Origin of the sequence: Kitasatospora sp. NPDC059577 (assembly GCF_042735475.1) — a bacterium.
Lineage (GTDB): Bacteria > Actinomycetota > Actinomycetes > Streptomycetales > Streptomycetaceae > Kitasatospora.
This window is the reverse complement of the sequence record NZ_JBHWBZ010000001.1, coordinates 176,007-227,238: the sequence shown is the minus strand read 5'-3', so window position 1 is coordinate 227,238 and position 51,232 is coordinate 176,007. Positions and strand designations below refer to the sequence as shown.

Below are 51,232 nucleotides of genomic sequence, written 5' to 3'. Positions count from 1 at the left end.
ACCCCGCCCCAGCGCCCCCCCCCCGCCGCGCGGGCGCGCCGCCCCCCCCCGGCGCGCCGGCGGGGGGGGGGGCGCGCCCCCCCGCCCGGGCCGGCTTCCTGGACGGCCTCAACCTGGTGCTGCTGCTCGGCGGGCTGGTCAGCCTGGTGGGCGCCGTCCTCGCGCTCTGGCTGGTCCGGGAGCACCAGATCGACCGTCAGGAGCCCTGAGGCCGACGCGCCTCAGCCCCGGTACTGGACGACGATCCTGGTGAACTCGTACGGGGACTGCGCGACTCCGCTGCAGGCGTCGGCGTCCGTACCGGAGCCGCAGGCGCGGTCCCGGTTGACGGCCCAGAAGGCGAAGCGGGCGAGGTGGTGCTGCTTCGCGTACCCGAGGATGGTGCGGAAGTCGCCGGTGGTGACGGTCTCCCCCGCCTCGTCGGTCTTCCCGTTCATCGAGGAGACGCCGATGTGCCGGTACGCCGCGTCGTCGGTGTAGCCGTACGCGCTCTTGACCGCCGCCTTCAGCCCGTCCAGCGCGCTGACCGTCGCCTGGCCCATGCTGCCGCTGTGGCCGCCGAAGTCGAAGGGCATGATCACCCAGCCGTCGTTCGCCAGGCCCGCGGCCGCGCCCCGCTTGATGAGGTCCTTGCCGTTGGCGTCCGGGCCGGTGGGCGTGGTGCCCAGGGTGACGTAGGTGACGATGCCGGGGTTCTTCGTCTTGACGATCTTCAGCGCGTCGACCACCCGCTGACGGACCGTCGCGTTGCCGAACTCGGTGTTCTCGATGTCGATGTCGAGCGCCTTCAGCTTGTAGGCGTCGATCACCTTCTGGTACGCACCGGCCAGCGCGCCCGCGCTGGAACACTTCTCGCCGAGCTTGTTCCCGCTCCACCCCCCGACCGAGACCACGACGTCCCCGCCGGCCGCCCGGATCGACTTGATCGCGGCCTCGTCGGAACCGCCGGACAGCGCCCGGCTGCCGTCCCACGCCGGATTGCAGCCACCGTCGGACAGGACGAACGCCAGGGTGAACCACGTGACCCCGGCCGCCTTCATCACGTCGGTCGGCTTCTGCGGGTTGCCCCAGCCCAGGTACTCGTACGGCGCGGCGGCCATCCCGGGCACGGCCGCCGCGGCGGGCGCCGCCGTCGCGGAGGCCACGGGGGCCAGCAGGAGCGCGGCGGGCCCGAGGGCGGCGGCCAGCAGCGGGGCGGTGAGACGGACTCCGACGGTCGGGCGGACTCCGGTGGTCTTGCGCATGCCAACTCACTTTCGTCGATCCAGCGGGACGGTGACGGCAGGTCAGGGAGGCGCGAACGCCCGCGCGGACGGCGGCGGCCGGCCCGCGACGGGTGTCTCACAGGATCGGGGGCGGCGGGCTCCCCGGTCAACGATTTTCGTTAGGAAAGTTTCCCAATAGCGCCCGCCTCCGCCGCAGCGGCCCGCCCGGCCCGCTGCGGCACGCGCGTCCCGTCGCCCGGAGGCGCCGACCCTGAGGTGTCGCCTGACGCCCGGACCTTCAGAGCTGCGGCGTGCGGTGGAGCGAGATCAGCAGCCGCCAGACCTGGTGCGCGATCCGCTCCGGAGCCGCCTCGATCCGGCCGTGCAGCCAGTCCGCGAGCACCCCGGTGAAGGTGCCCGCCACGGCGGCAGCCACCAGATCGGGCTCCGGCGCGCCGGCCAGGGCCCGCTCGGTACGGCTGCGCTCGCGCAGGTCACGGGTGAGCACCAGGCCCAGCGGGCCGCCACCGCCCGGCGCCAGCAGGGCACGGTAGAGGGCTGCATGCGGGGCCAGTTCGGCGAAGAACCCGGTCAGCGCGGGCGGCGGGACCGCCGGATCGGGCACCCCGCGCCAGGCGTGCAGCGCGTCCACGGCCGCGCGGACCACGTCCGCGCAGGCGTCCACCGCCAGCGCCTCCAGGTCGGCGTAGTGCACGTAGAAGGTGGCCCGGCCGACCCCTGCCCGGCGCACCAGCGCGGCGACGTTGACCTCGGCCAGCGGGCGTTCCGCGCACTCCTCCAGCAGCGCTTGGCGCAGCGCGGCCCGGGTGCGCTCGGTCCGGGGATCCCGGGCGGCCCGGGAGTCCTGGGCGGGCCGGGGGTCGCGGGGGGACTCGGGGTCCCGGGCGGCGCTCATCCGGCGAGCAGGACGGCGCCGAGCGCGAGCGCGCCGGGCAGCGCCTGGGCCGCCAGGATGCGGCGGTTCGCGGTGGCGCCGCCGTACAGGCCGGCCACGACCACGCAGACCAGGAAGAAGAGCTGTGCCTGGTGGCCGGTCGAGCCCCCGGCGGCCAGGCCCCAGACGAGCCCGGCGGCGAGGAAGCCGTTGTAGAGGCCCTGGTTGGCGGCGAGCGGTGCGGTGGTGCGGGCGAGGGCGGCGTCGAAGCCGGACAGCTCCCGCCCCGGCCTGCGCTCCCACAGGAACATCTCCAGCACCAGGAAGTACCCGTGCAGGACGGCCACCAGGGCGACCAGGACATCGGCGGTCACGCGCATCATCGGCTCCAGACTTCATGGACAGGTGTCCAGAATAGCTGGACGCCTGTCCATGAAGTCCAGCCCGGCGTGCAAGGTGGCCGAAACCCGCCCGGGACGCCTGCCACCCTCCCGATCAGGTGCGACCGGGAGGCGGGCGACGGAACAGGACACGGGAGCCGCGCACGCAGACCGCGACGCAGGTCCACCGGGCGCCGGAACCCGGCCGCACCCGGGACGACGGGCCGGCGCGCGAGCACCGGGAGCGAGCCCCGGAACTCGCCGGCGAACAGGGCCGGATGGAACCGGTGCAGGCCCGGCCCGCACCCTGCCCCCGCCGACCCCGCCTACCCCGCCTACCCCGCCTACCCCGCTGACCGCGCTGACCGCGCTGACCGCGCTGACCGCGCCGACCCCGCCGGCCGGTCCGGTCAGCCGCTCCAGGACGTGGTCGAGGTGGTGGTCCCGGCCGGACCGCCCGAGCCGGTGACCCGGACGTCCGAGCCGCTCGTCCGCACACCCGGCGCCGGCGTACCACCCGGCCCACCGGCCGAGGTACGCGGCGCGGCCGAGCCCGCGGAGACCGCCGGGACATGGTGCGCAGCGGTGGTCCGACGCGCGGCGGGGGCACGGGTCACGGCCGGGGACTCGTCGCCGCCCGGCACGACCCGCTCGATCCGCAGCACCAGGTTGCGGTCCTGACGATCGCCCGCCGTATCACGGTTGCGACTGTGCACGACCTGCGTGAGCACACCCCGGATCTCCTGCCAACGACCCTGCACCGCACGGATGTTGGGGCACCAGTCGCCCAAGTGGCGGTGCTCCAGGTCGAGCTGCCAGCTCTCCGCGTCGACGAGGTGGACGGCGCCGACCTCCCCGGCAAGCTCCACCGGCGCCGCGCCCCGGACCGTCACCACCGCCCGCTGCGGGAACCGCCCCTCCACCGCCGTCACCGTGATCCGGCTCGGCCCCTGGTACCAGGCCATCGCTGTCCTCCCGCATCCGTCCTCGGGCCGGCTGCCGCCCGGCCCCACCCCGTAGCACGGACGGCACCCCCTCCCGGGTTCGACCGGCCCCGCCCCGGACTGAACCCGGCACGCACCACGTCCGTTCAACGGGGCGACTCCCGGCCCGCACACCGCTGCGGCCGCCCGGGAGCCGGCCCTACGGGACACGCCGTCACCCTGTCCGGTACGGCTACCCGTCCTCCCCGGCCACGGCGGCCAGTTCGTGGAGCAGTGCGGCGACCGCGGCGTCCGTGAAGCGGTAGCCGTCGTCGCCGGTCCCGACGAGGCGGCCCGAGGCGGTACGGGAGTTCCACCACTCTTCGAGGAAGGCAGAGGCGTACCCGCCGGTGCGGAAGCCGTACGGCTCGGCCGCGGGGCCGAAGCCGGCGACCATGAGCGGGAACCGCGGCCGCGCGTAGGACCGCTCGTCCTGCGGGGGCAACCCGAGGTACCAGGCAAGGGCGTCGACCCGGTTGAAGCTGGTGAACAGCCAGAACAGGTAGTCGTACATGAGCATCGAGCGCGGGTCGGCGTGCAGGGAGAAGTGCCCCTTGTCGTGCACGACCGCCTCGGCGAGTGCCCGCAGCCGCCGGTCCGCGTCGGGCAGCACGTCCGCGACCTCGCGGAACGCCCGCAGCAGGACCGGGGAGAAGCTGCCGTCGCGCACCGTGGCCAGGGCGGCAAGCCGGTCCTGCTCCGAGGTGTCGTAGACGGACTCGTCGACCAGGCCCGTGACGAACGCCTCGAAGTTCTCGGCGAGCAGGGTGATCGCGAAGTCGTTCTCCTGGTCGACGTGCACCACCGTCGGCTCACCGTGCCGGCCGCACGCGCGGTAGTCGAGGGCGAGCATGTCGTGGCCCGCCGACGGGGTGTCGGCGAAGTAGACACCGATGTCGGGGTACCCCCAGATGTCGATCCAGAACAGGCTGCCGAACTCGCCGCCGAGCGACTGCGGCCGCACCCGCCCGATGCCCCGGATGCCGGTGATCTCGACGTAATCCTCGGCCAAGGAGTTCGGCTCGGCCAGGGGGAAGCAGGTGCGGGTCGGAATGCCGCCGTTGTGCGCGGTCATCAGCGCGACGTAGGAGTCCGGCAGGCGGTACCCGCCGAGCTCGACCTCCAACGCCTCGACCGACTCCCGCGAGGGCGGCGCCTCCTCCACGTACGCCCTGAGCGCGTAGGCGGAATCGTCCCAGAACCCGGTCACGTCGAAGCCCTCGAAGTGTCCCACCGCACCCTCCCGTGCCCAGTCGTCCGGCGATTGTACGTTCGACTCCCGGACGTCCCGGACGTCCCGGACGTCCCGGACATCCCCGGCGACCTCGGCGACCTCGGCAACCTCGCAGGCTCAGCAGCCACCCCCGCCGGTCGAACCGCCGTGCCCGATCGCGCCCCACCAGCCGTCGCCCGCCGACCGCTTCGAGACCGGGGGCGGGGGCGGCGGCTCGGGGCGCTGCCGGTGGCGGACGTGCAGGTCCACCGTCACGGTCGGGGAGAGGGCCTCGTACAGCTCGCGGTGGAGTGCGGTGGCGTCGGTGTCCTGCGGCAGGGACTGCTGGGGGAGTTCGCCGCGCCCCAGCACCACGGTCACCGTGACGGTGACGGACCTCGGACGCGGGTCGCCGTCGTACGGCTCCTCGATGGAGTGGTCGATCAGGATCCGACGCACCTCGGTGATCGGCATCGGCCGGTCTGCCCGGGCACCCCGGACGAGGACGACCGTGGCCGGCCCGGTGCAGGGCGAGAAGCGAAGCCGGTGCACGTGACGGAAGATCGCACGGACCAGCAGCACCCACCCGACGACCGCGCCCGCCCCACCGATGATCCCGGCCGCCGCCCACACCGGGCCCCACCCGGTGCCGGCGAACAGCATGACGATGTAGAGGGGGAGGGAGACGAACACGCTGAGCAGGAACAGCACCGGCACCGCGATCCCGGCCTGGAGCGAAGCCGTGAGAGCGTACCGGAGCGAGCCGCCCCGCTCCGCGAGAACCAGGTCGAGCACGTCCGGGTTCGAACGGTCCATCAGAACTCGCTGCATGAAGCAACGGTAGAAGCGTGCGGAGCGCCGCGGAAGTACGTGCAGGACGATCGCTTCGAACGGACAGGAAGGCGGGGCCCTGACCACCGTACGTGTTCACAACGGTCGCCGCCCGCAACGACGCACACCGCCCCGGCCACCCGGCCGGGGCGGTGCATTCCTCTGTTCAGACGGCGCCGAACTCCCCATCGAGGACGGCCGAAACGAAGGCCGACCAGGCACCGACCGGGAAGACCAGCACCGGCCCCTCGTGATCCTTCGAGTCCCGAACGGGCACCCGCCCGGGGATGTCGGACGAGACCTCAACGCAATCGCCGCCGTTGCTGCTGTACGAGGATTTGAACCATCGAGGTTCGGCGGTCACGGCAGTTCCTCCCTTAGCTGGCTGATCAGTGCCACAGACTCCGACTGTGAGAGTGCAAGGGCCTGCAGCTGATAGTAGGCCGTGAGCGTAGGCCGGACCGCGTCGCTGTCCCGCTCCAAGTGCCCCTGCTGCGCAGACTCTGCGTAGGACATCAGGGAGCGGTTGGCGAGAGTAAGGATGTTCACCGGAAGGTCGAACGGCCTCGCTTCGCCCACCGCGTATGGCGTCACCTGAAGCATCGTGTGTGGCAGCTTCGCGAACTCCGCCAGATGGTCAAGCTGCGCGGCCATCACCTCGGAGCCACCGACCGGGCGGCGGATGCTGCTCTCATCCAGTACGACGTGGATCACCGGCGACGGCTCCCGGCGGAGGTTCTCCTGTCGGCGGGCCAAGTACGCCACCCGCTCGTCAGCCTGCTGCTGAGTGATGCTGTCCCGTTCGACGGCCGCCGCCGCAATGGCACGCGCATAGGCCGTGGTTTGGAGCAGGCCCGGAATGATACCGAGCGTGAACAGTCGCACCTCGGCAGCCTTCGACTCCTGCGCGACGTAATCGGGGAACCCTTCGAGCAGCGCCGAGTCCTTCAGATCGAGCGCCTTCCGTACGAAGACCCGTTCCAGCCCAAAAGCCTTGTCAAGTTCGCGAGCCAGACGCGAAGTTGGGGGGCGACGGCCAGTTTCCACAGCTGACACATGCGTCGGCGAATAGCCGATGCCAAGCGCCAAGTCCTCCTGGGTCCACCCTCGTTCCTCTCGCAAACTGCGGAGAAACATGCCGAACTTCGCCGAAGGGCCAGAGTCCGGGGCCAGCTCGACCTTGTTCACAGACACCTCTCCAGGCACGTCTGACAGGTTGAAGGGATCCCAAGCCTAGAGGACAGTTGGCGCTCCCGGTAGTCGTTTCACTACGGAGAGGAGTGGGCGTTGATGCTGCGCCAGCCCCGAGTTGTGGGCTCCCCCAGGGCCATCGAGCGTTTCCCGGTGGTGATCTACCTCGCCAAGAGGAGTGTCGCCTTCCCCGAGGTGGAGATGCGGAGTTGTGAGGACTACGCGCTCGCCTTCGGGTGGGAGGTCTCCCTGACCGTCGTGGACGACGAGACGGACAAGTGTCCCGAGCAGCGCCCCCTGCTCCTGGCCGCCCTGCAGACGATCACGGACAGGACCGCCGGTGCGATCCTGATCGCGTCCAAGGCGACCGTCTCGCCCCTCGACGGCGAGTTCGACGCCTTCGCCCGGCAGGTCGGGAAGGCCGGCGGGTTCGTCCAGGTGACCCGCCGGTGAGCGCCGAACCGACCCACCCGCCCAAGCGGTACGAGATCCGCCTGATCGACGCCAGGAGCCCGCACTTCTACATGCTGGAATGCTGGGCCCTCTGGGACCTCGACCACCACCGGTACGTCCGCATCCCGGGCTCCTCGGACCGGATCAGACGCTTCTACACCCTCGACTCCGCCGAGTCCCGCCTCCGCTCCCTCTGATCCACCCGGGGGAACACGTCGCCCTCCCTCGGCACGGGGCTGGTGCGGCCAGGACGTCCCGGCCGCACCGGCCCCGTGCCGTGTGCGGATCGGCTCAGCCGAAGATGTGGATGTTCTCGTCGACCCAGGTGCGCAGGGGCAACGGCGCCGTGCCGGTGATCCGCTCGACGGAGTCGGAGACGTGCCAGTCCCAGGCAGCGGACTGCCGCTTGAGTTCGAGCAGGGCCGCGAGGCGCGGGCCGCCCCAGCCGAGGCGGTCGAACTCCGCCTGGGTCTCGGCGGCGGTGCGCTCGACGACGGCGACCTCCTGGCCGAGTACCTGGCCGATGATCTCGCCCTGCCGCTGCGGGCTGAGCGCCTCACCGCCGGTCAGGGTGTAGGCCCGGCCCTGGTGGCCGGAGGTGGTGAGCACCTCGGCCGCGACCGCGGCGATGTCGCGCGGGTGGATCATGGCGGAGACCGGGTCGCCCTCGGTCACGTACATGGTCCGCTCCTTGGCGATGGTGTCGGCGTAGCCGTGGAGGTAGACCATGAAGGTGCCGGGGCGCAGGACCGTCCAGCCGAGGCCGGACTCCCGGATGACCTGCTCGCCGGCACGGTGGCCGGAGGTGAGCGGGTCGGTGGCGCCGAAGCCGACGCCGCTGGTGGAGAGCTTGACCAGGTGCCGCACTCCGGCCTCGCGGGAGGCGGCGACGAGGGCGGCCTCCTGGACCGGGCCTTCGGGGCCGTAACCCGGCGGGACGACGAAGACCCGGTCGACGCCCGCGAGCGCCGCAGGCAGGGTCTCCGGCTTGTCGAAGTCACCGGCGACGACCTCGACGCCGGTGGGGAAGGTCGCCTTCCCGGGCGACCGGGTCATGGCCCGCACCGGCACGCCGTCGGCGGCGAGCCGGGCGGTGAGTGCGCTGCCGACGTTGCCGGTGGCGCCAGTGATGAGGATCATGCGTGTGCTCCTTGTCAGGGGTGTGCCGCACGGTGGGCACCGGGCGGGGAGGCCACTCGTCGAGTGGCGTGTCAGGAAGTGCGCCGGGCGGTGCGTCAGGAGGTGCTGCGGGCGGGCGAGCCGGAGTCGGCGGCCGGGGACCCTTCCGGCGCCGTCGGCTCGGTCGGCGCCGTCGGCTCGGTCGGCGCGGGTCGGCCGGCGAGCCTGATGTCCTTGAGGAACAGCGAGGCCACGAGTCCGATCAGGGCGATCGGGACGACCGCGTGGAAGACGACGCGCAGCGAGTCCGCGTAGACGCCCGCGAGTTCGAGCCGCAGCGGGGCGGGCAGCGTGCCGACGAACCGGGGCGACAGGGAGTCGTCCCGGTCGATGTGCACACCGGACCTGTCGAGGCGGTCGAGTCCGCTGCCGAGCCGGCCGGTCGTGACGGCCGCGAAGAACGAGACACCGAGCGCGGTGCCGAGCTGGCGCACGAGGGTCGCGGTGCCCTGGACGGCACCGATGTCCCGCACGCCGGCGGTGTTGCGGGCGGCGAGGGTGAGGGCCTGCGAGTTGAGGCCGCCGGCGGCACCGAACAGCAGCAGGTAGACGACGGCGAGCAGCGGAGGGGTCGAGGGCCCGGCCGTCGAGAACAGCACCGCGGTGACGGCGAAGACGGCCATGCTGAGCACCGGGAACCAGCGGTACGAGCCGGTGCGGCCGATGACCCTGGTGCTGACGTAGGAGGCCAGGACCACGGCGAGCATCATCGCGGTGAGGGCGAAGCCGGATTCCCGGACGTCGAGGGTGAGGACCGTCTGCAGCCACAGCACCAGGTAGTTGATCAGTCCGAGGCCGACGAAGCCGGAGACGAAGCCGATGACGACGACGGTGGCGAAGGTCCGGTCGGCGAACAGCCGCAGTGGGATCACCGGGTCGGTGGCGCGGCGCTGCGACAGGATGAAGAGCGCCGTGGCGATGACCGTTCCGGCGCCGAGGCCGACGGTGACCGGGGAGGTCCAGGCACGGTCGACGCCGGCCCGGCCGGTGAAGAGGTTGAGGCCGACGATCGCCAGGACGAGGAGGATCACTCCGCCGTAGTCGAGGTGTGCCTGCCGGCGGCGGGCGGGCAGGTCCAGAGCCGAGGAGAGGACCAGCAGGACGATCGCGCCGACGGGCAGGTTGACGAAGAACACCCAACGCCAGTCGGCGAGTTCGGTGAGGATGCCGCCGAGGGCGGGGCCGGTCAGCGAAGCGGCTCCGAAGGTGACGGAGAACCAGCCGTAGTACCGGGCGCCTTCACGCGGCGGGAACATCTCGCCGATGACCGCGAGCACGCAGATGAACAGGCCGCCGCTGCCGATGCCCTGGAGGACGCGGAAGGCGACGAGCTGACCCATCGTCTGTGCCAGTCCGCACAGGGCGGATCCGAGCAGGAACACGGCCATCGATGCCATGAGGACGCGTTTGCGTCCGAAGAGATCGCCGAGCTTGCCGGACACGGGCACGGCGGCGCTGCCACCGATGAGGTAACCGGTGGTGACCCAGGCGAACCGGTCGAGTCCGCCGAGGTCGCCGACCACGCGGGGCAGCACCGTGGCGACGATCTGGGTGTCGAGCAGGGAGAGGAAGACCGCGGCCATCAGGGTCAGCACGACCACGTTGGTCCTGGCCGGGGAGGCGGGTGCGGCGGATGCGCCGACGGCAGGCTCGGAGGAGCGGGAGGACATGGGGAAGCCTTGTCATCGAGGAGCGGCGCCGCGGTGCGGCGCATCGCCCGAAGTGGGAGCACGCGTAACGAACTCGCTGAAGAACGCTGCTTGCTACGGCAGCGGAGATGGGGTGGTCGGATCCTGTGCCCGACTCCGGCCTTCATCGGCCCTCTCGACCGTCGATCAGTCCTCAACGGACGTGTCGATCGCGGTCCTTCGCAGATCGTTCGGCTTCTCGCCACTCCTTCCGTGTCGATGGCAGACGTCGCCGACGCTAGCGGAAGGCGCGCGAACGGCGCAACCCACATAAAGTCGCTGCGGCGGAACGCCGTGGCGCCCGATCCGGGTCACCACGGCGTCTTCCCGCGTCGAACGTACCGACCGTGCGTGCGTGCGGGGTTCAGCCCTTGGGGCTGTCGCCCGCGTGGTCGACGATGCCCGCGGCGAGGACGGCCGTGGCGTAGTCGTACCCCTTGCCGTTGCCGGCGCCCGGGGACGGGGTGCCGGTGGGCGGGAGGCCGTCCGGGCCGGCGGGCGGGAGGTCGGCGAGCAGCACCTCGCGCAGGCCGAGGAACGCGCCGGTGTCCTTGTCGAAGATCAGGGACACCCGCATGGTGCCGTTGGTGCCGACCACCGCGACGCCGTGTCGGCCGTTCGCGTCGGCCTCGTCCGCGACCACGGAGGTGCCGGGGATCTTCGCGGCCGCCTGCATGAGCGCGCCCGCGACGGCCGGTGGCGCCGAGACGTTCTGGAAGATCATCTGGATGTCCCCGAAGGCGATCTGGTTGCGCAGCTTCGGCGTCATCTGCATTCCCGCCACCGCGTTGGAGCGGTCGGCGGCGAGCAGCTGCTGCAGGAGCTGCTGCGGGTCCGTGGGCAGCCGGGAGACGAACTCGTAGGTCGGGACGTCGAAGCCGGCCGACCGGTGGGCCCCGGGCCGGTCCGACAGGGCGGCGTGCCAGGTGGTGCGTCCGTCGCCCATGGTCGGGTCCACGATCAGGCCCTCCGACCTGCCGTCGACCGAGAGCCACGACGAGCGCTCGTGCACGGGCTGGCGGGCGCCGTCCTGGATCTCCCGCGAGTACACGAACTGCGCGTTCCCGGCCGCGGGGGCCGGACGGCTCGCGACGGCCTTCGCGGCCCGGCTGAGCAGCCCGGCGGGATCGGTCGGCTCCGGCAGGGGTGTGCCCGTCGCCGGCGTCGGCGTCGCCGCCGAGGACGCCGGGGCCGCCGGTGCGGTGGCGCCGTGGTGCCCGCCGGGGACGACCAGGGTGACGGCCGCCAGCGCGCCGACCGCCAGCGGGGCGGCGACCAGCCAGACCAGCCTCCTCCGCGGCCTCGGTGCCTTCGCGTCCATGGCGATCTCACGCATCAGGTGCTCCCTCAGAAGACGTCGGCGGTCGGCGGAGAGCGTCTCGTGCGGGTTGTTCATCGGATGTCCTCCTGCATCGACCGGGCGGCACCGAAGCCGCCACCCCGTACCTGTCCGACGGCGGCAGCCGGTTCCCGGCCCTCCGTCAGTTCGTCCTCCGCGAGCGAGCGCAGCCGGGCCCGGGCCCGGGAGAGGCGGGAGCGGACGGTGCCGACCGGCACCCCGAGGGCCTGCGCGGCCGACGCGTAGTCGAGCCCCACCCACACGCACAGCCGGAACACCTCGCGCTCGGACCGGCGCAGGCCGGGCAGGGCGCGGCGCACCGCGGCGAGTCGGTCGCCGTCGTCGATCCGGGAGACCAGCTCGTCGGCGAAGTCCGGTACGGGCTCCCGCTCGGCGAGGCGAGAGATCGCCGCCCGGTGCCGCCGGGCCGCCCGCGCGGTGTTGCGCAGCACGTTGGTGGCGATCCCGAACACCCAGGGCCGCAGGTCGTCGTCACCTTCGTGGAGCTTCCCGCGCAGCCGCCAGGCCTCCAGGAAGGTCAGCGACACCACGTCCTCGGCGGCCGCCCAGTCTCCCAGGGTGCGCAGCGCGTAGCCGTACACGGCCGGGGCGTGCTCGTCGAAGAGTTCGCCGAGCGCGTCCTGGTCCCCGGCGCGCAATCGCGCGCGTTGTGACAGTTCCATGTCCACCCCTGTCCGCTCGCCTCCCGGAGTTCCCTGTGAACCGGGTCACGTGACGTCGTGCCACCGAGGCGCACGATGCGGGCGGTGACGCGCGCCGCCCGCTGATGTCCGAACTCCTCGAACCGATCTTCCGGGTCACCTGCTTCTCCCGACGAGTCGGTCGCCGAGCTCGAACCCGTCACCGCGACGCCGGTGACCGGCACGGTCGCGGAGTCCCGTGCCGCGGGGTCGCGGTGACGGGCGGCGGCTGGCGGGAGGCGGCTGACGGGAGGACGGACAAGGTGAACAGCCGGACACCGGTCAGCGTCGTCGTCCTCGACCGGACCCCGCCGGGCCGGTGGCGCCGGCCCGGCCGCCGTGCGCCCCGGGTCCTCGCCCTGACGGGAACAACGTCCCGGCCACCGGCGACGTCCGCCCGACGGCCGGGCCGGGCCGGGCCCGATCCGCGTCGGAGCGCGCGGGCCCCGTCGGGGCCGACGGGGGCGTCGGGAGCCCGCGCGCTCCGACGGGAGCCGGCAGGGTCCGACGGCGTCCACGCGCACTCCGCCGGACGGATCCTCAGGGGCGGCCCGTGAGAGCGGCGGTGAGCCGCTGGACGCCGTCCTCACCGAAGCGTCGCACCAGGACGGCTACCCATCCGGCCAGCTCGACGCGCTCGCGCTCGGTCCAGGTCGGGGCCGAGGGGTGCTCGTCGACCACCAGGACACGGGCCAGCACCAGTTCGTCGGTGCCCGGCACCGGCCGGGCCCGCCCCGACACCCCGTGCAGGGCCAGCCGCCGGGCCGTGGTGACGACCTCGCGGGCCCCGGCCCGGGGTACGGTCCAGCCGGGCGGGAGCGCCCGTGCGGGCTGCGCCGGGGTGCCGGACGGGCCTGTGGCAGGGTCGGCCGCCGGTTCGGCGTCCCCCGCCAGCCAGGCCGCGATCAGCCGACGTGCCGCCGCCTCGTCGTCCTGGCCGGGCCCTCCCCCACCGTCCGCCGTGGCTGCCAGTCTCTCGCCGTCGCCGTCCACCGCCGTGGTCACCATCGGAGTCCACCTCACCCATCTGCCCGGCCCCGGAGGCGGGCCGCTCGCCTGCCGTCCCTCGACACTGTCGTGTAGTTGAACGCGAAACGTGCTCGCTTCTGTTCACCGTGCCACCGCCCAACTGTCCACCCGCCCGTCCACCCGCCCGTCCGCGCGGGCAGCCCGGCGGAGGACAGCGGGCAGCACCGGACGGCCCCGGCGCCCACACCACCAGGACCACTCGGACCGACACCCGGAATTCGCGCCCGTCCGGTTCAGTGGTGGCGTGGGCGGTTTCCCCAGCTCACCGGCGGGGCGGGCCGCCCGGGGCCGCGCCCGGACACCTCGGGCGCCGTCGGCACGTCCGGAACTGCCCTCCACGTACGGCAGTTACCCCGTTATAAAGGGACACGAAGGGGACCGAGGGGGTTTCAGCATGCAGGCGAGGCAACAGCCGGAGAAGGCCGGGCGTCCGCACCGCACCACGGGCCCGGCGCGACGGCCCGCCGCCGGGCCCGGCACGCCGCAGGCGGTGGCAGCCCTGCAGCGCGCCGGCAACGCGGCGACGGCGCGGGAACTCGCCGAGCAGCGGGGCGGCGCCGAACGGGACGACGGCCGGGCGGTGCCGGCCCTGCAGCGCGTCACGGGTGAGGGGCCCGGGAAACGCAGGGTCCGGCAGCAGGTGGACGCGACCAACGTGCTGCAGGTCTGCGAGGCCGCCACCTTCGACGGGGAGACCGTCAGGCCCGGCGCCCGGGCCGCCGCCCTGCGGAGCGTCGTCTGGGAGGGCCACTGGGCGGCGATCTCGGCGGTGTGCCGGAAACACAAGTACACCATCGCCGTCCGCGAGACCGGGGAGCACTCGATCCGGCGCATCGCGGAAGGCGCCAAGGCCAAGCCGCACACCATCCTGGAAAAGTCCGTCAAGCCCTCCTCGGTCCGCAAGAAGTACGGCACCGGTCCCGGGCAGGCAGCGGGCGACCCCGAGGCCGTCCTGCGCTGGCTGCAGGCACAGGACCTCGACGGCTTCGTCGGCCACTGGGACGCGCAGGGCCTGATCGGTGTCCGGATCGACAACCCGCCGCCGGAGCTCCTGGCCGAGGGGATCGTCGAGACCGGCGACCACCGCGAACAGTACGTGCCGCTCACCGTGGGCGTCGGCGACGGCGGCCCGGCGATGGCCCGGCTGAAGGCCTACCCGAAGTGGAAGCAGTACCTCTACACCGGCGACTACGACCTGCACGAGGTGTACTCCGCGCAGGGCGGCACCAACGGCGGCCAGATCGCCGAAGCCACCCCCGAGAAGGCCAAGCTGCTCGACCGCCTCAACGCCGGGATCGCCGGGAACTCCCGGGAGGAGGTGGTGCGCAGCGGCGCGACAGTCCTGCAGAACGGCAGGCTGCACATGGCGGCCGACTCCGATCACGCCATGTTCCAGCACGGCGACCAGGCCACCTACCGGATGAACCAGTACCTGGAGGCGCAGGACGCCGCCGAGGAGCAGGCCGCGCTGGAGGGCCAGGTCGCCCGGCAGGCGGCCCTGCTGGTGCGGGCCGTCGCCACGGAGACCGACGAGCCGCTGGCGTGGTGCCGCATGGGTCAGTGGTACGTGACCCGGAACCGCCAGGAACACGCGGCGCTGCGGACCCGCTGGCGGCTGGTCGTCCCCCACACCTGGGGCGCCGAGGAGGTGGACCGCACCGCCCGCGGCGGCTACCGCACGGCCCGCTACACCGACTGACGCCGACGGGCCCCACCCTCGCGGTCCCGCCGTCAGGCGAACGTGCGGGAGTGGCGCCGCCGCCGGCGCGCGAGCAGCACCCGGCGCTCGTCCTCCGTCAGACCGCCCCACACCCCGTAGGGCTCGCGGACGTCGATCGCGTACTGCCGGCACTGCGCCAGGACCGGGCAGCGGGCGCACACCGACTTCGCCATCTGCTCACGGTGCTTCGCGGCGGCCCCGCGCTCGTTGGTCGGGTGGAAGAAGACACTGCTGTCGACGGTGCGGCAGGCCCCCTCCACCTGCCAGGACCAGTGGTGCTCGAACGCTCCGGGCAGACGGGTTGTGTCGGACACAAGAGGTTCCTTCCGAACGAGCGGACGGTTTCCGCCCGCTCGTCTATCCCGATTCGCCGCTCACATGCCGCCCGCTGCCCCTCCGTTCGCCATCCGTTCCCCTCCGCTCCCCTCCGCCCGCCTCACGCGGCACGCGCGGCGAGCCCTCTCGGCTCAACCCGCGGGTGGTTTGGTGCCATTGGGCCACACACAGGGGGAGACGAATCCGATGGTCAATGTGGTGGTCCAGTCACCACCGTCGTCGATGGAGGCGGTGAAACCGTCCTTCGGGTTCTTGAAGAAGACGGCGTCGGAGCTGCTGCTGGTGACCTCGAACCCGGCCTTGAGCATGTGCGCGCGGAAGGCGTCGAAGACCGCGCCGTGCCGGTCGGCCGGGATGCCCCGCAGGAAGTCGGAGGTGACGACCATCATCCGGCCGTCCTCCTCCGAAGGGGCGTCGCCCTTGAAGCAATGTGGGCATCGTCAGCGAGCGCGGAGCACGACGCAGCCCCGTGGTTCGGCGCCCGTCCATGACTGCGCGAGACGTTCGGGGCGGGCGGGAACGACGCCCCTCCGGCTTGTCGCAGTTCTGTACCGGAACATGACGATCCGCTCCATGACGGGTGGCGGGTGGATATCGTCTGGCCGATCATCGCGATGGCGGGGGGCGCATGGACAGCGGGGCCGGGGCGAGAACGGCCGGGACGGACGAGACGGCCAGGACGGACGAGACGGACGAGACGGCGGCGCTGGCCTCACTGCGCTTCCTCTTGACGGCGTTCGCCGCTGTCGGGGTCTCCGTGATCGTGCTGGGGGCCCTGTTGTGGGCGCTGTTGTCGTGGAACGGACCGGACCCGACCGACACCGACGGCTTCGGGCGGTACCTGCAGGTCGCGGCGGTCTGGGCGGCCGGGGCGGGGATCGTCGGCCTGTGCGGGGCGCAGGTGCGCCGCGACGTCGGCGAGCGGTCGGGGACGGCCTGGCTGGCCTGGTGCGACCTCGGGATGGTGCTGGCGCTGCTGTGGCCGCTGCAAGTAGTGGCCGTCGCCGTCCTGTTCGTCGTACGGACCGCCGGCCGGGCCCGGTGGCTGCGGGGGTGCGCCGCGTCGGCCGGGGTGTGCCTGGCCGCTGTGGGATCGGCGTGGGGTGTCACCGGCTACGCGGCCGAGCAGCCGTGGACGTCCGACGGGCCGGCCGACCGGGCCGTCGTCGGCACCTGGAACGGCCCGGCCGGGGAGACCCTCGTCCTGCGGGCCGACGGCGGGTTCCGCTCCACGGCCGGGGCCGGGGCGGGGTACGACTGGTCCACGGGCGAGGGCCGTTGGCGACTGACCGACATGCTCGACCCAGGGGCGACACTGACCCTCGACTTCGCCGCCGGCGGCAGCGACGAGCTGGTGGTGTACGGGGCGCTGTCGCCGTCCACGCTGTGCCAACCGCTCGCCGAGGAGTGGTGCCGAACCTCCCTCCATCGGTGAGGACTTGACGGTCGGCGCGGACGGACGCAGGCGTGCGGCCGGGTCGAACGCACGGTCCGGTGGGACGTGTGCGTTCCATCGTCGGGGGCAACTCTTCACCGGGGACGGGGGTTTGAGGCGCACCGCGCGGTGACGACCGCACCGGCGGCCGGATCATCGGGGGATGGACCATGCCGTGAGTCCGCACCCGCCGCACCCGCCGCACCCGCCGCACCCGCAGACACCGTTCCCGCTGGTCCCGATTCCGGTGGTCCCACTCCCCGTACCGCCCCGGCCTCCGCACGTCCATCCGCCGCACTTGCCGACCTGGCCGACCTGGCCGCCCTGGCCGCCGCTGCCGACCGACTGCCCCACCCCCGCGCCCCCGGCGACGGACCCGCCGACGCCTTCGCCGACGCCTGCGCCCACGCCGCCCGCACCGGCGCCGTCGCACCCGGCGCCGACCACGGGGGCACCCCTGCCCGCACCCGCACCTGCACCCGCACCGACGCCGGGCCACGAGGTGGCACGGCCGACGACGCCGCGTGCCTTGCCCACCACGACGCCCGGCACGACACCCACCGTCACCCGCCCCGCGCCCGGCGCCGTCACCTCCCCATCCGCCGCCCCCCGAACGCCCGCCGCGCCGCCGCCCGCGCCCCTCCCGGTCGCCGACGCGACCGCCACCACCTCCGCGGTCGCCGCGCCGCCGCCCGTCGGGCCGGCCGGGCCCGTGGTGCCGGCCGTCGCGCCGTCCGTCTGGGCCACCGTCGTCGTCCTCACCGTTCTGCTGCCGGCCGCGCTCGCCGCCGTCGTCGGCCACCACCGTGCGCCCGTCAGGAGCCGCCGTTGAACCCCGGACCGCTGATCGCCGCCGTCGCCGCCGCGACCCTCGCCGCCGCTTCCCTTGCCGTGGCGCACCGGCTCCGCCCGCGCCCGCCCGAGGGTCAGCCGCCGCCCGAACCGCACGCCACGCTCGCCAGCATCGGCTCCGGGCTGCTCTCCGGATTCACCCTGCTCACCGGCTTCCTGATCGCCACCGGCTGGGCCGCCCACAGCACCGGCATCACCCCGCCGGGCGGCCTGTACGTGGCCGACCTCGCGGCGGGCGCGGCCGTTCTGCTCTACCCGTCCCTGGCCGGACTGCCGTTCACGCCGCGGTACGTGACGGCGGTCTGCCTGTTCGGCCTGCTGGTCGGCTACACGATGGCGCTGGCGGTCCAGCTCAGGCCGTAGGCCCGGTGGTGGCGGACCGTGGTCGCCGTCACCGCCGCGACCGTCACCGCCGCCGTGCCGGTGTGGCGGGGGCGCGGCGGGGGCACGGTCCCGGCATGACGGGAAGTGCGGAGACCGTGTTGATCGTGGTGCGGGGCCCGAGCGGCGCCGGGAAGTCGAGCATCGCCGCACGACTGCGCGCCGCCTACGGGCGGGGCATCGCCGTCGTCGCCCAGGACGTGTTGCGCCGCACCGTGTTGCGCGAACGGGACGTGCCCGGCGGCGCCAACGTCGGGCTGATCGACGTGGTGGCACGGCACGCCCTGGACCACGGCTTCCACGTCGTGGTCGAGGGAATCCTCCACACCGGGCACTACGGGCCGATGCTGACCCGGCTCGTCGCCGACCACCGGGGGCGCAGTCATCTGTACTACCTCGACGTCGACTTCGACGAGACGGTGCGCCGGCACGCCACCCGCCCGTGGGCCGCCGAGGTCTCCCCGCAGGACATGGCCGGCTGGTACCGGCCGCACGACTTCCTTCCCGATGGCCTGGAACACGTCATCGGCCCGGACAGCAGCCTGGACGCGAGCGTCGAGCGGATCCTCGCCGACAGCGGCCTCGTCCCACCCGGCTGGACACCCCGCCCCTGAGCCTTCCCCGCACCCGGGTGCGGGAGGGACCCGGGCGCAGGAACGTCCGACCGCGCGAACGCCCACGTCCGCAACCCGGTGGCGTTCGACGCGAAGATCGGGAAGACTCGCGCGCATGGTCTCGGTATTGCAGAACGTGGCGATCGACTGCACAAATGCCTACGAGTTGGCCCGGTTCTGGAGCAGGGTGACCGGCCGCCCGGTGGATCCGGAGGACGGACCGGGCTCGGAGGAGACCCAGGTCCTGCTGGCGGAAGGCCCGGTGCTGTACTTCCACCAGGTGCCCGAGCCCAAGACGATCAAGAACCGGGTCCACCTGTGCCTGCGCCCCGACACCTCCCGCGACCACGAGGTGGAGCGCCTGCTGGGCCTCGGGGCCACCCTCGTCGGCGATCACCGCAACCCCGACGGTACGGGCTGGGCGGTCCTCGCCGACCCCGAGGGCAACGAGTTCTGCGTCCTGCGCAGCGAGTCCGACCGGGCCGCCGCGCACGCCTGACGCGGCAGCGGCACGCCGCGTCCGTCCGTCCGGGTACCCGCCCGTCCCCTCCTGTTCCGGCCGAACCCAGGGAGATCCGCATGCACGGCAGCCCCGCGAGCGTCGTCGAGGAGGCGTTCCGCTGCTACCGGTCGCAGGACGTCGACGCCGCCCTGCCCCTGTACGCCGACGACTTCACGTTCACCAGCCCGCAGGACGACCACATCGACAGGGCCGCGTTCTTCCGGCGCTGCTTCCCCACCGCCGACCGCTTCCGGGAGCAGCGGCTGCTGCACGTCACGCCCGCCGGCGACGGAGACGGTGCACGCGGTGAAGGCGGTGAACTCGTCTTCGTCCACTACGAGTACGAACTCACCGCCGGTGGCCGGTACCGCAACGTCGAGGCGGTCACGGTACGGGACGGCCTGATCCGCGAGGTGCAGGTCTTCTTCGGCGGCCGGGTCTGAGCGGCTCCGCCGAAGTCCGCTGCTGATCCGCATCTGCGGTACAAACCTGGCCGCCCCTGGTGAACGGGGTCTGGGGGCGAAGCCCCCAGGAACGCTCTGTTCCCGCACCTCAGCGGAGCTGCTCAGGGCCTGTCTCGAAGTCGGGTGTGAGCTTGTGGAAAGATCACGGGATGCTGCGACTCACCGATTTCATTATCGACTGCCCGGACACGATGAAGCTGGCGGCTTTCTACTCCGAGGTGACGGGCCGTCCGATCAAGGAAGGCAGCTCCGAGGACTGGGCTGGCATCCAGTTCGGCGAGATCGAGCTGGCATTCATCCGGGTGGACGACTACCGGGCTCCGCAATGGCCCGACAGCGAGCACCCCAAGCAGTTCCACCTCGACTTCGAAGTGGACGAGATCGAGTCCGAGCAGCACCGCGTCCTCGACCTCGGCGCGACGCTCAGGCAGGACTTCATCGGCCCCAACGGCTACGGCTGGCAGGTCTACACCGACCCGATCGGCCACCCCTTCTGCCTGTGCCGCAACAAGGGCGTCATCTGGACCGACCAGGGCCCGATCTGGCCCAAGCACGACTAACGCGGCTTTGGTGAAGTTGGCTGCTGATCCTTCGATGCGTGTCCGTTGACGGTTCAGGGCTCGGTCGACTGCGGTGCCGACCGCTCCAGCGGTGGTGTGGACACGCTCGGGGTAGTCCTCGTACTTCGCCGAGCGCCACACCCGCTCGATGTCGTTCAGCTCGGGGCTGCGAGGCGGGAGGTAGAAGAGTTCGACGCCGATGGCGGCCAGTTCCTCGCGGCGCCCTTTGAAGACCCGGGCCACGTGTGCGGAGGCGTTGTCCAGGACGACCGTGCACGGCCGTACCCGTGTGAAGCCCGTGGGAGGCCCGTCCAGTGCGGCTGCCCCGCCGGGCAGGCGGGCCAGGCTCGTGCACACCAACTCCAGCAGCATGACCGCGTCGATCTTGCCGCAGGCCCTCTCCCAGACCAGATCGGAGTGCGCTCCCACGCACAGCGCCCGAGGACGTTCACGCGCGGTCCTTCTTGTCCTCGCGCGGCACGACGGCCCGCTGCCCTGCCCGTGACCAGGTGTATCCGGTGGGCATGGTCGGAGCGAACCCGCTCTGGTCGAGGAAGTACAGGTCCCTTACGGTCAGGCCCCGCCCCATCAGCCGTGTGCACTCCAGACGCAGTCTGGCACCCGGCGCGAGATCACGTGCCCGCAGACGCTCACGCACCTCGCGTCCCTGATCAGAGGTCAACTCCACACGCAAGATCTTCGGCATGGGCAGCCCCTCCCTGCCCTGCCTCATACCCGAACCGCAGCCCACATCACCGAGACCGCTTGGTGCAGCGCGCGAAGATCCTTCGGGGGTTCATGCGGCTCTGAGTGGGCTGCCGTCGTAGGTCCAGCGGTAGGGCTTGGCGTCGTGTTCGTCGTAGGCCAAGACGAAGGTGGCGCTCGACGATGCCGGCGAAGGGAACCCGGCGCCGCACGACATACTCCCGGCGGATTACTCCGGTACCTCGCGGGGGGTACGAACGACACCGGAACGTTTACATCCGTGAGCCGATTCGATGCGGAGCTGCGGAACCTAGCGTCGATCCCATGAAACGCAATCGCCGTATCAGCGCTGTCGCGGTGCTGGCGCTCGCCGCCCTCGTCACCGGAACCGGCGCCGGGTTCGCCGCCACGACCACACCGTCGGCCACACCGGTGGCCACGCACGCGTTCGACACCGCACCGGCCACGGCCGCGGCCACCGCGCCCACCCGGTCCTTCCAAGGCACGCTCCCCGCGCCGACCGGCCCCTACGCCGCCGGCGAGGACGTCATCCACCTCACCGACGCGAGCCGTCCCGACCCGTGGGTGCCGTCATCCGGCCCCCGCCAACTGACCGTCACGATGGTCTACCCGGCCGTCCCCGGGACCGGGACTCCGGCCCCTTACATGACCCTCGGCGAGGCAGCCGGAATCATCGAGCACCGGAAGCTGCCGGCGAGCTCCGGCGTCACCCCACAGACCCTTTCCGGCGTCACCACCCACGCCTTCGACGGCGCGCGGCCGCAGCGCGGCAGGTATCCGCTGGTGGTCCTCTCACCCGCGTCCGAGAACCCGCGCATGATGCTCACCGCGCTCGCGACCGACCTGGCCAGTCACGGTTACGTCGTCGCGCTCGTCGGCCACACCTACGAGGACACCGGCGAAACGCTGGAGAACGGCCAGACGCCGCCGTGCGCGATCTGCGATCACCCGGAAGCGATCGACTTCGACGCCGAAGCCGCCAGCCGCGCGCTGGACGTGTCCTTCGTGATCGACCAGTTGACGCATGGCAACACCGCGTGGCGCCTGGCTCACCTCATCGACAAGCACGAGATCGGCATGGCCGGACACTCCCTCGGCGGAGCGGCGGCCGCCGCCACGATGATCGCCGACCCGCGAGTACGGGCCGGAGTGAACATGGACGGCTCCTTCCACCCGGCCCCGATGCCCGGCCAGATCAACCGGCCGCTCCTCATGCTGGGCGTGACCGACAGCCACTCGGTCGGCGGCACCGACACCACGTGGGGGCAGACCTGGGCCGCCCTCGGTGGCTTCAAGAAGTGGCTGACGGTCGCCGGCGCCGACCACTTCAGCTTCGACGACGGGGACGTGCTTCAGGAGCAGGCCGGGTTCCCGACGCCGCCCCTCTCCCCGGAACGCGGGGTGGTGATCACCCGCGAGTACGTGACAGCGTTCTTCGACCGGACGCTGAAGGGGATCCGCAGTCCGCTGCTGGACGGCCCTTCGCCGAACAATCCGGAAGTACTCTTCCAGTACTAGCGTTGATCCTTCGGGGGTTCGGCGGCTTCCCGGTCGAGTGCTCCACGGCCCGCTCCGCCTCCTCCACCACCTTCCCGGCCTCCCCCGCCCGGCCGTGGGTGAGCAGCCGGCGCGGGCTCCCGGTCCGGCCGGGCCGGACGCGGGGACGGTGCCGCCGGCCCGGCCCGGAGGGCTCAGCGGCGCTGCGGGTCGGCCCGTCGCAGCAGCCTGTCCGCCAGCCGTACCGCGACGAACGCGACCGCGAACCCGGCGCCGTACAGCACCCCGAGCCGCAGGACGACGGGCAGGGCCGTGGAGGAGCCCAGCAGCCCGGGGGTGATCAGGGGCGGCACGGCGAGGACGGCCGTGGTCAGGGCCGAGGCCCGGATCGTGCGGGCTGTGCAGGCGACGGCGGCGCCGGTGGCCACCGGGCCGACGAGGACGAAGCTGTCGAGGTGGACCACGTTCCCGAAGCCGTCGGTCAGGTCGAGGACGACGCCCGAAGCCGTGATCGCGACGGCGAGGACCCACGGTACGGCGGGGCCCGGTCGCGTCGTGCGGTCGGGCGGGGCGATCAGCAGGACGAGGGCGTTGAGCACGAGGACCGCCGAGTCGCGGGTGCCGATGCCGTAGAAGACGGTGGCGTCCGCCACCGTGCCGAGCAGGTCGGGGCGGGCGAGGAGGTGGATCAGTGGCGCCGTCACGACGGTGACCACGGCCAGGGTCCGCGCCGCCGTCCAGCGGCCGAGCAGGACCGCGAGCGTCATCAGTGCCGCCGGGGCGAGCAGCGCGGCCGCCGCGGCCAGGGGGCCGAACCGCTGCGCCCCGGGGGCCCAGAACACCTGGAAGGAAGGGTCGGTGACCATCATGACGGCCCACCAGAGGTGCACGGCCGCGTACGTGCCGGCCAGCACCGCGGCGAGCGGGGCCGCGGTGGCCAGGGCCCGGCCGGTCGGCCGGTGGGAGACCAGGCCGAAGCGGACCCGGGCGCCGTGCCCGGCCACGTCGGCGACCTCGCGTAACCCGGCGAGCGGGGTCGCGGTGCGGACGCGGTGTTCGGCGTGGTCGGCGAGTTCGGCCAGCGCGGCGGCGTCGTAGGAGGCCGGGTAGAGGGCGAGGGCCCGGCGCAGCAGGCGGGCGTTCGCCGAGGTCCGGTCCGCGGTCATGCCAGGCCTCCCGCGAGTCGGTTGCGGCTGGTCGCGAGACGCCGGTCGGCCTCGCGCAGGGTGGCGCGCAGCCGCTCGCTCTCCTCCGTGAGCGCCTGCGTGCCGGCCGGGGTGAGGGCGAAGACCCGCCGGGGGCGGCCGTCGACGGTCTCCTCCCGCTCGATCCGGATCAGCCCCTCGGCGAGCAGCCGGTCGAGGGTGCCGTACAGGCTGCCGGCGCCGAGCCGTACCCGGCCGTCCGAGATCGCGGCGACTTCGTCACCGAGGGCGTAGCCGTGCCGCGGTCGGTCGGCGAGCGCGGTCAGCAGGAGGAAGGTGGGCTCCTGCATGGAGCGTTTCTTCGTCATGCCGACACCATAGTACGGTCACCGTAGTGTCAGGCAGGGGTTCGGTTGACTTCCCGTCAACTCCTCTTCGCCGAGGGCCGCCTGCACACCTCCACCGCTCGCCCCCGGACCCGCCCGCCCGGCCTGCGAGCCGGGCGAGCGGAGCGTGGCCGGGCGGGCGGAGCCCGTGGCCGGACGGGCGGGGCGTCAGCGCATGCCGCCGGACGCGAGGATGACGTCCCCGGTGATCCAGCGCGCGTCGTCGGAAGCCAGGAAGGCCACCAGCGGGCCGTAGTCGTCCGGCGTGCCCGTTCGGCCCAGCGGGGTGCCGGCGATCGCCTCCGCCTCCTGCGCCGAGCCGCGGAACCCCAGGGCCCTGGTGCCCTCGGTGTCCGAGGGGCCGGGCATGATCGCGTTGACCCGGATGCCGCGCGGGCCCAGTTCCTTGGCGGCGACGATGGTGAACGCGTTGACCGCGCTCTTGGAGGCGACGTAGAGCGAGGCGTACGGCGGGTGGGTGAGCGTGCCCGCCGTCGAGACGTTGATGATCGACGCGGCGCCGATGTCGTCCTGCGCGGCCAGGGCCTGCGTGGTGAGGATCGTGCCCAGCAGGTTCGTGGTCATCTCCCGCTGGAACTCCTCCTCGGTGATGCCCGACAGCGGCGCGAAGGCGACGACGGCCGCGTTGTTGACGAGCACGTCGACCGGTCCGTACGCCTCGCGCGCCCGGTCGAACAGTCGGCGCACGTCGTCGCCGCGGCCCACGTCCGCCCGGACCGCGACGGCCCGGCCGCCGTCGGCGGTGATGCCCGCGACGACCCGTTCGGCGCCCTCCCGATCGTCCCGGTAGTTCACCACGACGGCCGCGCCGGTCCGGGCCAGCGCCTTGGCGATCCCCGCGCCCAGGCCCTTCGATGCGCCCGTGACGATCGCCGTACGTGCGTTGTTGCTGCTCACAGTGGCTCCTCGAACGTTGGTTCCGTGGAGATCACCGTAGGAAAGCTCATTACTGACGGGAAGTACCTACTTTTTTGTAAGCTCCTTTCATGACGGAAACAGCGCAGGTCGCGACGGCCGCCCGGCTCCTGGCCCACGACACCTTCGACAACAAGTGCGCGCTCAGGCCGATCATGGACCAGACGACGAGCCGCTGGGCGACACTGATCATCTCGGCCCTCATCGCCGGCCCGCACCGCTTCGCGCAGCTGCACCAACGCGTCGGCGGCATCAGCCAGAAGATGCTGTCGCAGAACCTCAGGGCACTGGCCCGGTCCGGGCTCGTCGCCCGCGACGTCGCACCCACCAACCCGCCCCAGGTCACCTACAGCCTCACCGAACTCGGCGTCGGCCTGGCCGGACCGCTGACCGAACTCATCCAGTGGTTCGGCCGGCACGGGGAGCAACTCCTCACCGCCCAGGAGCACTACGACCGTCAGCAGGCGTCACCGGACGCGTGACGGGCGGGGCCGTGGCGTACCCGGTGGCCCCGTCCGGGTTGGGGCTCGGGCCGGGGTTTGGCACACTCACCCCATGTGGCGCGAACTGATCCTTGAGGTGGCACCGATCGCCGAACTCGGTGCCCCGGCCGACGAAGCCTCCCTGCACGCGGTCGCGGAGGTCCTGGGCCAGCCCCTGCCGGCGGACCTCGCGGCCCTGCTGCGCGAGTGCGACGGGCTGTCCTACGAAGGTCTGGACGTGGTCTGGAGCGCCCGGCGCATCGCACGGGACAACGCCGAGTTCCGCAACGCCCCGGACTTCGCGAGCCTCTACATGCCCTTCGAGCCGTTGATGTTCTTCGGGGACAACGCCTCCGACCAGTTCGCCTTCGTCCGCACGCCCGCGCGGGACGAGGTCTTCGTCTGGGACCACGAGACGGACAGCCGGTTCATGGCCACCGGGAACCTGCGGCAGTACCTGGAGCGGGCCCTGCGCGAGCGCGGGGACTGGTACCGCTAGCCGTACTGCCCCGCAGGTCGGTCGCCGGGCCGACGGCGGTCGCCGGGCCGATGGCGGTCACCGGGCGGACGGCGGTCACCGGGCCGATGGCGGTCGCCGGGCCGATGGCGGGGAGCGGCGTGAGAATGGGCCGTGCCCGCTGTTCGCGTCGGCCCGGGAGGCAGTCGTGAAGGACCTGGAGTTCGAGCAGAAGCGCACGCTGTCGCGCGCCGAGGCCGCCGACCAGCTCGAAGCGCTGGCGGCGGCACTCAGGCGCGGGGGCCAGGCCGAGCTGGAGCTCGGGCCCGGGAAGCTGACCCTGCGGATCCCGGACGAGCTGGAGACCGAGATCGAGGTCGAGCTGGGGGACGGCAAGATGGAACTGGAGATCGAGCTGTCCTGGCACACCGGCCAACCGGACTGACCCGGCCGGCCGGACCGACCGCGCGGCCCTCACCCCAGGGCGGCCGCCTTGCGCAGCAGCACCGACCGTTCGCGGGTGTTGCGGCACAGGCGGGCGGCGAGTTCCAGTTCGGCCCGGGCCTCGGCGGTGCGGCCGAGGCGGGTCAGCAGTTCGCCGCGCACGGTCGGGAGCAGGTGCGACCCGGAGAGGCGGCCGGAGGCGGCCAGGTCGTCGACCACGGTCAGCGCCTCCCCCGGCCCGTCCGCCATGGCGACGGCCACGGCCCGGTTGAGGTCGACGACGGGTGACGGCGCCACCCGGCCGAGCGCCTCGTAGAGGAGCACGACGCGGTCCCAGTCGGTCTCCCGCACCGAGGGCGCGGTGGCGTGGCAGGCGGCGATGGCGGCCTGCAGTCCGTACGGTCCGAGGCCTCGCCCGAGAGTGGCGGCCCGGCCGAGCGCGGCCAGGCCGCGGCGGGTCGCCGAGCGGTCCCACCGGCGGCGGTCCTGGTCCTCCAGGAGTACCGGCTCGCCGTCGGGTCCGGTGCGGGCGGGGAAGCGCGCGGCGGTGAGTTCGAACAGCGCGAGCTGGCCGTGCACCTCCGGCTCGGCGGGCAGCAGGGCGGCCAGGGTCCGGGCCAGCCGGACGGCCTCGTAGGCGAGGTCGGGGCGCAGCAGGTCGTCGCCGGCCGTCGCCGTCGAGCCCTCCGTGAAGATCACGTACAGGACGCTCAGGACGGCGCCGAGCCGCGCGCGCCGGTCCTCGGGCGGCGGCAGTTCGAACGGGACGCGAGCGGCGGCGATGGTCTTCTTCGCCCGGGTGATCCGGGCCTGGACGGTCGGGGTGGGCACCAGGAAGGCGCGGGCGATCTCCTCACTGGACAGGCCGCCCACGACGCGCAGGGTGAGGGCCACCCGGGCCTCGGCCGGGACCACCGGGTGGCAGGCGGTGAACACCAGCGCGAGGACGTCGTCGTCGACCCGGTCGGGGTCGTAGGGCGGGTCGTCGGGCCGCTCGGGCGCGGCGGCCGCGCCCGAGCTGAGGTCGCCGTCGGCGAGCGGCCCGGCGAGCACGGCGTACCGCTCGTCGAGGGCCGCCTTGCGGCGGAAGGCGTCGATGGCCCGCCGCCGGGCGGTCGCCAGCAGCCAGCCCACCGGGCTGGCCGGCTCGCCGTCGCGCGACCAGGCGACGAGGGCCTCCGCCAGCGCCTCCTGGGCGACGTCCTCGGCGAGCGCGAAGTCCCCGGTGTAGCGGGCCAGCGCGCCGACGATCCGTGCGGACTCGATCCGCCAGACGGCCTCGACGGCCCGCCGCGCCGGCTCGGCGACCGGCGGGCCGTCGGCGGCCCCGGACGTCACAGCTGGCCGGTCCGCTCGCGCCACGCCCGCTCCTTGATGATCCACTCGTTGTCCTGCGGGAACTCCTCGATGCCGGGCACCCGGCGGACCTCGCACTTCGAGCCGGGGACCGCCGGGAGCCGCTTGGCCCACTCGACGGCCTCCTCCTTGGTGGCGACGTCGATCAGGTAGAAGCCGCCGAACAGTTCCTTCGTCTCACCGTACGGCCCGTCGGTGACCACCGGGGTCTCCCCGCCGAAGTCGACCACGACGCCCTGCGACGGGTCGTCCAGCCCCTCGGCGGCGACGAGCACGCCCGCCCGGATCAGCTCCTCGTTGAAGCGGCCCACCGTTTCGAGCATGTCCTCGAAGGGCGTCTCCATCATCTTCGCGACGGACTCGTCCGTGCCCCGCATGATCAGCATGTACTTCGCCATGGTCGGTCTCCTTGTCCGGGGGGTCGTTCCTCGACCCTCTCAGTCCCAGGTCGAACGGCGCAGCCGCGGATCGACACGGTCGAGCGACCCGGGTGAGATTTTTTCGGATTCCTTCCCCGACGGGCGCTCCCGGCCCCCGTGCGGGGAGGCGGCGGGGGCGGGAGCGTCCGTCGAGCGGCGGAGGGCCGGTGCAGGCCGGGTGCGGACCGGGTGCGCGTGTCAGCCGTGCGTGTCAGCCGCGGAAGGCGGCGGTGCCGGCGGGGGTGCCGAGACCGGTGGGGCCGTCGTAGCCGGGGCCGGCGGTGCAGAAGTAGGCCGGGCTGCAGGATCCGTTGGTGCCGGTGGTGACGTCGTTGAGCGCGCCGGGGTGGGCGTAGGGGAAGGAGGCGGGGTTCGAGCCGGCGCCGGGGGTGCCGGCGTCGGCGTAGACGCCGGTGATGATCGGGGTGGCGGCGCTGGTGCCGCCGAAGGTGCTCCAGCCGTTCCGCTGGTAGCTGTCGTAGACGGCCAGACCGTGGCCGGGGTCGGCGGCGGCGGAGACGTCGGTGGCCATCCGGTGGTGGCAGCCGGTGTCCTTCTGCCACGCGGGTTTGGCCTCGTAGGCGGAGCAGCCGGAGCCGGTGCCCTCGCCGGGTTTCGTGTTCCAGGCGCTCTCGCTCCACCCGCGGCTGTTGCCGGCCCGGACGAGGGAGGTGCCGCCGACGGAGGTGGCGTAGGGGGAGCTGGAGGGGTAGCCGACGCCCCAGGAGTAGTCCCAGTCTCCGCTGCCGGCGACCATGGCGACGCCGGGGTGGTCGTAGTAGTCCTTGTCGTAGGTGGGGTCGTCGGCGGATTCCTTGAAGATGTAGCTGTTGGAGACGAACTTCGCGCCGAGGGCGACGGCCCGGTTGACGGCGGCGCCGATGTCGGAGATCTTCGCGCTGTTCGCCTCGACCAGGATGATCTTCGCGTTCGGGGCGGTGGCGGAGACCAGGTCGAGGTCGAGGGAGTCCTCGGCGCCCTGGTTGACGCTCGCGGGGGAGGGCAGCGGGCTGGTCCGGCCGTCGGAGTCGACCTTGCGGAAGCAGCCGTTGTCGGTACTGCAGGCGGGCAGGCCGTACTGCTGGCGGTAGGTGGCGAGGTCGCTCTCGGCGTCGGGGTCGTCGTAGGCGTCGATGACGGCGATGGTCTGGCCGGAGCCTCCGTCGGAGGGCAGGCGGTAGGCGGACCGGAGGTCGGCGGGCCCGTAACCGGCGGGGGCGGCCGATCCCTTGGCGACGGCCGGTCCGGTGGGGGTGTCGGCTTCCAGGACGTCGCAGCCTGCGGTGGTCTCGGTGGGGGCGGCGCACAGCTGGTGCCAGGGCCGGTGGGTGGCGGCGGACGGCACGGCGTGGGCGACGGGGGAGGTGGCGAGGGCGGTCAGGGCCAGGGCGGCGGCGGACCACGGGGCCCGGCGGGGGGCGCGGTGGCGCGGGTGGCGGTCGGTGGGGGTGCGGTGGCGCGGGGTCCGGTGGTGGGCGGTCATCGTCGGTTCCTCACTGGTCGGTTGGGCGGGGCCGCGGGGATCAGGAGTGCTTCCAGGTGTCGGTGAAGGAGTCGCCGCCGCCGGACAGCGGGCCGGGCACGGCCTCGGTGACGCCGTTGCGGGCCATGGTCACGGTGGCCGCCGAGGCGGCGGCCAGGGTGCGGCCGTCGACGGCGGCGTGGGTGAAGGTGACGCTGCCGAAGTCCGCCAGCGGCTGGCGGGAGCCGTTGCGGTTGGGGGCTTCGGCGATCACTTCGGCGCTGCCGTTGGTGGCGCCGCCGTAGCGGGGGAAGGACTTGGTCTCGGTCCAGCCGAGGGTTTCGTCGGTGAGCCGGGCGGTGTAGTCGTCGTGCGTGCGGTCGTAGGTGACGGAGGCGGTCATGGTGTCGCCCGGCCGCACGGCGTCGCGGTAGGGGGACTCCGGGTCCGGGTAGTTCTCCCACCAGGCGAAGTAGCGGGGCGTGGCGTTGACGGCGGTGCACTCGGCCTGGGTGCCGGTCTGTTCGACGGTGCTGGTGCCCTGGCCGTCGAGGCCGACCCAGACGGACACCGCGCCGACGGCTGCGCAGGTGATCCGGGGCTGGGTCCAGGTCGCGGTGACGGAGTGGTGGGTCGAGCCGGTGGCCGCGTAGCCGGACCAGTTGCCGGAGGTGATGCCGGAGGTGATGCCGGCGCGGGAGGCGGCGGGCGTCCTCGCGGGGGTAGAGACTGCGGAGGCGTCCGCAGGGGTGGAGCCGGCGGCCGCCGCGGCGGCCGGCGGTGCGCAGAGCAGCAGTGCGCAGGCGGCGGCGAGGGAGCGGGCGTAGGAACGGGGGCGGGTGCGTGCCGTGGCGCGACGGGGCATGAGGGGGCTCCTCGGGAGGGGGGAGGGGCCGGCCCCGAGGGGGGCGGGCCGTGATGGGACGAGAGTGTCGTCCGGCATCGCAGAGGTGGTCAACGCCTTTGGAATTCCTGGTGGTTGACGGTTCGGACCAGCCTCCCGAGGGCCGCCCGCGGGGCCGCTGAGCTGCGGCGCGGGGTGCGCCCCGGCCCGCGGGGCGGGCAATTCTGTGGATTCGCCAGTCGAGTGGCCCGAAGGCCCCGGGACGGAGCAGCCGCACTGGGGAATCCACAGAATTGGCCGCCGCTGCGGGACCGGGATCCGGCCGTCGGCCCGTCACCGCAGGCCTGCGACATCCACACAGTTGACGGCCGCTTGACAGCAGGAACTCACCCGCCACTCAGGGGTGTTGACGCCCCATCGGTGCTGCGGGACGGTCGACCCCTGCCGACGGCCCGGCGCGCCGCACCCGGTGCGTCCGCCGTCCGCACCACACCCCCAACCCCCACCCCTCCCCGGAGACAGGCATGCCCTTCCCCACAGCCCGTTCCCGCACCACGCTCGTCCTGGCCGCGGCGGTGGCCGGCGCGACCGCGGCCGCCGCGCTCACGGCCGGTACCACCGCCTCGGCCGCCGCCACCCTCCCCGCGCCCGACCACATCGTCGTGGTGATGCTGGAGAACCACGCCTACGGGCAGATCATCGGCAGCTCCGACGCCCCCTTCCTCAACTCGCTCGCCACCGGAGGCGCCCTGCTCAAGGCCTCGTACGGGATCACCCACCCCAGCCAGCCGAACTACTTCGCGGTGTTCTCCGGCAGCACCCAGGGAATCACCGACGACTCCTGCTACTCCCCCGGCTTCAGCAAGGCGCCCAACCTGGCGACCGAGCTGAGCGCGGCCGGAAAGAGCTGGGGCAGCTACAGCGAAGCCCTGCCCAGCCAGGGGTCCACCACCTGCAGCAGCGGCAACTACGCCCGCAAGCACGCCCCCTGGGTGGGCTTCGGCAACGTCCCCGGGTCCACCGCGCACACCTTCGCGCAGTTCCCCTCGGACTACGGCAAGCTGCCCAAGGTCTCCTTCGTCATCCCCGACCTCTGCAGCGACATGCACAACTGCTCGGTGGGCACCGGGGACTCCTGGCTGAAGAACAAGCTGGGCGGCTACGCCTCCTGGGCCAGGAGCCACAACAGCCTGCTGGTCGTCACCTACGACGAGGACGACCGCAACAGCGGCAACCACATCCCCACCCTGATCTACGGGCAGCCCGCCAGGGCGGGTGCCACCAGCAGCACCTCGTACAACCACTACGACCTGCTGCACACCCTGGAGGACCTGGCCGGCACCGGCGCGCACGCCGGCAAGTCCGCCTCGGCCACCGACATCACCGGCGTCTGGAACTGACCGTGTACCTCGCGGACAGCCGTCACACCCCGGCGTCCGACGCCGCCCCGGCCCGACGGCCGGGGCGGCCCGCTCGGATCGCCACCACCGTGCTGGCGCTCGGGACCGTCAGCCTCGTCACGGACGTCTCCTCCGAGATGGTCACCGCCGTGCTCCCGATCTACCTGGTCACCACCATGGCCGTGTCCCCCCTGGGGTTCGGCGTCCTGGACGGCGTGTACAACGGCGCGACCGTCGTGGTCCGGCTGCTCGGCGGGCTGCTCGCCGACCGGCCCGGCCACCGGCCCGGCGGGTACGGCACCGACGGCCAGCGGCCCGGCACCGACGGCCACGGCACCGACGGCCACGGGCGGCACAAGGCCGTCGCGGCCGCCGGGTACGGGCTCTCGGCGCTGTGCAAACCGGCACTGCTGCTCGCCCGCACCACACCGGTGCTCGGCCTGGTCCTCGCCGTGGACCGGGCCGGCAAGGGGCTGCGCACCGCCCCGCGCGACGCGCTGATCTCCCTGTCCACCCCGCCCGAGCGCCGCGCCCGCGCGTTCGGCGTGCACCGGGCGATGGACACCGCCGGGGCGCTGGCCGGACCGCTGCTGGCCTTCCTGATCCTGCGCGCCGCCCCGGGCGGCTACCACGCGGTCTTCACGGTCAGCGCCTGCGTCGCGGCGCTCGGCGTCCTGGTCCTCGTCCTGTGCGTGCCCGCCCGCCCCGGTGGCACGGTCGGCGGCGTGCTCCCGCTGCCGGCCGGACGGCCCGTCGCCCGGCTGCTGCGCCTGCCCGGCCTGCGCCGGGTCTGCCTGTGCGCGGCCCTGCTCGGACTCGCCACCCTCAGCGACTCCTTCGTCTACCTGTTCGCCCAGCGGCGCCTGGGCCTGCCGGCGGGCTGGTTCCCGCTGCTGCCGCTCGGCACGGCCGCGGTGTACCTGCTGCTCGCGGTCCCGCTGGGCACGGCCGGTGACCGGTACGGCCGGCGGCGGGTGTTCGTCCTGGGGCACCTGGCCCTGCTGTCCGGGTACGCCGTCCTGCTGCTGCGCCCGGCCGGCGGGCTGCCGGTCGCCGCGGTCGTCCTCACCCTGCACGGCGTGTTCTACGCGGCGACCGACGGGATGCTCGCGGCCGCCACGGCCGCCGTCGTGCCCGCGGCGCGGCAGGGGGCCGGCCTGGCGCTGGTGGGCACGGGCCAGGCCGCCGGCCGCTTCGGCTGCTCGCTGGCGGTGGGGGTGCTGTGGGCGCGGTGGGGGGACGGCGCGGCACTGGCGGCGATGACGGCCGCGCTGGCCGGGGCGGTGGCCGTGGCGGCGTGCGTGCTGCGGCCGGGCCCGGCGCGCGGGGAGGAGGCCGCGTGAGCGGCGGACGCAGGTTCCTGGTCCTGCTCGCGGCGGTCGCGCTGCTCGCGGCGACCGGCACGCTGGCGGTGCTGCACGCCGCCGGGCAGGCCCGCGGCGCCCGGGCGGACGGGCCGCCGGTGCGGGCCGGGACGGTGACGCTCGGCGCCCAGCCGGACGGCCCCCGCCTGGTGTTCCGCAGCATGACCTGGGGCCCCGACCGCGACGAGCTGGCCTCCGTCCCGCTCGGGCAGCCGGACGACACCCGCACCGCGGCGTCCGCCCCCACCTGTCTGCGCTTCCACGCGGCGGCGGGCACCGGGATCTGCCTGCAGGCGGTGCACGGGCTGGTCCAGGACGGCTACCGCGCCGTGGTCCTGGACGCGGCCCTGCACGAGGTGCGGCACTACGACCTGGCCGGGATCCCGACCCGGGCCCGGGTGTCGCCCTCGGGACACCTGGTGGCGTGGACGGTCTTCCTCAGCGGGGACTCCTACGCCGGCGGCTCCTTCTCCACCCGCACCTCCGTCCTGGACACCCGCACCTGGACGCTCCAGGAGAACCTGGAGGACGACGCCGTCACCCTCGACGGCGCGCCCTACCGCTCCCCGGACGTCAACGTCTGGGGCGTGACCTTCGCCGACGACGAACGGTTCTACGCCACCGTGGCCACCGGCGGCCGCACCTACCTGGCCGCCGGCGACGTCACCCGCCGCACGCTCACCACCGTGCACGGCAACGTCGAGTGCCCCTCGCTGTCCCCCGACGGCACCCGGATCGCGTACAAGAAGCGCGTGCCCGGCCTGCCCGACGACGCGCCCTGGCGGCTGTACGTGCTGGACCTGCGGACCATGGCGGAGAGCGCGACCGCCGAGCAGCGCGACGTCGACGACCAGGCGCTGTGGCTGGACGGGCGGACCCTCGCGTACGCGCTGCCGAGCGACGACGGCACCGACGTGTGGAGCGTCCCGGCCGACGGCTCCGGGGCGCCCGCCCTGCTGGTGCGCGCCGCCCTGGCACCGGCCGTCGTCCGCTGACACCATCCGTCGACACACCTGACGGATCGTCACCAACCCTTCGGCGGGCCGTCGGCACGAGCGACGGCCCGCCGAAGGGCGCTCCCGGCCGGGGTGGTCAGCCGGCCCGCGGCGGCACCGGCGCGAGGTCCTCGTTCCACTCCCAGGACAGCCCGTAGATACCGGGGGTGACGTCCGGGAACACGGCACAGGCGTGGCCGGCCGGGGAGACCCTCAGCTGCTCGTCACTGGACGGCGGCGCGTCGTGCTGCGGGCGCCAGAGCGCGGCACACCCGGCCGGGAGGTCCGCCGGGTCGAAGCGCGCCCGCAGGACCAGGTTCTTCCCGGGGAAGCGCACCATGCGCTGGTAGCGGGTGGCGACCTGCTCCGAGGGATAGGCGTAGCTGTACTCGACGACCGTGCACTGCCCCGGCCCGAGCACCAGATCGAGGAGTAACTCCGCTGCGGCCAGGCCGCGTTCGCGGTCCACCCGGCGCCGCCCGAGTCGGCAGCCGACCAGGCCGGAGAGACCGAGGTCGGCGCCGGCGGACATCTCGGGCTTGGCCTGGGTGAGCAGGATCAGCCGGTCGGCGCCCGCGGCCAAGGCGCGGACCACCTGCACGACGTCCACCCGGCGCTCCTCCCGCCGCGCGCCGATGTGCACGTCGACCCGGGTGTGCAGGGTTTCCACCCGGGCGTTGGTGCGCGGGTCGAGGTCGGCCAGGACGCCCTCCACCGCCGGATCACCGAAGGTGCTGGCGTAGTCGAGCGAACCGGGGACGTGTTCCACCCAGCGTCCGCGCGGGCGGCGCGGGCCGAGCAGGACGACCAGTTCGTCCCGGTGCAGGCCCAGCACCTCCTCCAGCACCCGCACCGCCGCCAGCGAGTCGGGCCGTTCGGGTCTGCTGCGGCCGCGCTGCCAGTAGCTCAGGCTGGAGACGCTGACCTGGACACCGCGGCGGTCGAGACGGCGCTGGATCCCCTCCAGGCTCAGCCCGCTGTCGCGGATCGCCGTGCGCAGCGCGAGGTCGAACGGCCCGGTGCGCAGGGCCTGGAGGAGTTCGGGGCGGCGCGCGGGGCCGACGGGCCGAAAGGGTGGACCGGGCACGGTGTCCTCACTCTCCCCGGGGACCGCTGCCGGGCGGCGGTCGTACCGGCGGAGTCCCACGATGGCAGCGAAATCTACCGCCGGAGGGCGCCGCGGGAGCCCCTGATCGCAGATCCTTCACCTCCTCCGCCCGGCCGGGGGCGCCGACCGCCCCGGGGTACGTCCCCGCGGCGGTCGGTCGCCGTCAGCGGCGGCCGTCAGGGCCGGGCGGGCGCCGTCACGGCCGGGCGGGCGCCGTCACGGCCGGGCGGGCGCCGGATCCTGGACGCGCCCCTGCAGTTGCCTGGACAGCTCCGCGACGCAGGCCGCGAGCTGCCCGGTCGTCAGCTGCCCCGGATCACCACCGCACCCGCCCGTCGGGGCCGACGCGCCGGGTGCCGGGGCCGGGGTCGCGGTCGGTGCCGGTGCTGGTGCCGGTGCCGGCTGGCCGCCGCCGGGCGGGGTGATGCTGCCGTTCAGCGACACCAGGTTGGGCGTCACCGTGGCATCGCCCGACAGGTCGATGTAGTCCTGGGTCTGCCCGTTGAAGTCCACGAAGCCGCGCCACATGTCCCGGCCGAACGGGACGAGTTCCTGCAGCGCGCCGCCCTGCCCGGCGCTGATGGTGATCGAGGTCTGCTGCGCCATGTACGACACCATCCGGCCGGCCAGCACGTCCAGGTTCACCGACGGGGCGTCGTCGCCGCGCACGTACACGTGCAGTTCGTTGAGGCCGCCGCCGGCCCGGTCGGCCTGCAGCACGGCGTACCCGACCACCAGCTGCGAGGAGCTCTCCCGCGGTACCAGCGGCGTCACGTAGTACAGGTGGCCGTCGGCCTTCGAGCGGAGCAGGAACTCACCCGGGTTGCCGGCGTTGGTCGCCGCCGAGGTGTGGTCGTAGCCGAAACCGCGGTCGTCCTTGGCGCCGCGCCCGCCGAGCCACTGCACCTCGTGGATCTGGTCCCGGACGACCGAGGCCGGGTACACGGCGCCGGGCAGTTCACCCGGGGCGACCTCCGCCCGGTACGTGACGGCCGGCCGGCCGTCGGGCGAGCCGCGCAGGACCAGCACCCCGGCCGGTTCCAGCACGGTGCGCTGCCGCCAGCCGATCTGCCGCGCCACCGAGACCACCACCACCGGCCGGGCGGTACGGGGGTCGGCACCGTCGCAGTAGCCCCAGATGTCCTGGTCGCTGTAGACCAGTTCGGGGAACCGCTCGGCGAGCAGGTTGCGCAGGCTGACCGCCCCCGAACCGGCGAAGGCCCGGCCGAACGCGTGGTCGCCGCGGAACGCGCAGGTGGCCACCGAGTTCGAGCGGCCGTCCCAGACGGCGACGCCCTCCATCGGCTGCTCGCCGGAACCGTCCAGGACGGCCGTCCACACGCCGCCGCCCCGCGAGGCGTCGGGCAGGTAGTGCAGGCTGTGCCCCATCAGGTGGACACCGGAGGTCAGGCCGGCGCTGTCGGTGAGGGCCTTGGTCGCCGCCGCGTACGAGGCGGTGCGCGCCTCGAAGTCGAAGTCCGGCATCGGCGCGGTCTTCACGCAGGCCGGCACGTCCGCGGTGCCCACCAGGTCGCAGCGGACGCCGTCCCCCGGGCGGGTGTGCTCGGTCACCGGCAGCACCGAACGCGGCGTGCCCGCACCGCCCTCCGGGACGTCGAGCACGGTCGCCGCCGCGTAGAAACGGCCCGCGTCCTTGTCGTCGTCCCACAACCCGGTGCCCACCCGCACCAGCGAACCGACCACCGCCAGCACCGTCACCACCAGCGCCAGGCGCACCCACCGGCCGCCGAACCCGGCCCCGGACTCCCCCGCGACGTACACCACCGCGCCCACCGTGCCGCACAGCCCGACCGCGGCCCAGATCCAGAACAGCGGCGTCGCGTCCAGGACACCGCCGTGCGGGAACAACTCCTGCTGGAGCAGCAGCACGTAGCTCTGGTCCTGCTGCCCGAAGCCACCGAACGCGAAGTGCTTGACCAGCCACACCACGACCGCGACCAGCGGCATCCACAGCCACCAGACGGCCAGCGCCACCAGCCCGTTCCGCACCACGCTCCGACGGACGTCACGATCCGTCATCCGCGCCCCCTCTCCTCCGCCTGCCGGCCGCTCCCCGCCGCGCGCTCCCCGCGCACGGCCCCGCCCCGGAGGCGGGCTCCGATGCTACGCGCCGGGCGACCCCGCCGGCCGGGAATACGCACACCCCAACCACCAACCAAGGAAAGGTCCTTGACGTCGGCGGGGGTACGGAACGGCGAGCCCGGGGCGGAGCGGGCGCGCCGTCCGGAGGTCGCCGGACCGGATCCGCTCCTCGTCCGGCTCCACGGCGAAGACGCCCGGCCTCCGGACGAACTCCTCGCCCGGCACGCCGTCACCGCCGACGGCCGTCCAGCCGGTGAGGATCCGCTGCGGGCTCCGCGCGACTGTCGGGTTGCCACGGCCCGGCAGGAGGTCGGCCGGTGGGCCTCGCCGGTCGTCGTGGGCGAGCGCAAGGCCGCGCCGGTCGTGGTCGGCAAGCGGGAGGTGCAGGTGTGTACGACGGGCCCACGGCAGGCCCACGACGGGCGCACCCACCGGCCCGGCGACGGGGACCGGCCGGGCGACCGGGCGTGCGTAGAACCGGCACCGGACCGGTGACGGGGCGCCGTCCGTCCGACGGCGCCCGGGTGGGAGCAGGCCTCGGCCCCCGGTCAGTGCCGGCGCCGGGCCCGACGCCCGCCGGCGGGCCTGCCGGACCGGGCCGGGCCGGCGCCGTCCGACCGCTCGTCCACCGGGTCCGGCGGCGTCCCCTCCGGGCGCAACGCCAGGCCCACACCGACGGCGGCCGCGACCAGGCCCAGCACGGCGAGGGGGCGGGACCACTCGCCCGCCCCGGTGGCGGCGAAGGCCGGCAGCAGGACCAGCAGCGCGGCGGTGAGCGCGGCACCCGCGGCGGCGGGGCGGATGCTCGGGCGCCGGGGGCCGAGCGCGTCGAGCAGCAGCAGGTGCGCCGCGAGCAGGACGGTCACCGCGAGCGCCCGCCACCAGGGCGGCTCGCCGAGGGCGGCGAGCAGGACGGATCCTGCGGCGAGGAGGGTGGTGCGGGCGGCGGACAGGTGCCTCAGCCAGGTCGGCGAGACCGGGCCGTCCGGTGCGGGGACGGCGGCCCAGAGGGCGCCGACCGCGACCGGCAGCAGGCAGACGGGCCCGAACCGGTCGGTGAGCGTCCCGGCCCCGGTGCCCGCCGCGGCGAGGGCGAGGGCGGTACCGGTGCCGCGCAGGGCGGCGCGTTCGAGGCGCGGGCCCCAGCCGGTGGGGCGGGCCGTGCGGAGGCGGCGGGCCGGGGCAGCGAGCCCGCGATCGGGTTCGCCCGGTGTGCGGTCCGGGGCGGCGAGCGTGCGGTTCGGGGCGACAAGCGTGCGGTCCGGTGGTCCCGGCTCGGTGGCGGTCATCCGGCGGCTCCCGTGATCCGGCGGCGCAGCAGCGGCGCGAGCGCCAGGTCCAGGGTCTCCCCGGGCGTGTGGCGGACCACGGGGACGCCCCGGCCGCGCAGGGTGGCGCGCATGGCCTCGCGTTCCGCGCGCCACAGGCGCAGCGCGAGGACGTCGGTCCCGTCGCCGGGGCGGGCCGCCGGTTCGCCGACCGGGATCTCCACCACGACGAGCGGGTTGCCGCGTTCGCGGACCCGGCCGAGCACGTCGAGGACGCGCTGGTCGGCGAGCGGGGTGAACGCGTAGACGAGGGCGTGACCGGGCAGGGCGGCGAGCGGCAGGGGCGGGAGGGGGCCGCGCGCGGGCCGGTCCTGACGGACCTCCAGCACGCTCTCCACCATGCGGTAGAGCTGCCGTTCCCCGGTGGAGGCGGTGAGCAGGCGCAGGCGCCCGCCGACCGCGAGGAGGCCGATCCGGTCGTGCCGGCGCAGGTAGGCGCGGGTGAGGCCGGTGGCGGCGCGCAGGGTCTCGTCCAGGCTGCGCCGTCCGGTGGCGGCGTCGAGGTAGTCGGCGAGCGTGTCGAGCAGGACGACGGCGTCGGCGGCGCGTTCGGCGGCGAACTGGTTGATCTGGACGGCGTCGCGGCGGGTCGTGGACGGCCAGTGGATCCGCCGCTGCCGTTCGCCGGGCACGTGCGGGCGGACGCCGATGACCTCGATGCCGGTGCCCTCGTGCGCGGTGGTGTGCTCGCCGATCCGTTCGGGCAGGCGGACCGGGATCGGGGTGAGCCGGGCGGCGTCGGGGACGGGGAAGACGTCGACGGTGCCGAGGTCGGCGCGGACGGTGCGAAGGGCCAGGCCGCGGGCGTCCGGCACGTCGAGGTCGACGACGCCCAGGTGCCGGCGGCCCCAGCTGTCGGCGCGCAGGACGAGGTCGACGCCGGTCGGGGTGACGGTCAGCGCGTCCAGGGCGAGGCCGGGGCCGAGTGCCACGGCGGGCTCGGGCGGGCCGGTCCGGCCGTCGTGGTGCACGGTGACGTGGACGGTGACGGGCTCGCCCTCGAAGCAGCGCTGCGGCCGGGCGGTGCTCTCGGCGGACAGCCGGGTGGGGCGGCTGCCCGCGGGGGCCGCCAGGGCGAGCAGGACGGCCGCGAAGGCGGCCGGGGCGAGCAGCCAGGCGTGTCCGGTGGCCAGGGCGGCGAGGGCCGCGACGGTGGCCACGGTGAGCAGGCGCAGGGTCTGCTCGGCGGGCCGCCAGTGCGGTGACGGCGGGCTGTCGGGCAGGCCGGCGGCGGTGGCGCGGACGCTGCGGGCGACGGCCAGGGCCCGGGCGCGGCGGGCGAGCCGGTCCGTGCCCTCGCCGGACGGGGCCTGCGCGGGGGACGGGCCGGCGTCCGGGGTGCGGTTCACAGCGCCTCCGCGCGGGCCGGCGTCCGGGGTGCGGTTCACAGCGCCTCCGCGCGGGGCAGCGTCCGCGGCGCGGGGACGGAGGCGATCAGCCGCGCCAGCACGTCGTCCGCCTCGATCCGGCGCACCCACAGTTCCGGCTTGAGCGTGATGCGGTGGGCCAGGGCCGGGCCGGCGAGCGCCTTGACGTCCTCCGGGGTCAGGTAGTCGCGGCCCTCCAGCATGGCGTGGGCGCGGGCCAGTTGGATCAGCGCCAGGCCGCCGCGCGGCGAGGCGCCGACCTGGATCTGCTGGTCGTTGCGGGTGGCGTCGACGAGGGCGATGACGTACTCGACCAGGTCGTCGTCGACCTCGACCCGTTCCACCGCGGCCCGCATGGCGAGCAGTTCCGCGGGCCCGGCCACCGTCCGCAGCACCGGCTCGGGGGCCGCCCGGTCGATCCTGGCGCGCAGCATCGCCGCCTCCGTGGCGGTGGGGAGGTAGCCCATGCGCACGCGCAGCAGGAAGCGGTCGAGCTGGGCCTCGGGCAGGGCGTAGGTGCCCTCGTACTCGATCGGGTTGGCGGTGGCGATGACGAGGAAGGGGTCCGGCAGGCGGCGGGTGGCGCCGTCGACGGAGACCTGGCTCTCGGCCATCGCCTCCAGGAGGGCGGCCTGGGTCTTGGGCGGGGTCCGGTTGATCTCGTCGGCCAGCAGCAGTTGGGTGAACAGCGGGCCGGGCCGGAACACCATCTCGCCGGTGTTGCGGTCGTAGAAGGGCGCGCCGGTGACGTCCGAGGGCAGCAGGTCGGGGGTGAACTGGATCCGGCGGAAGTCCAGGCCGAGGGTGGTCGCGAACGAGCGGGCGAGCAGGGTCTTCCCGAGCCCGGGCAGGTCCTCGATCAGGACGTGTCCGCCCGCGAGGGCGCCGAGCATGACGAGGCGCAGTGCCTCGGGCTTGCCGACCACGGCCCGTTCGATCTCCGTGATCACCGCGCGGGCCCGCTCGCCGGCCTGCTGCGGCGTCAGCGGCGGCAAGGTCAGCGGCGGGGTCGCGGGGACGGCCTCCGGCGCACCCGGGACGGCAGGGTCTGCCGACGCGGCCGGGTCGGCCGGGCCGACCGCGGGCTGGGCGGAGTCGTGGACGCTGGTGGAAAGGTCGGACATGACGCTCCTGCGGAAACGATGCGGTCGGTGGTGGGAGGCGTGGCGGACCCGGGCTCCGGAGGCGCCGGCCCCCGGGTCCGGAGGGTCAGAGCGAGTCGAGCCGGTCGACGAGTTCGCTCAGGACCGCCGCCGGGAAGGCCCCGGCCGGGGCCGGCGCCAACGGGTCGATCCACGGCCACAGTCGGGGCCCGAGGAGGTCGGCAGCCCGGTCACGGTCGACCGACAGGTCCACGCCGTGGACCTCCGCCAGCCGCACCGTGTACAGCCGTTGGAGGCGGAAGCGCAGCGGCGCGGCGTCGCCGTCCGGGTCGAGGCCCTGGCGGACCGTCCAGCGCCAGTCGCCGAGGCCCGGCTCGTACGCCTCCATCTGCCGCGCCCGGCTGCGCAGGGTGCGGGCACCGGTTCCCGCCCCGGCCACCCGGCGGGCGACGAGCAGACCGGTGGCCGTCAGCAGGACGACGCCGGCCCCCGCCCCGGGCCACCCGCCGACCAGGCCGAACAGCACCTCGGCGAGGACGGCGGGCACGGCCAGCTCGATCAGGCTGTGCCGCACCGACCCCGGCCGGGCGAGCTCCCGCTCCGTCCCGTCCGCGGACCTGTCCGCCGACCCGTCGGAGCCGTCCACCGGCCCGTGGTGTCGCGGTGTCGCGCTGCTCACCGGCGTCCTCCCTCCGTCTGCGCCGCGGCGTCCGCCGGGGGTGCGGTGTCCTCCCGGGGTGCCGCGTCCGCGAGCCCGGCGGCGATGGCGTCCAGGGCCGTACGGGCCCGGCGCACGTGGCCATCGTCCATCGGGTGGGTCGAGTACCGGGCCTCCCGGAACAGCGCGGTGAGTTCCCGGGCCCCGGTGGCGTCGATCCGGCCGTCCGACAGCGCGCGGCGCAGCAGCTCCGTCGGGCTCTCCCAGGCGTGCCGGGGCAGGCCGGAGGCGGCCAGCGAGTCCTCCATCGCCGCGTAGCAGGCGATCACCGCCGCCCGGGCGTCCGCTCCCCTGAGGGCCCGGCGGCCGGAGTCGACGGCCTCGGCGAGGGCGGCCTCGGCGCTCGCGGGCGCGGGGGCGGGCAGCACCTCGGGCACCTCCGGGAGCCGGGCGCGCCGGCGCAGCCGGAGCACGAGGACGACGACGAACACGACCAGCGCCGCTGCCGCCAGGGCGATCAGCGCCGCGAGCAGCACGCCGGGCGCCTCGGCCACGGTCGGCACCGGTGGTGGAGCCGGCGGGACGGTCTCGGGGGCGAGGGTGACCGGCGGACGATTCGGGTGCGGCAGGTCGGGCGGTCCGGAGACCCGGCTGCGCAGGACCAGCAGCAGGAGCGGCACCGCGACGGCGGCCGCCGGCAGCAGGAGCATCGCCGCCTCCCGCAGGCGCTCGGCCCGGGGCGTCGGCCCGTCGAGGTGGCGGACCTCCTCGCGGAAACGCACCGCGAACCGGCCGACCAGCACCGCCCAGCCGAGCCCGATCAGCACCACGACCCCGGTGCCGGTCACCGGCCCGGCAGCCGCCGTGCCCAGGAGTCCGCCCCCGGGCCGCAGCGCCGCGGCGGCGAGCAGCAGGCCGACGACGACCAGCAGCACTCCCACCGGCCGACCGACCCGCCCGCGCGTACGCGACGGCGACCCACCGCTCATGCGAACCCCCCGGCTCCCCCGCGTGCGACAGCACGCGAACTGCAGCGTCGCACACCGACCGTCACGGTGTCACCTGCCGCCCCGTGCGTCCCCGGCGCCCCACGGAACCTCCGGCGGCGCTCCCCGGGCCGCGGCGCCCGCGCGGCCACCGGCAACGCCGTCACCGGCCGCACCGCCAACGACCACGCCGCCGACGGGACCGGCAGGCGACGGGAGCGGCAGCCGACCGCCGACCCGCCTGCCCCGACGGCGGGTCCGCCGTTCTCCGCCGACCGTCGCGGCCCGGCCCGGCCGGTGCACCACCGGTGCGCACGTCACCGTTCCCCCGTCGAGCCGTGCCGGCCGCCCGGCGCGAACGCCGTGGAGGCCCTCACCGCCGGGTGAGGGCCTCCATCGGACGGTTCTCCGGTCGGCGGTTCAGCGGTGCCGGCGGGCGTAACCGGGCGAGACCAGTGCGATCAACACCGCCGCCACGCCGACCTGCAGCGCGTGCCGGATCCAGTCGATGCCGCCGGTGTGACGCACACCCAGGTAGGAGGCCGCGGCGTTGCCGAGCACCGCGCCGGCGGCGCCGACGAGGACGGTCAGCCACAGCGGCACCGGCTGACGGCCCGGCAGGACGAGCTTCGCCAGCAGACCCACCACCAGACCCGCGATCACGGCCCACAGGATCGTCACGACGTTCTCCCCTCGTTCGGTCTTCGGTCCGACTCGGACGCCCACCGTGTGCCCCCACTTCGGGACTTCATGCCCGGCCCCGCGACCGCGCCGTGCGGCGCGGGCTTCGCCGAACTCGGCGCCGGGTCGCGCGGGCTTCCGCCGAACCCGGGTGTTTGGCCTGCCGGATCGGGGTGAGAAGAGGGCCGGGTGGGCAACGAGCCGCCCGGACGGCGTCCCTCCCCCCGCCTGGTTCGCCGTCCGGGCCCGTCCCGCCACTGCTCAGAGCCCGGCCACCGTGTCGACGCTCCACCGGCGGCCGGGCGGAGCCGGGGCTCACGGACGGACCGTCAGTCCGTCCAGGGTGAGGTCCAGGAGGCGTTCGGCCCGCTCCCGCTGGTCGGGTCTGGCCGAGGTGACGGCGATGCCTTCGAGGGCGGCGCCCATGTCGGCGGGGCTGATGTCGGTGCGGATCGCGCCGACGGCCGCGCAGGCGTCCATCAGCTCGGCGAGGGCCCGGCGGATCATGTCCCGGCTGTCGCCGTGCGGGTTGTTGCCCGCCGCGGTGACGGCGCGCAGCACGTCGGCCATCCCGGATTTGGCGGCGACGTAGTCGAGGAAGAGCCGGGTCCAGGCGTGCAGGGCCTCGTAGGGCGGTCTCGCGGCGAGCAGTCCGGGGACGGCCGCGCACAGCTGGGCCACCTCGTTGCGGTAGACCGCCTCGACGAGGGCCTCCCGGGTGGGGAAGTTGCGGTAGAGGGTGGCGCTGCCGACGCCCGCCGCTTTCGCGATGTGCTCCAGGCGGGCGTCGAGGCCTTCCTCGGTGTACACGCGCACCGCGGCCGCGAGGATCTTCTCCCGGTTGCGCTGTGCGTCGGCGCGCAGCGGGCGCTGGGTGCTGCCGTCGGTCACGTGTCGTCCCTTCCTGTCCGGTCTGTCGGCTGTCGGCTGTCGGCTGTCGGCTGTCGGCTGTCGGCTGTCGGCTGTCGGCTGTCGGCTGTCGGCTGTCGGCCGATTTTCCGACCGATGGCGGGTCGATTGCCAAGCGGGGAGTTCCCCACTTACTCTTCGGAGAGGTAAGCGGAGGAGTCCCCACTTACCTGCGTGGCCGCCTGCGGCCATCCACCCAGGGAAAGGAAGTGGCCCGTGTCGGGAATCGAAGGCAAGGTCGTGGCGATCACCGGCGCCAGCAGCGGCATCGGAGCGGCGACGGCCCTCCACCTCGCCGCGCAGGGAGCGCACCTCGTACTCGGCGCCCGCCGCCGGGAGCGGCTGGACGCGGTGGTCACCGAGATCACCGCACGGGGCGGCAGCGCCGTCGGCGCCGTCGTCGACGTGACGCGTCGCGAGGACCTGCGGCGCCTGACGGACACCGCGCTCGACCGGTACGGCCGGCTCGACGTGCTGGTCTCCAACGCCGGCACCATGGCCGTCTCCCCGTTCGACGAACTGCGCCAGGACGACTGGGACGCCATGGTCGCCACCCACATCACCGGCCTGCTGAACGGGATCGCGGCCGCACTGCCCGTCTTCCGGGAGCAACGCTCCGGCCACTTCGTCACCATCGCCTCCACCGCCGCCTACGTCGTCAAGTCCCCGCAGGCCGTCTACGCGGCGACCAAGACGGCCGTGAAGGTCCTGTCCGAGGGCCTGCGGCAGGAAGCGGGCCCCGACCTGCGCGTCACCCTCGTCTCACCCGGCTTCACCGACACCGAGGGCGTCGGCAAGGGAGTCGGCCCCGACGTGGCGGCGGCGCTCGCCCGGCAGCGCGAGGAGATCGCCATGCCGCCCTCCGCCGTGGCCGCCGCGATCGGCTACGCCATCGACCAGCCCGAGGGCATCGACGTCAGCGAGATCGTCGTCCGGCCCACGGCGCAGGCCTGACACCGCGTCCGGAAGTCCGCCGCACCCCACCCGCCCGGGCCGCCGTCGGCTCCCCTCAGCGCGGGGGGCGCGTGCTGGCCGCGGTCGGCCCCGGGTTCCGCTCATCGTCGTGTGACGGTCACCTGGACGGTCTCCTGCCCGGGAGCGGTGACGAGTCGGAGCAGCCGGGCGTCGGGGGCGGACACGACGTCGGCGCCCCGGCTCTCGACCCGGTAGCCGTCGGGGTAGTCGCCCTGCGGCAGGAAGACCTCGGTGCGCGCTCCGGGGGCGAACGGCTGACCGGAATCGGCACGGCGGGCGCCGTACCGGAGGGTGAACGTCCCGGTCGTGCTGTCGTAGTTCCACTGCTGCGGGGTACCGGCGACCGCGCGCGGATACGGCCGGACGACCGCCGGGTCCATCAGGTTCGGGCCGGTCGGCGGCTCCTGGGGGTGACCGGGTGTCTGGTCCTGCGGCCGGGACCAGAACATCCAGGACAGCATGGCGCCGTCGAAGCGGTCGGCGAGACGGGTCAGCCTCGCCGCGTCCTCGGTCGCACCGAACTCGGTCAGCAGGCCGACGACGCCGTCGGCGGCGGCGCGGTCCGTCCCGTTGGGCACACAGGTGTCGACCGGGCCGAAGCAGTAGTCGTGGAAGCTCATCCCCGCGTTCGGATCGCCGGTGGGGTTCGGCATCCAGTCCGGTGTCCCGAAGTCGTTGGTCAGGGAGGGCTCGTAGAACAGCAGGTGATCGCGGTCGACCCGGCGGACGGCGTTCATGGCCTTCGCCTCGAACGGCGCGAGCACGTCCTTCTCGAAGCGGGGGCACCCGCCCGGGAAGCAGGTCGGGTAGTCCCAACCGGGCCACGGCTCGTTGATCAGGTCGTAGCCCAGGACGTACGGCCGGCCCGCGAAGCGCTGCGCGACGTGCGCCCACATGGCCGCATAGTGCTCCTGCAGACCGACACCGTCGGACGCGGCGTGATCGTGCCAGAAGTTCGCCCACGTCTGGTTCTGCGCGGGGCTGGTGAAGTAGACCTCCGGAAAGCCCGGATTCGGCTTCACCGGGAGCCCGTCGGCGAACACCGCCCACGCGGGGAACCCGCTCCAACTCGCGCCCACCGATTCGTTGAACGCGTCCTGGTGGGAATCGACGAGACTGTGGATTCCGTACCGGGCCAACAACTGCTGGGTCTGCCCGATCTGCTCGATGTAGGCGTCGTCGTAGACCCCGGGCTGCGGCTCGACGGCATTCCACGCGAAGCCCAGCCGCACCGCGTTGAAGCCGTTCTCCGCCAGGAACCGCGCGTCCTTCTCGCCGAAACCTCCCGCCGCGGGGAAGTACGGCGGCTTCTTGTAGACCATGTTCACGCCGTGCAGGGTGACGACCCGACCCTGGTCGTCCGTGAGCCACCGGCCCGCGCGCCCCAGGTCGGGCGGCGCGGGCGTCGCCGCGGCCGGCGTGGTCAATCCCATGACCAGCATGGCCAGTCCGAGACACCGCGCTGCCGAGGAAGCGATTGTCATCATACGAACCTTTCGGCGGGAAAGCGCCACCTGCGATTCCACGGCGCCGGCGAGAAGGGCGGGAAGCTGTTGCGGCGAACCGTAAGTCACCCGCGGCGACACCCGCCCCGGTGCGGTCGATCGATCCGAACGAAAGGACCGTCGAGATCACGGAACCGAGATCACGGAACCGACGAGGAAATGCTATCCACCGCGGACCCGATTCGGTCACGACACCCCGCCGAATCCCGAACCGGCCTGCCCCCGGGGCGGAACGGCCGCGCCGGCGCCGGGTCCGCCGTCGAATGTCCGGGGCACCTGCGGGTGCGTGTCCTCCACGGATGCTCGGCCCGTCGCGGGAGCCTCCGAGGGTGTCGCGGTGAAGGCAGCTGTCGACGTCACGGGAGGGCACAGGGGGTGGGCCACGGCGGCAAGGCACTGCTCAGGGTCGCACTGACACCAGGCCCGTCTCGTAGGCGTTGATGACGAGTTGGGCACGGTCGCGGGCGTTGAGCTTGGCGAGCAGACGGGTCATGTGCGTTTTGACGGTGCCCATGCTGATGGTGAGGTGGGTGGCGATCTCGGTGTTGGAGAGGCCTCGCCCGACGAGGGTCAGCACCTCGCGTTCGCGTTCGGTGACGCCATCGAGCGATTGCCGCGCCGAGGTCGGCTCGGCGCGGCTTGTGTGGTGTGCGATCAGGCGGCGGGTGGCACTCGGCGCGATCAGGGCATCGCTGGCGGCGACGACGCGGATCGCACCGAGGATGTCCTCCAGCGCCATGTCCTTGACGAGGAAGCCCGAGGCACCGGCGCACAGTGCGGCGTAGACGTACTCGTCGTCGTCGAAGGTGGTCAGGACGACGACGCGGGCTGTGGTGGGCCCGGCGGTGATCAGCCTGGTGGCTTCGATGCCGTCCATGCCGGGCATACGGATGTCCATCACCACGACGTCGGGCCGGGCGCTCTCGCAGAGCCGGACCGCGTCGGTGCCGTTGCCGGCCTCTCCCACGACCTCGATCTCGGGGTTGGTGGCAGCGGCCATCCGCAGGGCGGCGCGCACGAGTGGTTGGTCGTCGACGAGGACGATGCGGACGGTCATCGGACCCCTGTCGGCAGGGGCAGACGGGCGGTCACCCGGAAGCCTCCCTCGGGCCGGGGCCCGGCGGAGAACTCGCCGTCCAGGAGGCCGACTCGTTCCCGCAGTCCCATCAGGCCGTAACCGGAACCCACCGCGGTGCCGCACCCGCGCCCGCAGTCGAGGACCTCGATGAACAACTCTTCGGGGCGCTGGTCGATGGACACGTTGCACGAGCCTGTGCCGGCGTGTCGGACCACGTTGGTGATCGACTCCTGGACGAGCCGGAAGGCCGACAGGTCGATCTCCGGAGGAATCGGTCGCCGTTCGCCCTGCCACCGCACCTCGACCCGGACACCGGCCGCTGCCGTCGCTGTGGCCAGCCGCTCGACATCCGCCAAGCCCGGTGCCGGACCCAGCGGCACGGGCCCGGACAGGTCATCGGGTTCGGCCTCCCGCAGTGCGCCGAGCATGCGGCGCAGCCCTGCCAGGGTGTCCCGGCCGGCGGCTTCGACGGCGGTCATGGCCTGGCTCGCACTCGGTGGATCGATGTCGATCACCATGCGCGCGGCGCCGGCCTGGAGGGCGATGATGCCGATGTTGTGCGCGACCAGATCGTGCAGCTCGCGCGCGATCCGCAGCCGCTCGGCGGTGGCGGCCTGGGTTGCCGCCTGGGCGCGCGACGTGCGGGTGTGGTCCCGGGCCTGACGTACCGTGTTGCCGATCAGCCAGGCAACCGCGCCGGACAGGGCGTCGGCGAGTTCCGCCGTGGTGCTGACCGGTCCTGCCAGCAGTTGCAGGCTCGGGTAGCCGATCAGTGCGCCGAGCGCCATGGCAGCCGCGGTGAGCGAGGTCCTACGGGGGCGGGAGGCGGCGAGGAAGCCCAGCGCCACAACGGCCGCCAGGAACAACAGAATCGGGATCTGCTTCAGGTTCAGCGCCATGGAGGCGGTGAACGCGCCGACGAGTAGCAGGGCGAAGGCCGGCAGCGGCCTGCGGTGCAGTGCGGCGCTACCGACCAGTGTGACGGCAGTGGCCACTGCCAGAGCCAGCCAGCCCGAGCCCGAGGGGCTGGTCCCGGCCGCGGGGTAGTCGATCGGTCGGGACCGGCCGGGGAACGACGCGTACACGGCCAACACGTACACCATCGCCGCACACCAGGTCAGTGACGTGCAGAGACCCGGTGGCACGCGTCTGAGCAGGGACAGGCTCGACAAGACGGACATGCACCCGATCGTAGCCACACGATCTCCGTAAGGGCGTCAGACCAGGGTCGTACGATGTCCGGTTGACCGGAAGTCACAAGAGCGGACACCGGTCTGATGCCGGGACGCGCGCTCCGGGGCACCGTTGGACGCGTGATCGAAGCGAAAGAACTGACGAAGCGCTATGGCAGTACAACGGCTGTCGACGCCCTGACCTTCACCGTGCGGCCGGGGCACGTTACCGGCTTCCTCGGCCCCAACGGGGCGGGCAAGAGCACCACTCTGCGCATGATCCTGGGGCTCGACCGGCCGACGGGTGGCACAGTCACGGTCGGTGGGCTGCGGTTTCGCGACCATCCGCGCGGGCTTCGGCATGTCGGTGCGCTGCTCGATGCCGCAGCCGTCCACGGCGGGCGCAGCGCGTACGCACACCTGTGGGCCCTGGCCCGCAGCAACCGCATCCCGCGCCACCGGGTGGACGAGGTCTTGCGGGAGGTCGGCCTGGCCGACGCGGCGCGCCGGCGGATCGGCGGGTTCTCGCTCGGGATGAAGCAGCGGCTCGGCATCGCCACCGCCTTGCTCGGTGACCCGCCGGTGCTGCTCTTCGACGAGCCGCTCAACGGCCTCGACCCCGAGGGCGTGCTGTGGGTACGCGGCCTGCTCCACCGCCTGGCCGCCGAAGGCCGCACGGTGTTCGTCTCCAGCCACCTGATGAGCGAGATGGAGAGCACCGCCGACCAGCTCATCGTGATCGGCCGGGGTGAACTGATCGCGGCCGAAAGCCTGACCGAGTTCGCCGCGCGCAGCGCTGGGGCAAGCGTGGCCGTGCGGACGCGCGAGCCCGAAGCACTGGCAGCACTGCTCACCACCCACGGCGCGATCGTGCGCCCGGACGGGGAGGGGACGCTCAAGGTCACCGGCCTGAGCGCAGCCCGGATCGGCGAACTTGCCTTCCAGGCCCGCATCCTGTTGGGCGAGCTGGCCACACAGAACGCCTCCCTGGAGGAGGCGTTCATGGACCTGACCACCGATCACGTCGAATACCGCGCCGGAGACCCGCGATGACAACGACCAAGGCGACCACCCGAGCCGCTGTCCCCGAGCCCCGCCCGCAGTTCCGCGACCTGCTCGCCGCCGAATGGATCAAGCTCTGGTCGCTGCGCTCGATCCGGTGGACCTTCGCCCTCAGCGCGGCAGCCCTCATCCTGTTCAACACCAACGGTGTCCTCGCCGACTACCGCAACTGGCCGGACTACTCGCCACAGTTGCGGGCAAGCTATCCGGCGGCGGGCTATCTGGACGCTTACGTCCCCAGCGCGGCGATGGTCCTCATGCTCGTCAGCGGCAGCATCGGCGCGATCGTCGTCGTCAGCGAGTACGCCAGCGGCCTGGTGCGCACGACCTTCACAGCCGTCCCCGCCCGAGGCTCCTTGACGGCCGCCAAGTCGCTTGCCGTGGCCGCCGCCACCGCCGTCTACGGCGCACTGATCGCCGCGACTTCGTTCGCCGTGGCCCAGGCCGTCCTGTCCGGTCGGCACATCGACCTGTCCATCAGCCACCCGGGCGCGCTGCGCGCTGTACTGGCCTCCGCCCTGCTCGCACCAGTGTGTGCGCTGATCGGCATGAGTATCGGCGCCGTCATCCGGCACACGGCGACCACCATGGTCACGACGGCCGCCTTGCTCCTGCTGGTCCCTGAATTCTTCGACGAGCGGCATCACTGGTCGGCCGCCATCGCGCACGCCATGCCCTACACCGCCTGGCAGCGGCTGTGGCGCCTCGACGAACTCGGCTTCCCACCGGGCATCCACTACCCGGCGACGGCCACCGAGGCATGGATCACCCTCGTTGCCTGGCCCCTGGTTGCGGTGCCCTTCGCCGCGCTCGTCGTACGCCGCCGAGACCTGTGAAAGGGGGCTGCACGACGAGGGTTTCTTCCCGCACGAGGGGTTGCCGTTTGACGGAGATGCGCTCTGCTGCCGGTGTGGGCGAGCGCGGGCGCAGACCCTGCATGCCCACGACGACGGAGTCGGTGCAGCTGTCACAGACCACGGCCGGCCACTCATCCGCACCCGCGGACTCCCCAACCGGGATGTCATCCAAGAGCTCGCGCACGTAGGCGACATGGGGGGCCTCGACGACAAGGCGAGCACGGGTTTCAGCGATCACGGAGTCGCGACGCTCCGTGGCCACCCGAGAGACCTGTGCCCGTCCTCACGTCATGGCTGACGACCCGCTTGGGGATCGGTTCGCGGCGCTGCCACCCGAGCGGCCGAGGGTCGATCCGACCCGTCCCGCGGGAAGCGGGCGGGGGGGGGGGGCGGGGCCCTCGCCGCCCCCGTGCCGCGGGGGGCCGTCGGCGCGGCCGAGACGGCGGAGGTCCAGGGCGCCGGCGGGGAGGCGGCCG

At 73.6% G+C, this 51,232-nt stretch carries 56 protein-coding genes and 1 pseudogene; 21 read left to right on the top strand and 36 right to left on the bottom strand.

The features are described from left to right. Window positions 1-209 (top strand): hypothetical protein (locus ACFV0O_RS01115; protein ID WP_380334537.1); only part of this gene is annotated, 209 nt, incomplete at its 5' end. 12 nt (window positions 210-221) lie between these two features. Here the strand turns inward: ACFV0O_RS01115 and ACFV0O_RS01110 are convergent. The 8 genes from ACFV0O_RS01110 to ACFV0O_RS01075 form a co-directional block, all read right to left on the bottom strand. Next, a complete protein-coding gene (locus ACFV0O_RS01110) occupies window positions 222-1,244 on the bottom strand; it encodes a chitinase (RefSeq protein WP_380334534.1) in 1,023 nt (340 codons plus the stop codon). A 259-nt stretch (window positions 1,245-1,503) separates the two neighbouring features. Beyond that, the gene (locus ACFV0O_RS01105; protein WP_380334531.1) at window positions 1,504-2,121 is read right to left on the bottom strand and encodes a TetR/AcrR family transcriptional regulator; all 618 of its coding nucleotides are present in this window, start codon (window positions 2,119-2,121) and stop codon (window positions 1,504-1,506) included. Then, complete coding sequence (locus ACFV0O_RS01100; RefSeq protein WP_360256407.1) at window positions 2,118-2,480, bottom strand: DUF1304 domain-containing protein; 363 nt, start codon at window positions 2,478-2,480, stop codon at window positions 2,118-2,120. The genes ACFV0O_RS01105 and ACFV0O_RS01100 overlap by 4 nt, the downstream gene beginning before the upstream one ends. 410 nt (window positions 2,481-2,890) lie before the next feature. Beyond that, window positions 2,891-3,445 (bottom strand): hypothetical protein, encoded by a 555-nt coding sequence (locus tag ACFV0O_RS01095; protein ID WP_380334528.1) that lies wholly within the window; start codon window positions 3,443-3,445, stop codon window positions 2,891-2,893. Window positions 3,446-3,656: 211 nt separating this feature from the next. Next, window positions 3,657-4,697, bottom strand: a complete 1,041-nt coding sequence (locus ACFV0O_RS01090) for an SMI1/KNR4 family protein (protein ID WP_380334526.1) — start codon at window positions 4,695-4,697, stop codon at window positions 3,657-3,659. Between the two features lie 117 nt (window positions 4,698-4,814). Continuing rightward, window positions 4,815-5,507: a hypothetical protein gene (locus ACFV0O_RS01085; RefSeq protein ID WP_380334524.1), complete on the bottom strand. Its 693-nt coding sequence runs from the start codon at window positions 5,505-5,507 to the stop codon at window positions 4,815-4,817. Window positions 5,508-5,673: 166 nt separating this feature from the next. Continuing rightward, a complete protein-coding gene (locus ACFV0O_RS01080) occupies window positions 5,674-5,871 on the bottom strand; it encodes a DUF397 domain-containing protein (protein ID WP_380334521.1) in 198 nt (65 codons plus the stop codon). Continuing rightward, entirely contained in the window at window positions 5,868-6,695 is an 828-nt protein-coding gene (locus ACFV0O_RS01075) for a Scr1 family TA system antitoxin-like transcriptional regulator (protein ID WP_380334518.1), read from the bottom strand. The genes ACFV0O_RS01080 and ACFV0O_RS01075 overlap by 4 nt, the downstream gene beginning before the upstream one ends. Before the next feature lie 102 nt (window positions 6,696-6,797). Between ACFV0O_RS01075 and ACFV0O_RS01070 the strand changes: the two genes are divergently transcribed. Then, complete coding sequence (locus ACFV0O_RS01070; protein WP_380334515.1) at window positions 6,798-7,151, top strand: hypothetical protein; 354 nt, start codon at window positions 6,798-6,800, stop codon at window positions 7,149-7,151. After that, window positions 7,148-7,348 (top strand): hypothetical protein, encoded by a 201-nt coding sequence (locus tag ACFV0O_RS01065; protein ID WP_380334513.1) that lies wholly within the window; start codon window positions 7,148-7,150, stop codon window positions 7,346-7,348. The genes ACFV0O_RS01070 and ACFV0O_RS01065 overlap by 4 nt, the downstream gene beginning before the upstream one ends. A 94-nt stretch (window positions 7,349-7,442) precedes the next feature. Here the strand turns inward: ACFV0O_RS01065 and ACFV0O_RS01060 are convergent, their stop codons facing one another. The 5 genes from ACFV0O_RS01060 to ACFV0O_RS01040 all read right to left on the bottom strand — a co-directional run bounded on the left by ACFV0O_RS01060 (window position 7,443) and on the right by ACFV0O_RS01040 (window position 13,066). Then, a complete protein-coding gene (locus tag ACFV0O_RS01060; RefSeq protein WP_380334510.1) occupies window positions 7,443-8,291 on the bottom strand; it encodes an SDR family oxidoreductase in 849 nt (282 codons plus the stop codon). Window positions 8,292-8,386: 95 nt separating this feature from the next. Continuing rightward, window positions 8,387-10,000, bottom strand: coding sequence for an MDR family MFS transporter (locus ACFV0O_RS01055; RefSeq protein WP_380334508.1), 1,614 nt, complete (start codon window positions 9,998-10,000; stop codon window positions 8,387-8,389). 382 nt (window positions 10,001-10,382) lie between these two features. Beyond that, window positions 10,383-11,414: a CU044_5270 family protein gene (locus tag ACFV0O_RS01050; protein ID WP_380334506.1), complete on the bottom strand. Its 1,032-nt coding sequence runs from the start codon at window positions 11,412-11,414 to the stop codon at window positions 10,383-10,385. Beyond that, a complete protein-coding gene (locus ACFV0O_RS01045; RefSeq protein ID WP_380334504.1) occupies window positions 11,411-12,040 on the bottom strand; it encodes an RNA polymerase sigma factor in 630 nt (209 codons plus the stop codon). The genes ACFV0O_RS01050 and ACFV0O_RS01045 overlap by 4 nt, the downstream gene beginning before the upstream one ends. 558 nt (window positions 12,041-12,598) lie before the next feature. Continuing rightward, window positions 12,599-13,066 carry a hypothetical protein gene (locus ACFV0O_RS01040; protein ID WP_380334502.1) on the bottom strand — a complete coding sequence of 156 codons (468 nt, stop codon included), beginning with the start codon at window positions 13,064-13,066 and terminating at the stop codon, window positions 12,599-12,601. 415 nt (window positions 13,067-13,481) lie between these two features. Between ACFV0O_RS01040 and ACFV0O_RS01035 the strand changes: the two genes are divergently transcribed. Continuing rightward, window positions 13,482-14,786, top strand: a complete 1,305-nt coding sequence (locus ACFV0O_RS01035; RefSeq protein WP_380334500.1) for a hypothetical protein — start codon at window positions 13,482-13,484, stop codon at window positions 14,784-14,786. Between the two features lie 32 nt (window positions 14,787-14,818). On the opposite strand, the gene ACFV0O_RS01030 is transcribed toward ACFV0O_RS01035, so the two are convergent. Together ACFV0O_RS01030 and ACFV0O_RS01025 are read right to left on the bottom strand one after the other, a co-directional pair. Further along, entirely contained in the window at window positions 14,819-15,121 is a 303-nt protein-coding gene (locus ACFV0O_RS01030) for a WhiB family transcriptional regulator (RefSeq protein WP_380334498.1), read from the bottom strand. 153 nt (window positions 15,122-15,274) lie between these two features. Continuing rightward, a complete protein-coding gene (locus tag ACFV0O_RS01025; protein ID WP_380334496.1) occupies window positions 15,275-15,532 on the bottom strand; it encodes a hypothetical protein in 258 nt (85 codons plus the stop codon). A 239-nt stretch (window positions 15,533-15,771) separates the two neighbouring features. Here ACFV0O_RS01025 and ACFV0O_RS01020 point away from each other — a divergent pair, with 239 nt between their 5' ends. From ACFV0O_RS01020 to ACFV0O_RS00990, 7 genes are all read left to right on the top strand, one after another. After that, window positions 15,772-16,578, top strand: coding sequence for a hypothetical protein (locus ACFV0O_RS01020; RefSeq protein ID WP_380334494.1), 807 nt, complete (start codon window positions 15,772-15,774; stop codon window positions 16,576-16,578). A gap of 529 nt (window positions 16,579-17,107) precedes the next feature. Then, complete coding sequence (locus tag ACFV0O_RS01015) at window positions 17,108-17,410, top strand: hypothetical protein (protein ID WP_380334493.1); 303 nt, start codon at window positions 17,108-17,110, stop codon at window positions 17,408-17,410. After that, window positions 17,407-17,793, top strand: coding sequence for a hypothetical protein (locus tag ACFV0O_RS01010; protein ID WP_380334490.1), 387 nt, complete (start codon window positions 17,407-17,409; stop codon window positions 17,791-17,793). Before ACFV0O_RS01015 ends, ACFV0O_RS01010 begins: the two co-directional genes overlap by 4 nt. 95 nt (window positions 17,794-17,888) lie before the next feature. Further along, complete coding sequence (locus ACFV0O_RS01005; RefSeq protein WP_380334487.1) at window positions 17,889-18,425, top strand: AAA family ATPase; 537 nt, start codon at window positions 17,889-17,891, stop codon at window positions 18,423-18,425. A gap of 115 nt (window positions 18,426-18,540) precedes the next feature. Then, on the top strand, window positions 18,541-18,924 hold the full coding sequence (locus tag ACFV0O_RS01000; protein ID WP_380334485.1) for a VOC family protein: 384 nt from the start codon (window positions 18,541-18,543) through the stop codon (window positions 18,922-18,924). Window positions 18,925-19,004: 80 nt separating this feature from the next. Continuing rightward, complete coding sequence (locus tag ACFV0O_RS00995) at window positions 19,005-19,370, top strand: nuclear transport factor 2 family protein (protein ID WP_380334482.1); 366 nt, start codon at window positions 19,005-19,007, stop codon at window positions 19,368-19,370. A gap of 170 nt (window positions 19,371-19,540) precedes the next feature. After that, complete coding sequence (locus tag ACFV0O_RS00990) at window positions 19,541-19,951, top strand: VOC family protein (protein ID WP_380335361.1); 411 nt, start codon at window positions 19,541-19,543, stop codon at window positions 19,949-19,951. Between the two features lie 129 nt (window positions 19,952-20,080). Here the strand turns inward: ACFV0O_RS00990 and ACFV0O_RS00985 are convergent. Together ACFV0O_RS00985 and ACFV0O_RS00980 are read right to left on the bottom strand one after the other, a co-directional pair. Beyond that, window positions 20,081-20,323 (bottom strand): annotated as a pseudogene (locus tag ACFV0O_RS00985) (transposase); the annotation flags it as partial. A gap of 76 nt (window positions 20,324-20,399) precedes the next feature. After that, window positions 20,400-20,657: a hypothetical protein gene (locus ACFV0O_RS00980; RefSeq protein ID WP_380334480.1), complete on the bottom strand. Its 258-nt coding sequence runs from the start codon at window positions 20,655-20,657 to the stop codon at window positions 20,400-20,402. Between the two features lie 323 nt (window positions 20,658-20,980). On the opposite strand from ACFV0O_RS00980, the gene ACFV0O_RS00975 reads away from it, so the two are divergent. Further along, window positions 20,981-22,195: an alpha/beta hydrolase family protein gene (locus tag ACFV0O_RS00975; RefSeq protein WP_380334477.1), complete on the top strand. Its 1,215-nt coding sequence runs from the start codon at window positions 20,981-20,983 to the stop codon at window positions 22,193-22,195. Between the two features lie 173 nt (window positions 22,196-22,368). Here ACFV0O_RS00975 and ACFV0O_RS00970 read toward each other — a convergent pair whose 3' ends face one another. The 3 genes from ACFV0O_RS00970 to ACFV0O_RS00960 all read right to left on the bottom strand — a co-directional run bounded on the left by ACFV0O_RS00970 (window position 22,369) and on the right by ACFV0O_RS00960 (window position 24,623). Then, window positions 22,369-23,340, bottom strand: coding sequence for a hypothetical protein (locus ACFV0O_RS00970; protein WP_380334475.1), 972 nt, complete (start codon window positions 23,338-23,340; stop codon window positions 22,369-22,371). Next, on the bottom strand, window positions 23,337-23,687 hold the full coding sequence (locus ACFV0O_RS00965) for a PadR family transcriptional regulator (RefSeq protein ID WP_380334473.1): 351 nt from the start codon (window positions 23,685-23,687) through the stop codon (window positions 23,337-23,339). Before ACFV0O_RS00965 ends, ACFV0O_RS00970 begins: the two co-directional genes overlap by 4 nt. Before the next feature lie 186 nt (window positions 23,688-23,873). Continuing rightward, on the bottom strand, window positions 23,874-24,623 hold the full coding sequence (locus ACFV0O_RS00960) for an SDR family NAD(P)-dependent oxidoreductase (protein WP_380334471.1): 750 nt from the start codon (window positions 24,621-24,623) through the stop codon (window positions 23,874-23,876). Window positions 24,624-24,712: 89 nt separating this feature from the next. On the opposite strand from ACFV0O_RS00960, the gene ACFV0O_RS00955 reads away from it, so the two are divergent. From ACFV0O_RS00955 to ACFV0O_RS00945, 3 genes are all read left to right on the top strand, one after another. After that, window positions 24,713-25,123 (top strand): winged helix-turn-helix transcriptional regulator, encoded by a 411-nt coding sequence (locus ACFV0O_RS00955; protein ID WP_380334468.1) that lies wholly within the window; start codon window positions 24,713-24,715, stop codon window positions 25,121-25,123. Between the two features lie 73 nt (window positions 25,124-25,196). Continuing rightward, window positions 25,197-25,622 (top strand): SMI1/KNR4 family protein, encoded by a 426-nt coding sequence (locus ACFV0O_RS00950; RefSeq protein WP_380334465.1) that lies wholly within the window; start codon window positions 25,197-25,199, stop codon window positions 25,620-25,622. Window positions 25,623-25,788: 166 nt separating this feature from the next. Beyond that, the gene (locus ACFV0O_RS00945) at window positions 25,789-26,025 is read left to right on the top strand and encodes an amphi-Trp domain-containing protein (protein WP_359965983.1); all 237 of its coding nucleotides are present in this window, start codon (window positions 25,789-25,791) and stop codon (window positions 26,023-26,025) included. Window positions 26,026-26,054: 29 nt separating this feature from the next. Here the strand turns inward: ACFV0O_RS00945 and ACFV0O_RS00940 are convergent, their stop codons facing one another. The 4 genes from ACFV0O_RS00940 to ACFV0O_RS00925 form a co-directional block, all read right to left on the bottom strand. Beyond that, a complete protein-coding gene (locus tag ACFV0O_RS00940) occupies window positions 26,055-27,386 on the bottom strand; it encodes an RNA polymerase sigma factor (protein WP_380334462.1) in 1,332 nt (443 codons plus the stop codon). Continuing rightward, window positions 27,359-27,778, bottom strand: coding sequence for a YciI family protein (locus ACFV0O_RS00935; RefSeq protein WP_380334459.1), 420 nt, complete (start codon window positions 27,776-27,778; stop codon window positions 27,359-27,361). The genes ACFV0O_RS00940 and ACFV0O_RS00935 overlap by 28 nt, the downstream gene beginning before the upstream one ends. 232 nt (window positions 27,779-28,010) lie before the next feature. After that, the gene (locus ACFV0O_RS00930; RefSeq protein ID WP_380334456.1) at window positions 28,011-29,282 is read right to left on the bottom strand and encodes a S8 family serine peptidase; all 1,272 of its coding nucleotides are present in this window, start codon (window positions 29,280-29,282) and stop codon (window positions 28,011-28,013) included. 40 nt (window positions 29,283-29,322) lie between these two features. Continuing rightward, window positions 29,323-30,126, bottom strand: a complete 804-nt coding sequence (locus tag ACFV0O_RS00925; protein ID WP_380334454.1) for a G1 family glutamic endopeptidase — start codon at window positions 30,124-30,126, stop codon at window positions 29,323-29,325. A 503-nt stretch (window positions 30,127-30,629) separates the two neighbouring features. Between ACFV0O_RS00925 and ACFV0O_RS00920 the strand changes: the two genes are divergently transcribed. The 3 genes from ACFV0O_RS00920 to ACFV0O_RS00910 are packed head-to-tail and all read left to right on the top strand — an operon-like array spanning window position 30,630 to window position 33,864. Then, window positions 30,630-31,505, top strand: coding sequence for an alkaline phosphatase family protein (locus tag ACFV0O_RS00920; RefSeq protein WP_360256255.1), 876 nt, complete (start codon window positions 30,630-30,632; stop codon window positions 31,503-31,505). A gap of 2 nt (window positions 31,506-31,507) precedes the next feature. Beyond that, on the top strand, window positions 31,508-32,848 hold the full coding sequence (locus ACFV0O_RS00915; protein WP_380334451.1) for an MFS transporter: 1,341 nt from the start codon (window positions 31,508-31,510) through the stop codon (window positions 32,846-32,848). Beyond that, a complete protein-coding gene (locus ACFV0O_RS00910) occupies window positions 32,845-33,864 on the top strand; it encodes a TolB family protein (protein WP_380334448.1) in 1,020 nt (339 codons plus the stop codon). The genes ACFV0O_RS00915 and ACFV0O_RS00910 overlap by 4 nt, the downstream gene beginning before the upstream one ends. A 97-nt stretch (window positions 33,865-33,961) precedes the next feature. On the opposite strand, the gene ACFV0O_RS00905 is transcribed toward ACFV0O_RS00910, so the two are convergent. From ACFV0O_RS00905 to ACFV0O_RS00865, 9 genes are all read right to left on the bottom strand, one after another. Then, entirely contained in the window at window positions 33,962-34,951 is a 990-nt protein-coding gene (locus ACFV0O_RS00905) for a helix-turn-helix domain-containing protein (protein WP_380334446.1), read from the bottom strand. A 237-nt stretch (window positions 34,952-35,188) separates the two neighbouring features. Then, on the bottom strand, window positions 35,189-37,012 hold the full coding sequence (locus tag ACFV0O_RS00900; RefSeq protein ID WP_380334443.1) for a hypothetical protein: 1,824 nt from the start codon (window positions 37,010-37,012) through the stop codon (window positions 35,189-35,191). Window positions 37,013-37,623: 611 nt separating this feature from the next. Beyond that, window positions 37,624-38,364 (bottom strand): hypothetical protein, encoded by a 741-nt coding sequence (locus tag ACFV0O_RS00895; protein WP_380334441.1) that lies wholly within the window; start codon window positions 38,362-38,364, stop codon window positions 37,624-37,626. Then, window positions 38,361-39,752: a DUF58 domain-containing protein gene (locus tag ACFV0O_RS00890; protein ID WP_380334438.1), complete on the bottom strand. Its 1,392-nt coding sequence runs from the start codon at window positions 39,750-39,752 to the stop codon at window positions 38,361-38,363. The genes ACFV0O_RS00895 and ACFV0O_RS00890 overlap by 4 nt, the downstream gene beginning before the upstream one ends. A gap of 35 nt (window positions 39,753-39,787) precedes the next feature. Continuing rightward, window positions 39,788-40,894, bottom strand: coding sequence for an AAA family ATPase (locus ACFV0O_RS00885; protein WP_380334435.1), 1,107 nt, complete (start codon window positions 40,892-40,894; stop codon window positions 39,788-39,790). 85 nt (window positions 40,895-40,979) lie between these two features. Continuing rightward, a complete protein-coding gene (locus tag ACFV0O_RS00880; protein ID WP_380334432.1) occupies window positions 40,980-41,552 on the bottom strand; it encodes a hypothetical protein in 573 nt (190 codons plus the stop codon). Beyond that, the gene (locus ACFV0O_RS00875) at window positions 41,549-42,472 is read right to left on the bottom strand and encodes a DUF4129 domain-containing protein (RefSeq protein WP_380334430.1); all 924 of its coding nucleotides are present in this window, start codon (window positions 42,470-42,472) and stop codon (window positions 41,549-41,551) included. The genes ACFV0O_RS00880 and ACFV0O_RS00875 overlap by 4 nt, the downstream gene beginning before the upstream one ends. Before the next feature lie 465 nt (window positions 42,473-42,937). Next, complete coding sequence (locus ACFV0O_RS00870) at window positions 42,938-43,198, bottom strand: GlsB/YeaQ/YmgE family stress response membrane protein (RefSeq protein ID WP_380334427.1); 261 nt, start codon at window positions 43,196-43,198, stop codon at window positions 42,938-42,940. A 315-nt stretch (window positions 43,199-43,513) separates the two neighbouring features. Next, window positions 43,514-44,089: a TetR/AcrR family transcriptional regulator gene (locus ACFV0O_RS00865; RefSeq protein ID WP_380334424.1), complete on the bottom strand. Its 576-nt coding sequence runs from the start codon at window positions 44,087-44,089 to the stop codon at window positions 43,514-43,516. A gap of 234 nt (window positions 44,090-44,323) precedes the next feature. Between ACFV0O_RS00865 and ACFV0O_RS00860 the strand changes: the two genes are divergently transcribed. Beyond that, window positions 44,324-45,061, top strand: coding sequence for an SDR family oxidoreductase (locus ACFV0O_RS00860; RefSeq protein WP_380334421.1), 738 nt, complete (start codon window positions 44,324-44,326; stop codon window positions 45,059-45,061). A gap of 101 nt (window positions 45,062-45,162) precedes the next feature. Here the strand turns inward: ACFV0O_RS00860 and ACFV0O_RS00855 are convergent, their stop codons facing one another. The 3 genes from ACFV0O_RS00855 to ACFV0O_RS00845 form a co-directional block, all read right to left on the bottom strand. Then, window positions 45,163-46,515 (bottom strand): cellulase family glycosylhydrolase, encoded by a 1,353-nt coding sequence (locus tag ACFV0O_RS00855; RefSeq protein ID WP_380334418.1) that lies wholly within the window; start codon window positions 46,513-46,515, stop codon window positions 45,163-45,165. Window positions 46,516-46,987: 472 nt separating this feature from the next. Next, window positions 46,988-47,644 carry a response regulator gene (locus tag ACFV0O_RS00850; protein ID WP_380334415.1) on the bottom strand — a complete coding sequence of 219 codons (657 nt, stop codon included), beginning with the start codon at window positions 47,642-47,644 and terminating at the stop codon, window positions 46,988-46,990. Further along, window positions 47,641-48,846 (bottom strand): sensor histidine kinase, encoded by a 1,206-nt coding sequence (locus tag ACFV0O_RS00845; RefSeq protein WP_380334413.1) that lies wholly within the window; start codon window positions 48,844-48,846, stop codon window positions 47,641-47,643. The genes ACFV0O_RS00850 and ACFV0O_RS00845 overlap by 4 nt, the downstream gene beginning before the upstream one ends. A gap of 132 nt (window positions 48,847-48,978) precedes the next feature. On the opposite strand from ACFV0O_RS00845, the gene ACFV0O_RS00840 reads away from it, so the two are divergent. Together ACFV0O_RS00840 and ACFV0O_RS00835 are read left to right on the top strand one after the other, a co-directional pair. Continuing rightward, a complete protein-coding gene (locus ACFV0O_RS00840) occupies window positions 48,979-49,890 on the top strand; it encodes an ABC transporter ATP-binding protein (protein ID WP_380334410.1) in 912 nt (303 codons plus the stop codon). After that, window positions 49,887-50,735: an ABC transporter permease gene (locus tag ACFV0O_RS00835; RefSeq protein WP_380334407.1), complete on the top strand. Its 849-nt coding sequence runs from the start codon at window positions 49,887-49,889 to the stop codon at window positions 50,733-50,735. Before ACFV0O_RS00840 ends, ACFV0O_RS00835 begins: the two co-directional genes overlap by 4 nt. Window positions 50,736-51,232 lie beyond the last annotated feature (497 nt).

What these genes read in the sequence shown, in the direction of transcription:
- ACFV0O_RS01110 (WP_380334534.1), bottom strand. Translation starts at nt 1,244, where the DNA reads ATGCGCAAGACCACCGGAGTCCGCCCGACCGTCGGAGTCCGTCTCACC.
- ACFV0O_RS01105 (WP_380334531.1), bottom strand. Translation starts at nt 2,121, where the DNA reads ATGAGCGCCGCCCGGGACCCCGAGTCCCCCCGCGACCCCCGGCCCGCC.
- ACFV0O_RS01100 (WP_360256407.1), bottom strand. Translation starts at nt 2,480, where the DNA reads ATGCGCGTGACCGCCGATGTCCTGGTCGCCCTGGTGGCCGTCCTGCAC.
- ACFV0O_RS01095 (WP_380334528.1), bottom strand. Translation starts at nt 3,445, where the DNA reads ATGGCCTGGTACCAGGGGCCGAGCCGGATCACGGTGACGGCGGTGGAG.
- ACFV0O_RS01085 (WP_380334524.1), bottom strand. Translation starts at nt 5,507, where the DNA reads ATGCAGCGAGTTCTGATGGACCGTTCGAACCCGGACGTGCTCGACCTG.
- ACFV0O_RS01070 (WP_380334515.1), top strand. Translation starts at nt 6,798, where the DNA reads ATGCTGCGCCAGCCCCGAGTTGTGGGCTCCCCCAGGGCCATCGAGCGT.
- ACFV0O_RS01060 (WP_380334510.1), bottom strand. Translation starts at nt 8,291, where the DNA reads ATGATCCTCATCACTGGCGCCACCGGCAACGTCGGCAGCGCACTCACC.
- ACFV0O_RS01055 (WP_380334508.1), bottom strand. Translation starts at nt 10,000, where the DNA reads ATGTCCTCCCGCTCCTCCGAGCCTGCCGTCGGCGCATCCGCCGCACCC.
- ACFV0O_RS01050 (WP_380334506.1), bottom strand. Translation starts at nt 11,414, where the DNA reads ATGAACAACCCGCACGAGACGCTCTCCGCCGACCGCCGACGTCTTCTG.
- ACFV0O_RS01045 (WP_380334504.1), bottom strand. Translation starts at nt 12,040, where the DNA reads ATGGAACTGTCACAACGCGCGCGATTGCGCGCCGGGGACCAGGACGCG.
- ACFV0O_RS01040 (WP_380334502.1), bottom strand. Translation starts at nt 13,066, where the DNA reads ATGGTGACCACGGCGGTGGACGGCGACGGCGAGAGACTGGCAGCCACG.
- ACFV0O_RS01035 (WP_380334500.1), top strand. Translation starts at nt 13,482, where the DNA reads ATGCAGGCGAGGCAACAGCCGGAGAAGGCCGGGCGTCCGCACCGCACC.
- ACFV0O_RS01025 (WP_380334496.1), bottom strand. Translation starts at nt 15,532, where the DNA reads ATGATGGTCGTCACCTCCGACTTCCTGCGGGGCATCCCGGCCGACCGG.
- ACFV0O_RS01020 (WP_380334494.1), top strand. Translation starts at nt 15,772, where the DNA reads ATGGACAGCGGGGCCGGGGCGAGAACGGCCGGGACGGACGAGACGGCC.
- ACFV0O_RS01005 (WP_380334487.1), top strand. Translation starts at nt 17,889, where the DNA reads ATGACGGGAAGTGCGGAGACCGTGTTGATCGTGGTGCGGGGCCCGAGC.
- ACFV0O_RS01000 (WP_380334485.1), top strand. Translation starts at nt 18,541, where the DNA reads ATGGTCTCGGTATTGCAGAACGTGGCGATCGACTGCACAAATGCCTAC.
- ACFV0O_RS00995 (WP_380334482.1), top strand. Translation starts at nt 19,005, where the DNA reads ATGCACGGCAGCCCCGCGAGCGTCGTCGAGGAGGCGTTCCGCTGCTAC.
- ACFV0O_RS00990 (WP_380335361.1), top strand. Translation starts at nt 19,541, where the DNA reads ATGCTGCGACTCACCGATTTCATTATCGACTGCCCGGACACGATGAAG.
- ACFV0O_RS00980 (WP_380334480.1), bottom strand. Translation starts at nt 20,657, where the DNA reads ATGCCGAAGATCTTGCGTGTGGAGTTGACCTCTGATCAGGGACGCGAG.
- ACFV0O_RS00975 (WP_380334477.1), top strand. Translation starts at nt 20,981, where the DNA reads ATGAAACGCAATCGCCGTATCAGCGCTGTCGCGGTGCTGGCGCTCGCC.
- ACFV0O_RS00970 (WP_380334475.1), bottom strand. Translation starts at nt 23,340, where the DNA reads ATGACCGCGGACCGGACCTCGGCGAACGCCCGCCTGCTGCGCCGGGCC.
- ACFV0O_RS00965 (WP_380334473.1), bottom strand. Translation starts at nt 23,687, where the DNA reads ATGACGAAGAAACGCTCCATGCAGGAGCCCACCTTCCTCCTGCTGACC.
- ACFV0O_RS00955 (WP_380334468.1), top strand. Translation starts at nt 24,713, where the DNA reads ATGACGGAAACAGCGCAGGTCGCGACGGCCGCCCGGCTCCTGGCCCAC.
- ACFV0O_RS00950 (WP_380334465.1), top strand. Translation starts at nt 25,197, where the DNA reads ATGTGGCGCGAACTGATCCTTGAGGTGGCACCGATCGCCGAACTCGGT.
- ACFV0O_RS00935 (WP_380334459.1), bottom strand. Translation starts at nt 27,778, where the DNA reads ATGGCGAAGTACATGCTGATCATGCGGGGCACGGACGAGTCCGTCGCG.
- ACFV0O_RS00930 (WP_380334456.1), bottom strand. Translation starts at nt 29,282, where the DNA reads ATGACCGCCCACCACCGGACCCCGCGCCACCGCACCCCCACCGACCGC.
- ACFV0O_RS00925 (WP_380334454.1), bottom strand. Translation starts at nt 30,126, where the DNA reads ATGCCCCGTCGCGCCACGGCACGCACCCGCCCCCGTTCCTACGCCCGC.
- ACFV0O_RS00920 (WP_360256255.1), top strand. Translation starts at nt 30,630, where the DNA reads ATGCCCTTCCCCACAGCCCGTTCCCGCACCACGCTCGTCCTGGCCGCG.
- ACFV0O_RS00900 (WP_380334443.1), bottom strand. Translation starts at nt 37,012, where the DNA reads ATGACGGATCGTGACGTCCGTCGGAGCGTGGTGCGGAACGGGCTGGTG.
- ACFV0O_RS00895 (WP_380334441.1), bottom strand. Translation starts at nt 38,364, where the DNA reads ATGACCGCCACCGAGCCGGGACCACCGGACCGCACGCTTGTCGCCCCG.
- ACFV0O_RS00885 (WP_380334435.1), bottom strand. Translation starts at nt 40,894, where the DNA reads ATGTCCGACCTTTCCACCAGCGTCCACGACTCCGCCCAGCCCGCGGTC.
- ACFV0O_RS00855 (WP_380334418.1), bottom strand. Translation starts at nt 46,515, where the DNA reads ATGGGATTGACCACGCCGGCCGCGGCGACGCCCGCGCCGCCCGACCTG.
- ACFV0O_RS00850 (WP_380334415.1), bottom strand. Translation starts at nt 47,644, where the DNA reads ATGACCGTCCGCATCGTCCTCGTCGACGACCAACCACTCGTGCGCGCC.
- ACFV0O_RS00845 (WP_380334413.1), bottom strand. Translation starts at nt 48,846, where the DNA reads ATGTCCGTCTTGTCGAGCCTGTCCCTGCTCAGACGCGTGCCACCGGGT.
- ACFV0O_RS00835 (WP_380334407.1), top strand. Translation starts at nt 49,887, where the DNA reads ATGACAACGACCAAGGCGACCACCCGAGCCGCTGTCCCCGAGCCCCGC.